The sequence below is a fragment of the Nitrospirota bacterium genome (assembly GCA_016212215.1).
In the GTDB taxonomy this organism is placed as follows: Bacteria; Nitrospirota; 9FT-COMBO-42-15; order HDB-SIOI813; family HDB-SIOI813; genus JACRGV01.
In genome coordinates this window covers 1-57393 of sequence record JACRGV010000120.1, presented here as the reverse complement: position 1 = coordinate 57393, position 57393 = coordinate 1, and the positions used below count along the sequence as shown (strand labels likewise).

Here is a 57393-nt window from a genome sequence, read left to right as displayed (position 1 = left end):
CTGCTCCCTTACCACAGGCACTCTTCTCTCCACCTTCCCCTTATGTGCAGCCATATATGCCTTTGCCGGGTCTATTATAAGTCCATAGTGTTTGCCGCATTCGGCATAAGCCCTGTTAAGCACAGGGTCATAAGTGTTTGGTCTTAATATCCCTGACTTCAGGTTATGGAATCAAAAATAGAAGGGGTCGGACCACACTATCCTTACACTATCCTTCTGATTTACAAGGGGTAGGGAGAACTTAAAGGGGACGGTTCTCTTTATTTGTTTCCGAAACTATTAATTATTTTAGTAATAAGATTCCCGCTTAAAAACTGCGGGAATGACAGCAGGAGGAATAGAATGGCTTGAATTCCGGGGACACCGCACTTAATTCCCAATTATTGTCAATGTTACTCAGACCAACGGCCATACTGAACTCAGGTATTACGGAAATGAAATGGGGGTCTTGAGGTCTTGAATTGTCACTTTTTACTCCATTCAATTCATCTAAAGATTAACTGGACTTCAACGCACAATTCAGATGCTTTATCCAAATTTCTTTTTTATCCACGCTGGGCTCCTGCGACAGTCAATCACAGCATATACAAGTGCAGTTTGATCCTCAACACTGTAATAAACAGCGAACGGAAATCGTTTTGATAGTAAGCGATGGTATTTCTCAAAATGTTTAGGATGAATACCAGAATTGACAATCAGGGAATCAATATCTGAGAAAAGCGTATCTATGAAATACGCACCTACTCCCTCGGACTGCTTTTCATAAAACCAGTAACCATCAATCAAATCCTGGCATGCTGACGAAAGTATTTTGATTTTCATTAAATTTCTTTTCTTATATTCTTCTTGGCTGTATCCCAATCTACAAATTTAAGATCTCCACGATTTATCCCTTCAGCTCTCTCATCCAATACATCTTTATGCCATGTTGGGGATGGAACACTATCTGCATTTTTACACAAATCATCCCAAATTGATTCCATTGCCTGAATCTTCTCTTCAATTGTCATTTTTCCCAATGGTATAGTGATTGACATTACATCCTCCTTTCAGTTAATGCTTTACTGTATTATAGTGAACTCCCAAAAGATCCGCAATCTCTTTTAATGTGTATTAGTTCATTTTATAATCAGATTCCTCCCCGAATACTTTTATCGGGGATTAAACACTGCGGGAATGACAACAGGAAAAATAAAAATGGGGGTCGAATGGGGGTCGGGTCTTGAATTGTCAGTTTCTCTTTTCATCAATATAATAAATGGATGCCTCTAATTCGAATAGCTATGCTTCAAATCCCCCCTCGCCCCCCTTTTCTAAAGGGGGATGCGAGATTCCCTGAAGAAGCGGTATTATTATTGACATGCAAACATCATGTTGATATTCTGACATAAAATAATAGAATACCGGTAGATTGTGAAAAGAGAGAAATAAAGAAATGCCGACTATACTTATGATAATGGGGTGGAGATTGTTTTTCTATGCTAATGAAGGCGATGAGCCGATTCATGTGCATTGTCGAAATGGAGAGATGGAATGTAAATATTGGCTTGATATAGAAAATTATGCAGTTGAAGAGACTTTTGCATATAATATGTCACAAAAAGATAAAAGACAGATTAAGAAAATAATATATGAACATTTTGAATATATTGAGCAGCAATGGGATGAATTTCAGAGGAGACGTAAAAAATGAAGAAATGTCATGAGATCAGTAATCTAAGATTTGAGGGGAATTTATTTATTCTGAGAATTGATGGAAAAGAAAGTAAGTTTGAATTAAAACAAATATCACCGGTACTTGAAAGTGCATCAGAGAAGGAAAGAAATACGTTTGAAGTATCACCATCGGGATACGGAATACATTGGCCTTTATTGGATGAAGATATTTCCATTGATGGGTTACTTGGAATCATCCATATACCGGAGCGAAAAAGAAAGATTGCCTAACATCTTATCATGGATCTTACAGGGACGGTTCTCTTTATTCCTTCCACCGCCCGATTTGCGTTTCATTTGAGGTCCTAATGAGAGGTAATTATATATTTGTGCAACCCGGACAGAAGGCATTTATGGTTGCATCAAACTTTACTAACTACATAGAGATTGGTGCAAAGGGTATTACTTATTTCTATCTTGAAGCCAAAGTCGAAAATGACGAATTCATCATCAATGCAATAATTTATGATCCTAAAAGTAAGGAATTTTGCCGAATAATAAACAACTTCCCTGAAAAATCATGTGCCCAACGAAGTGTACTGTTGTGGTTAAAATAGAAAAGGGGAAAGTGATTGCATAATTTGAGTTCAAAATGCTATCATAATACCGATACAAACTATGAAAAAGATTCTTTTAGATACAAATGCGTATGGCGCTTTCAAGAAAGATGACTCTATGGTCACAGGGGTCATCAGGTCGGTCGAGTATATAGGGTTAAGTGTGGTTGTGCTTGGTGAGCTATTGGGAGGGTTTAAGGGTGGAAGTAAGGAAGAAAAGAATATTGAGGAACTTAACGAATTCATGGATTCCCCCCGTGTTCACTTGCTTCCGGTAGATGAAGAAACAGCAGAATTTTATGCAAAAGTCTACCGGGATTTAAAGAAAAAGGGTAAACCAATCCCTTCTAATGATATGTGGATAGCGGCATCCGCATTGAGGCACGGGCTATCCCTTTTAACCCTTGATGAACATTTCAACCATATTGATGGTCTTATTCTTAAGAGTAAAGCTCTTTGATAAGGAGGAGTGATGAGTACAATAACGATTCGTGGAATAGATGAAACAACAGCAAGGATATTAAAAGAACGGGCTAAAAAGGAGGGTATCAGTGTCAATGCTGTTCTGCTGAAGACCCTGAGGGAGTCCCTTGGACTTCAAAAAAAAAGAAGGAACATTATTCATAACGACCTTGACCATCTTGCAGGAACATGGAGTGAAAAGGATTTCGCAGAATTCCAAAAGAGAATCGCTGATTTTGAAATTTTAGATGAAAAGATGTGGAAGTGAAAGGCCGCTACCATCCGCAGACATGCAAGACCACAGATTGTTTCCCTCTCCTGTTTAAAATGGGGACTATCAGATTCCTCCCCGAATGCTTTTATCGGGGATAAAAAAGACTTTAACTTTATAATGATACGTGATTTCAGACTGCAACAAGCATTGGAGTCTCTTCTTCTCTCCTTGTAAGATTGACAGACACAATCCTTGAGACACCGGGTTCTTCCATTGTAATACCATAAAGTGTATCACCGGCCTCCATTGTCCGTTTGTTATGAGTAATTACAATGAACTGTGAAAAAGCGGTCATGTCTCGAAGTGTATTTATAAAACGCTCGGTATTTCCCTCATCAAGCGGTGCATCAATTTCATCAAGCACGCAGAAGGGTGTAGGTCTGGCGAGGAAGGTTGCAAATATAAGTGACAGGGCTGTAAGGGCTTTTTCACCTCCGGATAACAGGGCTAACTGGCTTACCTTTTTACCCGGAGGCTGGGCAAATATCTCAATACCGGAGTCCAGTACATTTGATTCATCTGTAAGCACAAGCCTTGAACTGCCGCCCTGGAAAAACATCTGAAACAGGTTTTGGAATTTTTCATTAATAATATTGAATGTCGTTAAGAACATCTCTTTTGTTGTCTTATTTATCTTTGAAATAGTCTCATGCAGGGTTTCACATGCCTGCGTGAGGTCTGCTTCCTGAGTAGTCAGAAATTCATATCTCTGGTTTAATTCCTGATATTCTTCAATGGATGCCATATTAATCGGCCCCATCCTGTTCACCCGCTCTTTTAGAGCAGTCAGCGCCCCTGTCATCTCTTCAGTATTAATTTCTTCAGTTGATAATTTCTTAATCTCTTCTTCTAAGGCAAGTTGATAGGTATTGAATATTGTTTCACATAAATGGGTCATTTGCAGGCGTATCTCGGTCTTTTGTACCTCACACTGGTTTAATATCTGCTTTAATTCATCAATTATATTTCTTTTTTCCTTAATACCTGTTTCTGAAATATTCAGGCCCTCTTCTTTATGTGCCCGTTCATCTTCCATGCTTACAATCTCTTTAGAAAGTGTCTCCTTTTTCTGCCACAGGATTGTTATCGCTGACTCAATCTCAGTCTTCTCAGAATTATAACTATCTATCTTTTGTCCTATCGTATTCAGGTATAACCCCTTCTCATCAATAGAACGCACTGCAATCTCAATGCGCCCCTCAATCTCTTTAATACGATGGGATATGGCATCCCGTCTCTCTCTGCTTGTTGTAATCTCTAACTTCCTTGAGGTAATCTCCCTTTGTGCCTCTTCCCAATGCAGCCTCGCTGTCTTTTGTATCTCTATAAGCTCCTGTATCTCCTTCTCACCTGCTGATTGTTCAGTTACAAGCCCCTGAATCTCTGTTTCATATTTATTTAAGTCTGTGGATAAAGAAACAATCTCGCTGTTAATCTCGTTTTCTTCAATAAGCAGTGTCTCTAACCGTAGTTGTACCTTCTTCTCGTCATCTTTAAGTACATGGATGTCTTTTTCAATATTTACAATCGCTATCTCATCCTTGCGTATCAGGTCGTTTAATTCAACTATCTGCTGCTGGAAATTACCCTTGTCCTGCTTTAGATTTTCAAGCTCTCCTTCAAGCTCTGAGGTCTCCCGCTTTAATTTGATGACCTCATTTTGAAGTGTTTTAAGTTCTTTTCTTTTCTGGATTAGTCCCGGGGACTTGCCATTTGATGTACCGCCTGTTATACGTCCAGATGGTTCCACAATTTCGCCATCCAACGTTACAAAGGTACAATTATTATCTTCATTCCAAAGGGTAATGGCGTTCTTCAGGTTATCTACAACAACTACATCTGAAAGTAGATGTTCTACAAGGGGCTTATACTCTTCTTTATAATCCACAAAGGCAAGTGCAGGGCCAATAATGCCGTTTTCACCTGAGCTCCCCCTCACCCTAACCCTCTCCCCTAAGGGGAGAGGGTTAGGGCGGGGTTTTGAAGGTATAAATGTTGTTCTTCCGGCAGAGTTTGTTTTTAAATAGGCAATAGCCGCTTCTGTATTTTCATGGCCTTCAACTACGATATTTTGCAAACGGTCGCCGAGGACGGATTCAATAACCATCTCAGCGGTTTTTTCATCAGGGAAAACCCCATCCCCACCCCAGCCCTCCCCTTGAAGGGGAGGGAGGTTGAACTTCACATCAAAGAAATCAGCGACAATACCTTGAATACCCTGAAAAGATGCACCCTCTTTGGACTTTGACAGTAGGATCGTCCTTACGCCTTCCTGATAGCCGACAAGGTTTTTCTCCATCTCTTCAAGGGAATGAAATCTTGCCTCACTGCGGTGGAGTAATTCACGCCTGCTGTTAAGTTTATCCGTTAATCCTGATATTGAATTTTCTGTTACTGCAAGCTGTTCAGATAATAGTAATTTTGAGTCTGACTTTTCAGCAAGACCGGCATTTAAGTGCCTCTCAGACTCTTCCTTAGACATCATCCGTTCAATGGTTCCTGATATAGTATTGGAGTTTTCCTCCTTCTCACTTGTAATTCGCTCTTTTCTTCTATTGATCTCAAAAATCCTGGATTGAATATAATTCTGTTTATTTTTTACCTCAGTAACCTTTCCAACAGTGCCGAACACCCTGGAGCGGGCACTCTCTAATCTCTCCTGAATGCTTGAAAATTCATGACTTGCCTGTCCATATTTTGTTTCAGCCTCAGCAATCCCTGTTTCCCCTTTTGAAAGTATTTCTTCAAGCGCGAGTTTTTCACTGCTTAGTGATTCAAGAGACGCCTTTAGCGTAATTATATCTTCCTTAAGCTCTGTTATCTCTTTGTGTAATCGTTTATCATCTTCCCGCTGATGGGTTATCTGGTTTTCAATCACGATCAGCTTATTCTCGCTTTCACTGATCTCTTTATCCAGATTGTTAAGGGTCCCCCGTAACTCGTTCAACTTCCTGTCATCACCGAGTAATAGGGATTTTGTCTCTTCTGATTCTGCCTCAATACCTGCAAGTTCCGACAGATTTTTCATCTCTGCTTCCCTTACGCCCTCTTCTTTAAGAAGTAATGCCTTCAAATCATTATCCATCCCTGTATATTTAACAGCCGTAAGTAAAAGCTCCTGCTCTTTAATCTTTGCGGCAAGTTCCTGATATTCCCTTGCCTTCCGCACCTGCCTGTCCAGTGAATTTATCTGTCTTTTTACCTCTGATACGATGTCGCGGACCCTTAGGAGATTATGCTGAGTAGACTCTAATTTTCTCAGGGCCTCTGTCTTCCTGAACTTATATTTCATGATGCCGGCAGTGTCTTCGATAATTGCCCGGCGGTCTTCAGGTGTAGATGTTAGAATTCTCTCAACCCTGCCCTGCTCTATAACTGTATGCCCTTTGAACCCTACCCCTGCATCTATAAGAATATCCCTTATATCCTTCAGCCTGCACGGTACTTTGTTGATCAGGTATTCACTCTCACCTGAACGGAAGAGCCTTCTTGTGACCTCTATCTCAGAGTATTCAGAATACTGTGAGGTAAGCTCCCCGTGCAGGTCGCCTATAGTGATGGTCACCTCGGACATTCCGATAGATTTTCTACTATCGCTTCCAAAGAAAATGACATCCTCCATCTTTTCACCTCTGAGGGTCTTGGTACTCTGCTCCCCCATAACCCATAGAAGTGCATCCACAATATTGCTCTTACCGCAGCCATTGGGACCGACTATACAGGTTATTCCATGTTGTATATGAAGGGTGGTCTTTTCCGGGAAGGTCTTGAATCCTAATATCTCAAGCTTTCGCAGACGCATGGAAACTTTTTAACATAAACAAAATCAAAAGTAAAGAGAAAAATACAATCTTATGGGGAAGGGATAAAAGTTGATACTATATATAGACAACGAAAACATTTATTAACGAGTATTTCTATGCCTTAACGAATCTGTTATAATCAAAAACATGAATTTGTATCAAATACAAGATATGATTCTTGAAGCCTTTTATGGTGCTTCTGAATTTCCATTTGTCCTCTCAGGCGGAACGGCTCTTTCCAGATATTATCTCCATCATAGGGAATCAGAAGACTTAGATTTCTTCTGCAAAAACTTCGTTCTTGATTTTGAGTATATATATAGAATCATAAACCTGAATCTCAGGACCAGAGGTTTCATTTGCGAAGAAATTGAGAGGGCAGATAGAGAAGGCCAGATTAAATATATTATATTTGTGGTATCGTACTCAGGTGTCGCAGTAAAACTGGACTTCTTAGAGGACCCATTCTCAGGAATGTGGGAGCCTGCGGGGAGAAAAGATTTTACAGACAGCCCTGTAATCGTTGATGCTATCGAACTTATATATTACAGAAAGCTATACTCCATCACTTATGGTAAGTATCACCTGAACGAACGTCCTAAGGATCTTGTAGATTTATATTTTTTGAATAGCGTAAAACCTATATTTGAAATGATAGATTACACTACTGAACATAATATAGGACTTGACTGGTTGAGCTTTTATAAGAGACTTGGAGAAACTTCTGAAATATCACTGGACAGAGTTAGGCTTATTAAAGCTCTTGATTCACGAACACTTTCGGCATGGCTAAGGGATGTTTCGTTGCAAGGAATTACCAGGCAGATTGGAGAGAGTTTATGAAGGCACTGCTATGGGATGTAAACATTTCAGAAGAAGAATTCATGCTTGCACTTCATGATAAATCACACCCTGATCACAGGTGGGCACTAATCAGACTCTTCACAATATTCCCGACCAATAAACTCTTTAGCTACATAACACGGGATGAGTTTGTGGAGATGTGGCCAGGGGTAAGGAATGCTGTAGAAAACGACTTCTGGGGCAGGGCAAGGGTGGATAAATTAGACTGGCTTTATAACTTTATCCATGGAAACCATCGCTTTACCCACTCAGCGTAATTACCCCAAAAACAATCTTAAACCCTTATTAACTTTGCCTTTGCCCTTGCTACAGATTTGCCATCCGGTGTATGGGCCTCTGCCTCTGCCTCAAGTAATTTCCTTGCCTCTTTTGTTATTGATGCTGATACGTGAACCTTTTCTCCTGAGTTGAGCGGGTTGATGTAACGCACTTCAATAGAAGCGGTGACTGCATAAATTCCAAGGTCAAAGGCAAGCCTGACCATTGCCTCATCTAAAAGTGTTGCAATAATACCGCCGTGTGTTATTCCCTTGAACCCCTGATATTCCGGGCCTGGGGTAAATTCGCAAGATATGGCCTTATTATCCCTGTCTACTTTAAAAGGGATTTTGAGACCTGCCGGGTTTTCCCTTCCGCAGACAAAGCATTTGTTATCAGCGATAAGTTTCATATAGAAGTTACCATAGCTCACCCTCCCCCTGACCCCCTCCCGTCAAGGGAGGGGGGATAAACATGGCCCCCTCTCACCTGACGGGAGAGTGTCCATGTGAAGGGGCATTATTTCAGAATTCTTCTTACTTCTTGTTTCTAACCTCTTACTTCCCTTCTTTTCTCCCAACGCAGAATACTCGCCCCCCACGTAAGCCCGCCGCCAAATGAGGCCATTAGGATTAGGTTTCCTTCCTTAATCCTTCCGCTTCTTACTGCCGGATCAAGTGTAATCGGTATTGAGGCTGATGAGGTGTTACCATAATATTCTAATGATATTGGAACCTTTTCTTCGTTAATGCCCAGCCGCTTCATAACCTGCTTAACAATCCTCAGGTTGGCCTGATGGAAGATATAATGGTCTATGTCATTTATGTTCAGATTACATTCTTTTGTAATGTCAGTTATTACCTTCTCAAGTGTCCTTATTGCGGCCCTGTAGACCTTGCCCCCATCCATTTTCATAAAGTGCAATCCCTGAAAAACTGTGGCTTCGGTTATTGGTATTCTTGAACCGCCTGCAGGGAGGTGAATCCAGTCCCAGTTTTTGCCTTGGGCAAAAAGCCGGGTCTTTAAGATGCCCTTCTTGCTTATATCATATTCACTCGAAAATCTCCTTAGCTCACCCTCCCCCTGTCTCCCTCCCGTCAATGGAGGGGGAATTTCTGTTGTATTTCTTATTTCTTGCTTCTTACTTCTTACCTCTTGCTTCTGCTCACTATTTTCATCCCCCTTAGATAGCGCATCGCTCATAACCTGTTCACTCTTCAATACCACAGCCCCGGCGCCATCTCCAAATAAGATTGCTGTCTCCCTGTCTGTAGGATTAACAAACCTTGATTTTATCTCAGCGGCAATAACAAGGGCACAACTCCCCTCACCATTTTTAAGGAACACCTCTGCAATATTTAACGCATATAAAAAACCTGAACATGAGGCATTAATATCAAATGCCGCAGCTTTGTTTGCACCGATATTTTCCTGAACTATACAGGCAGTTGCGGGAAAGGGCATATCCGGTGAAGTAGTTGATAAGATAATAAAGTCTAAATCCCCTGCCTTTATCCCTGCTGACTCAAGGGCTGAAACCGCCGCCTTTGTAGCTAAATCAGATGTGGCCTCATCACGGCCTGCCATGCGGCGTTCCTGGATTCCTGTCATCTTCTCAATATCTTCGGAACTTACTCCAGTTGAGTCTGAAATATTCCGATTAGTAATTATAGTTGAAGGGAGATAAGAACCGGTACCTGCTATGTATATATTTGTATTAACCATGTTGTAATTTTGTGCTTGCTATTTTAGCAGAAATCCGATTATAATGTAACCTGCTTATGTTAAAAAAGTACATAATCACATCATCTGTAATAATCTGCTTAGCTTCGGCAGTAGTGTTTACCGGCTGTGCAGGCACTACCAAGACAGATACCCTTTCAAGTGAAACAGAATCCCTCAAAGAACTTTATGATGCAAAAGTCCTGTTAGACAAGGGGGATAAATTGTTTAAAGATGAAGACTACTCGGGGGCGGCGCAGGAATACCGCCGGTTTCTTGAATATCATCCGGTACACAAATCAGCATCTTATGTTCAATACAGGATTGCACTCTCATACTTTAACAGATTCCGTACAATAGACAGGGATATAGAACCTCTTGAGAAAGCCCTTGCAGCATTTGAAGTTCTTGTAAGAGATTATCCGCTTTCTGAATATAAAGATGAGGCAGTTAAGAAAACAAAGATATGCAAGGAAAAACTTGCTGAACGTGAATTCTATATCGGTAATTTCTATCTTAAACAGGAAGCATATCCAGCAGCAATCGAAAGGTTCAATATCATCCTGAAAGACTACTCAGACACAAAGGTAACCGAAAAAGCATCATACTACCTCAGTATCGCATACAGTTCTAATGGAAAATCAGACAGGGCAGTTGACATACTGAAAACCTTGCTTGAGAAAAATCCTGAAACAGAATATAAAAAAGAAGCTTCCGAACTGCTTGCCAGATTAAGCCAAACTTGATCCTTATTCCCTCCCCTTCAAGGGGAGGGTTAGGGTGGGGATGGGGTTAATCTTCAAAAGAACCTCATTCATACTGCCGGTCCTGTAACCCTCAAGGTCAAGGGTAATGTAAGAAAATCCGAATTCTTTAAACCTCTTTGTTATATCAGCGCGCAATGTAATATCATTTAATAATCTCGCCAACCCTTCTCCATCCAATTCAATCCGTGCAATCTCTCCGTGATAACGAACCCTGAATTGGTTAAAGCCTAGCTGACGGAGGAAGGTTTCACACATTCCTACCTGTTTTAACTTATCTTCTGTAATCTCAGTCCCATAAGGAAATCTTGAGGAAAGACATGCAAACGATGGTTTTTCCCACGTTGCCAGCCCTAACATTTTGCTGATTTCCCTGACCATTTGTTTTGTAAGGCCGGCATCGACCAGAGGACTTCTAACCCCAAGCTCCTTTGCCGCCTCCATGCCGGGGCGGTAGTCTTTCAGGTCATCCACTGTAGTACCGCAGGCTATATGCTCAATATGAAGTTCATCCGCTATTGACTTCAGTTTGTCGAACAACTCCCTCTTGCAGTGATAACACCGTTTGCTGTCATTCTTAGCAAAATCCGCAATATCAAGCTCATTTGATTCAATCAGTATATGCCTTATCCCTATTGAAGAAGCCAATAACCTTGCTTCTTCAATCTCATAATCCGGGTATGTTGGAGAGGTAGCTGTTACCGCTATTGCCTTTTCTCCAAGGGAATCATAAGCAACCTTTATCAGTAAAGAGCTGTCCACTCCTCCTGAGTAGGCTACAAGGAGGGAACCCATAGACTCGATTATACTTTTTAATTTAAGATAGTTGTCTTGCATTTTATCTTCATTCATAAAATAAACCCCATCCCCACCCCCCCCCTTGAAGGGGAGGGAATAACCATTGCTACCTCTCCCTCAGGGAGAGGGTCAGGGTGAGGGTGGGGTTGTCTCTGTTATTTCTTCAGCCCCGTCTCTTTCTGATTCCCAACTGCCACAAGTACATAATTCTCCGGGTCTATGTATTTCTTAGCAGCCCTGATTATATCATCCTTTGTAATTGCCTGTATCTTTTTGGGGTATTCTTCAAAATAATCAAGCCCGAGGTTATAGTATTCAATGAAAACAAGGAAACTACCTATCTTGGCATTTGTATCCAGTTTGAGCGGGAAACTACCTGTCAGGTATGCCTTTGCCTCATCAATCTCAATATCTGTTACCTGCTCTTCTCTGATCTTCCTGAGTTCAATTAGTATGTTATTTATAGCCTCTGTTGCAGACTCATTCTTTGTCTGAACCTCTACCTCAAAGGCGCCGGGATACTTATTAATATCAAATCCGCTGTGAACTGAGTAAGCAAGCCCCCTGTTATCCCTAATCTCCTTTGTCATTCTTGAAGAAAAACCACCGCCCCCAAGTATATAGTTCATCAGGTAGACTGCAAAAAAATCAGGGTTATCCCTGGATATTCCTGTATGACCAAGGATGATGTTTGCCTGTGTGATATTTTTGTCAATTAATATAGATTCCGTTTTCTTTAACTTTACAACCTGCGGAATATCAGGAAACTTGATTTTGGACTTTTCCCAAGCTTTAAAGTAGTTCTCAATAAGGCCCTGAATCTCCTTAACATCAACATCACCAACAACAACCATTATAGTGTTATTGGGTTTGTAGTATTTATTGTAAAAGGTAACAACATCTTCCCGTGTGATGTTTTTTACTGTATCTTCATCCCCTTCAACAGGCATTGAGTATGGGTGGTCTTTAAACACAGCCTTATAAAAGGCCTTTGATGCAATTACACCCGGGTCATCCTTGTCGGAGATTATCCCTGCCAGTATCTCCTTTTTTTTCCTTTCCACCTCCTCTTCAGGAAAGGTTGGATTCAGCAGTACATCCGATAAAAGATCCAGCCCTTTATTTATATCCTTCTTCAGGACTACAAGAGATGCAGATGAGTAATCCGTGCCGCCTGAAGTAGAAAGCCTGCCTCCTATAAAATCAATCTCCTCTGCAATCTGTTTTGTCGTCCTTGTCTTAGTCCCCTCATCAAGCAGGATGCCTGTAAGATTTGCAACGCCAGCCTTACCCTGCGGGTCGTGTATTGCACCGGTTTTTATTGCCAAAGACACATTCACCATTGGAAGTGCATGAGTCTCAACAACAAGCAGTGTAATACCATTCTTTAAAACCACCCTCTTTGGTGTAATTTTGGGAGAGGAATAGCATAATGAGGAGGTACTAATAACAAAAAAGACAGCAAGAAATATGTAGATTAATGCGGCATATTGTTTAGTTCTGTGCATGTATATCCTTTCATCACTGTTTAGCAGGCAGCGGCACCAGAACACCCACTGTCCGGTTATCTTCTATAAAATATTTCTGAGCCACCCTCATAATGTCTTCTGCCTTAACATTTCTAATCTCATCAATATATTTATCTAAATACTTAGCACCTGCACCTGTGGTCTCAAGCTTGCCTATCAACATTGCCTGATAAAACACGGAGTCCTGTCCCATAATAAATCCCGCCTCCACCTGATTCCTTGCCTTCTCAAGTTCCTTAGGGGTCACAGGTTCCTTTTTCAGTTTTTCTATCTCTTCATGCAATGAAGCCTCTGCCTCATCCGTTGTCCTTCCCGGCCGGAGCTGGGCATAGAAATAAAATATCTCAGGGTCGGTCTGGATTGATGTATAACCGCCGCCTGCAGAAAGTGCTATCTGCTTATCATAAACTACGCTCCTGTAAAGTCTTGAGCTTTTACCTGATGACAGTATATTGCTCAGCACATCAAGTGCATAATGGTCCCTGTCACTGTAATTAGGGACATGGTATCCATATATAATGTATGGAAGCTGTGCCTCACGCTTATAAAGAAACCTCTTTTCCCCCATTTGTTCCGGTTCTTTAACAAGCATTTCCTGAGGAGGTGTGCCTTTTGGTATATTGCCGAAGTACTTATCAATTCTTTTAATTACATCTTCTGTATCAAAATCCCCTACCACAACAACAGTTGCATTATTGGGTGCATAATATTTTTTATAATGATTCCATGCGTCATCCCTTGTAACATTATTCAGGTCTGTCATCCACCCTATTACAGGTGCGTGATATGGATGAACCTTAAATGCAACCGCATACAACTCCTCAACAAGAGCAGACGTAGGGTCATCGTCTGTACGCATCCTTCGTTCCTCTTTAACAACATCACGTTCAAGCGAAAATTCAGCAGGGTCTATTGTAAGATTTACCATCCTGTCGGATTCAAGATCAAGAGAGATGTCAAGCCGGTCGCTTGAAAAGTTCTCAAAGTACGCAGTGTAATCCTGACTGGTAAAGGCATTTTCAGTACCGCCGTTCTTTGATACGATCCTTGAAAACTCACCCTTGCCGTTTTTCGCAGTCCCTTTAAACATCATGTGTTCAAGAAGATGCGAAAGCCCTGTCTTACCTGTTACCTCATTACGGGAACCAATCTTATACCATACCTGAAAGGTAACAACAGGGGACTTATGATTTTCTACAGTAACTATCTTAAGACCATTCGAAAGATAGTGTTCCCTGCTCTCGATGCCGTAAGCAGGTGCATTTATGACAAAAAATAAAGCTATCAGGATACAGAGTTTCTTTATCAATTTTCCTCCATATTTTTTAATTATATTGTGGGATTAACTGCAGAGGTATTCTCCATGTTAGTGCACGCTTAGGGTCTGTCATGAAATAACCTATACATTTATGCATCTCATCTTCCGGCCATCTTTGTGTGCTCCTCAATCGCAACCCCTCAACGTAGTTTCAACTACGCCTTCGGGCTTGCTCAATCGGTCGCACTCAAACCTGACCGAAATATGAGCGCCTAAATGTACAACTTATTTCATGACATGCCCTTAGGTTAGCAGATAAAAATAACGGGTGTCAAGAGATGGATAAAATCTTTATTGACAAATGGCAGATTAATTTAACGCCATATACCGGTAATCGGGCCGGCCTTCTTATCATTTCGTCCCAACGTTCCCAATTTGAAACTATCTTCAACTGTACGGAGGAGGCTGTAGTGGTCATAACGGGTATTTGAAACAGAACCTGGTGAAACCGAATCACCCCAGAATATGGCATAAACGTGATTATCGTCATTATGCTTACCGCCTTCATCAAAAATTACAATAAAGAGAAGGCCGCGGGTAAAATGTTTGTCTTTAAGAAGATGTTCAAAGGTTTCTTTCAACCATGTGTCGGCATAAGCAACACCGGTATCGTGCCCGTTGTTATTATTGTCCGGTATATAAAGACTAAAGTTTGGAAGGGTACCATCCTTAATATCTATAAGCATTTCAGTTGAGTTAACAATCCTGGCACAGCGGGCAGGATTAAGTTGAATATTTTTATAACTTAAGAAAGGGACATGCTTGCGTACATAGGCGCCACGCTTTTCGTTCAGAAAACAGTTACCGGGATATTTGTCAACATAAACCTTCCAACTCTTCTTCTTAGCCTCGAGCAGGTCTCCAATATGACCGGTATCAAGTGTAATCATATCATTGTTTACATTCCATGTACTGCCGGATGTCAGGGCAAGATAATTTGGTTGAGAAGGATGGGTGACACCATGAAAATTAGAAAGGTACGCACCCTGATTTGCTATCATACGCATAAATGGTTGTGAATAGGCATCTTCTGCATTAGTGTTTTCAAGAACTACGATAAAGATGTGATCAAAAGATGGGTTTGAATTAGAAAATGCCGGACATGGTATCCCGATCAGATAAATCAAGATTAAAAAGAAAAGTAAACGAACCCGAGTCATAAAATTAAAGAGCCCTTAGTTTAGGAAAACGTATAATAACAAAAGGTGTTGGCATAGTAAAATTGCATTAACTACAAATTTGACTTGAATAGAATATGTAGTTAATATGTAGTTAATTATGAGTGTGGTTAAAAAAACCTTAGAGGAAAATTATCTATTTTTCATAAGAGAACTTTTCCACATTGATGATGAAATCAAGAGTCTGCCGAGGGGAAGCATCTCCGCCAAAAATATTGGGAAAACGATCTACTACTATCATCAGTGGAGAGAAGGTAAAAAGGTGAAGTCCGTTTCCTTAGGCACTGAGATACCCCCCGAACTGCTTCAGAGTATTAGCAGAAGAAAATTGCTTGAAGGACAAATAAAGGAGATTGCTAAAGAGATAGCTGTTATTGCAAAGGCAATTGATACGCAAAGGGTTACAGTAGATGACATAATAAAGGTTTTTGCCCTGAATGGTATTCGGGTCATTCTCATCGGTTCATACTGTATTCCTATACTGAAGGAGGAGTTGAAGCTTAATCTGCCGACGATTAAGACACAGGATATAGATTTTCTGTTTAATCTGCCATACAAGGGCAGTGATATAGATATAGAAGCCCTTCTAAGGCCTCGAGGATTTTCTCTGGGATTTAACCCTGATGGTTCCAATTATTTTACAAACGGCATTTTTAAGATAGAGTTTTTAGCGCCTTATAGCGGCAGGGGAACATATAAGGCTGTTTACATTAAGCCTCTGAAGGTTAGTGCAACACCTTTAAGGTATCTAAATATGTTGTTTGACCAGCAGATTGAGGTAGAAAAAGAGGGTTATAAATTTCTTGTACCAAGCCCGTGGGTACTTGCATACCATAAGATATTGATCGCAAAGAATAGAAGGGCTAAAGATAAAAGAGAAAAGGACATGTTGCAGGCAATAGCAATATTAAGGGAGATTTATAAAAGACCGGATGAATTAAAAAAGGCATTGGCCTATCTGGCAACCCTGCCGTATAAATGGAAGAGCTATATTAAGGGACAGCTTGCTGAGTATATGCCGGATTTTTCTTTGTAGAGGAAATAACAGGGAACTGCTATTAAATCTTTTTCTGAATAAACTTCATCGGTTCAAATCCGCTCGCCGCTCCAGTTGCCTTTTTGAGAATTAAATTGGGATGTTCCTAATTTATCAACAGCCATTCCCATAACGGGACTATATGAATAGTTCCATCCTCTGTAGGGATAATTTAATTTGCCCCAAAAAGGATAATTTAGTGCATCCACGCTATCAAAGAAAGGCATACCTGTGACTTTTCAATCTACTAACTACTTTCAAAAGCAATTATATAGAATGATGTATCCAGTTTATGATTATATCGCTCTGTATTGCCCTGCAGAGCAACCAGGGAGGCTTTCAATGCTTAAACTATAGCGGAATCCTCCTTCACAAATTGCTTCTTTTTCATTCCGAGTGGGTAATTCTCCCCTCCCTTGACGGGAGGGCTATAATTATTTCCCTTCCTTAATCTCTCCCCCACTAGCAGGGGGAGGCAGGAGGGGGTAAGGGGAGGGTGATATAAGCAATTCTCCCTTATTACCGCTAAGACTTCATTTGTATTTTGTAACACCTCATTATTCCAGAACCTTATAATCTTAAACCTAAATCGTTGAAGGTATGCATCTCTTTCTATATCCTTATTCTTTTCTCCCGCATGCTGTCCGCCATCAACTTCAATAATAATGCGGTTCTCAAAGCAAACAAAATCAACTATGTACTTGCCTATAGGCTGTTGCCTTCTGAATTTTAATCCTGCCATCTGTTTCATCCTTAAGTGACTCCATAGCAATTGTTCCGCATCTGTAGGTCTTTTCCTGATGGCTTTCCCCAATGTTGTTATCTTATCTCCCATAGAATCACCCCCACCCTGACCCTCCCCCGTCAAGGGGGAGGGAAATTATTTCCCCACTCATTATAAGAAAGAAGCATAATATTTCAAGAATAAAATACATTAAATATGAAAGGGGGAATAAAAGAACTAAAGAGGACATAAATTATTATTTTTGGGGATATTTTCATTATCCCCTACACCCAGAAATATCAGTGCCCAGAAGGATGCCAATGATCCCTATACAACAACTTGGTGTAAATTAAGGGTGATGAGTATATGGACTGATGCTGTGCCGAAAGGGAGAGTAGCTATTTTGAAAAAAATAAAGAGAGTATGAGGTATGGTAAATTCAGAAAGGAGGGGTTATTTGTTGGTTCCGGTGTTCTTGAATCAGGTTGTCGCTCAGTTATTGGACAAAGGTTGAAACAATCCGGGATGCATTGGACAGTCAAAGGAGCAAACAGCATCATTGCTTTGAGGTGTTGCTATTTCAGTAACAGATGGGAAGATTTTTGGGAATACAGGGCTGCAGCTTAATAAGTACCAACAAATTTGTCGCACAACCTTGCAGATGTATGTACTCGCAAGGCTGTGAGAGTGGTACCTACCATCAGGTTACAGAAAGTCTGCTGTATAAGGCTCCATATCTTCTTTATGCTCCAATGCATACTTTTTCAAGGCATTTGCTATTACATTAAATTGGTCTCCGGGATATGAGTGAGGGACTATCAGAACACCTGAGTGCGGACTATTTTCATTAAAGAATTGTACTGTAAGTTTTATAAAATCATTGCGGTTTCTTGTTACAACGCAGCGCTTTTCAGAGGATGCATATTTTAGCTGCTCAAGGTCACTTACCTGAGTCATGCCAACCTCATGGGCACTGACCGCATCCATGCCTCCCCTCCTAAGTATCTCTGCAATCTTAGGGCTTAAGTCTTCATCCAGATAATATTTCACTGTTTATCCGCAGATAGGACAGGATGTCTTTTACGGATTTCTTCCGGCGTCAAATCTTCGTTCCTTGCAATAAGTCTGTCTATTTCATCTTTATAAAGTTTGTAATACAATAAAGCCGACTTCAGATGTTGTTCTGTAAGCCAGTGGTATGCCTTACTCAGGCGTTTGATGTCATTTGCCACACTATTATAAGTTGCAATAATCTCCCAAACCTCAATTCCTGTTCCAGCAATCCGAGCCCTTTTCCCGCTGGTGCCTTCAGAAAATACAATACTAGGACAACGGTGAGTCCTGACAGCTTCATCGAGCAGTTCATTTGCGACGGCAGTAAAGTCTTTCCCTGATGTAGTTGCGATTACTTCTATTTCCTTAATAATCTTTTCCGGAATTCTCAAACTCTTCTGGATAGTGGACATACACACCCCCTTGCATTTCATTATATTACAGTGAATTACATAGCATGTCAAATGCCAGAAAAACAAGGTAATGCGTTTGTTAAAGAATAGCGTTCTCTTTAATTCATTAAAAGAAATTGTTCCTTTAGAAGCAATTTCCAAAAAGATACTTTCCGATTTGTATGGCTGGGAGCCTCCCTTAAGGAGAGGACAAAGTAAAAGTGGACTGATTGATTTTACTAATTCCGGGGACATACGTAATTCTCTTCTTGCTTAGATAAGAATCCCTAATATCTTCTTTTCTAACAAGGTATAAAACCTGCGTTAATAATTATTTGAATATTTCTCTCATTCCGCCCGTGATCGTTTCGAATGGAATAACCTCTACCTTTTTATGAAGCGGATAGCGTTTTTCTCCGGTGTATATGACAGCGATACGTTCAAGTTCAATATCCTCAAGGGCAATCCGCATGGATGGAGTCAAATCAGGAGCATCCGCGCGTTTGCACTCAATGCCGTACATGCGTCCATTCTTTGAAAAAACCAGATCAATCTCCGCACCGTTATGAGTTGCCCAGAAATATACATCATCAGGGTCAACAGATCTGATAACCTCCTCGATTACGAATCCCTCCCATGATGAACCGCAGCGGGGATGTTTCAAGGTCTCCGACACGTTCTTCAAACCTAATAACGCATGAAGTATCCCTGTGTCCCGGATATAAACTTTAGGAGCTTTCACCTGGCGCTTTTTGATGTTCGCATGCCACGGCTGAAGCTGGCGGGCCATGAACACGCCGGTCAAAATATCCAGATAGCGCCGGACAGTATGCTCAGAGATACCCAACGAACTTGCAATGGGCGCGGCATTCCATATCTGACCATGACTGTGAGCTAACATTGTCCAAAACCGGTGCAAAGATACAGGGGGGATATTAATTCCCTGTTGCCGCAGGTCACGTTCAAGAAACATTTGAATAAAACTCTTTCTCCATGTAAAACTTTCCGGTTCATTCCTGGCCAGGAATGACAATGGGAGACCTCCCCGCAGCCAAAGACGGGATTCATTCTTTATCCCTACCTCATTAAGCCCGAAGCCGCCCATCACGATTATCTCAATACGCCCGGCCAGTGATTCTGAAGACTGTTGTAATAAATCCGGCGATGCGTTTCCCAGGATAAGGAATTTGGCAGGCAGGGGTTTGCGGTCTAACAGAACACGCAAAACCGGGAAAAGATCCGGGCGCCGCTGAATTTCATCAATAACCACAATACCTTTTAACGGTGCAAGCGCTGTCATGGGATCAGCAAGGCGGACGATGCTTTCCGGGTCTTCCAGATCAAAATAATTAATAGAGGCGCTGTCAACAAATTCCCTGGCTAAAGTGGTTTTACCGCACTGACGGGGGCCAACAAGGGCAACAGCCCGGCTCCGTTTAATAGCCCGCTGAATATGTTTCCCGATTTCCAGTCTCTGAATCATGCTGTATTGTACCATGAAAATAAGAAATAGCAATTCCGATTTTCATGGTAGCAAGTAGATACGATACTTCCTTCGGGGACACAATAGCTTAGGTTTTGGGATGTTCCTAATTTATCAACAGCCATTCCCATAACGGGACTATATGAATAGTTCCATCCTCATTTTTTATTGTTTCTTTGTTCTCTGCTGTTACTATGCTCCCCTCTTTTATAGAGAACTTTTTCATTGCCTCTGTTAATCCCCTGATTTCTCTTTCTCTTGTTGCCGGAGATTCCAGATCATAGCTTACATTAAGCAGGTGCTCTTCCCCTCCGGAAATATAATAGAAGTCTACTTCATACCTTCCTTTAACGTAATATATATTCTCTGTTTTTCTTCTCAGCTCAAGAAAAACGATATTCTCGAAAATCCTGCCGGTATCTATGGAAAAAGGATAGTCCATCGCGGTCTTAAATCCGACATCTACACTGTAAATCTTTCTCGGGTTCCTCCACTGTTCCCTGACGGATTTGGCGTATAGTGGTATGGTAAACAACGCAAAAGCATCCTCAAGATAGGAGATATATTCATAAACCGTATTCCTCGAAAGATTGAGCCCCTCGGACTTGAAATCATTATAGAGTTTATTGAAGCTCACATGCGTTGAGATATTGGTAAAACAAAATTTCATAAGCCGCTTAAGAAGAAATGTGTTTGTAATCTTGTGACGTTCGATGATGTCCCTGTACGTGATAAGATCTATATATTCCTGCAATGTCTTCACGTACAACGACTGATCATAATTGATAACCTCAGGAAATCCGCCTTTTACAAGATATTCCGAAAAGGTGTTTCTGATTTTCGCAATTGATCTGGAAGAATGCATGTCCGCCTTAATCCCCTTAAACCTCAGAAATTCGCTGAACGAATGAGGAAACACCTCGTAGCTCAATGTCCTTCCACGGAGGGCCGTAGCGATCTCCCTGCTCAATAATTTCGCCGATGAACCTGTTATAAAAATTACGCATTTTTCAGAGTCATACAGCCGGCGTACGAACTTTTCCCAATTTTCAACATTCTGGATTTCATCGAAGAAGAAGTATACCTTTTCACTCTTCTTATCAGGATACATCTCATAATATGCATCCAGCATATCACTCAGATCTTTCAGCTCAATAGGAAAGAGCCTGTCATCTTCAAAGTTGATATAGAGGATATTTTCCGGGGCGACAGTCTTCTTTATTTGCTTTATCAGTGAGAAAAGGACATGGGTCTTCCCGCTTCTTCTCACGCCGATCAGGGATATGATTTTGCCGGTGTCCAAAGGGATTGCAATATCTCTTCCCATTACATAGGACAGGTCTTTTTCCTTGAAATCTGTAATGATCCTTTTAAAAATATCTTTTTTCATTATTACCCTCCACGCAGGTACATTATAATTATTTTATTTACCTCTGTAAAGGGTAAAAAGACATATATTTCTATATCTGCATAGATTTCTGTGGACATCATACTGAATTGGCTGAATTGGTTTGCATAGAGATGGGAGTTATGTATGGTGTGCCAGGAATTTCCACAAATGTTCAATGACGCATTTGGGGCTCAAGCACAAAAGAGGAGAAGGAATTGAGCATGTGCTATTAGGCAGATAACTGTATAATATGACAAACGGAATATTAGGCAACACGGTTAGTGTAATGAAGATGAATAATTACGCCAAATAAACAATTTTTATTTTATTGAATCGGCTATAAAAGCATGTTATTATCCAGAAAACTATCTAATAACTGGTTAGGCCACAAAGGAGACTACGTACATGCAATACCTACTGATTATTTGCCACGACGATGCATTTACCCCAACGGAAACGCTGGTGCCGGATATCGTCGCATGGGTTAAGAAAATGGAAGATCGCGGAGTCCGAGTGCATGGGAACCCATTGCGCCCTGCCAGTGACGCAACAACTGTACGAGTGCGTAAGGGTAAGCTGTTGCGCACGAATGGGCCATTTGCCAGCTCCAAGGAAAAGATGTGCGCTTACGAATTAATAGAGTGCGAAAACGTCGAGGAGGCCATTGACGTTGCATCTCAACATCCAATGGCAAAGGTGGCAACAATTGAGGTGCGGCCGGTTTGGAACGAACTGGCCAACTGAATGAACTCTTGTCGGTTCTGTCTGGCTTCAAAAGTGAGACTGTCCCAGTGTCTTTCAGTTATGAATTCCCGAATAATGCCTAACATGGCGTTCGAGTGGGACGCGCCAAAAACTGCGCGCCCCTCAACTTTACGTTATGTAGTTTGAAAGAGAGAGATGCCGATTTCTGATCGCATATAATCTGGGCACCCTCTGCATTAGAAGACGTTAATTCCATTGCTGAGTATATTGCACGCGATTCTGTTGACAGGGCCGCCCTATTTGCGATGCGATTAATTGAGGCGACTGATCGCCTGCAGGATTTTCCTTTATCAGGACGTATTATTCCTGAGATTGGTGATTCATCCTGTCTTGAAATTATTTATGGTGACTATCGTATTATGTACCGTAACCCCATAACTAATAAAGTAATTAATATCGAGAATATACCGGGACAGATATATTTTGTATGACGTACGAACTCAGGACTTTTCTATAACATCTAAAAAGCCCTGGTTATTTATGGTCCGACCCCGATTAGATCGAACCCCGATTAGATCGATTTTAAACAGACATATGAATTTATTTTTTCGAGGTTACAATAGGATGAGATTATGCTGTCAATTGAGATATTGCCAGGACTTTCTTCTTGCAAAGATTATAATAATAGCATACTATTTTGTTATAAAATGACGCAAGATCATATAATACTTGAAAAGATCAGGCCGCTTGTTATATCAAAAAACTATAGGATAAAAATTCATGCTATCCGGCATATGATTGAAGAAGGATTTTCTGAGGGTAATATTATAGAGGCTATCGAGAATGGCAAAATATTAGAAAATTATACTGACGAGAAGCGATGTCTTATTGTAGGTAGCTTTTACTTTACAGAAACAACAACTTCACCTTTACATGTTATATGCGATTACACTAATTCAGAAATTATAGACATCATAACTGCATATATACCGCAAAAGCCATGGTGGATAAGTCCAAACAGACGAGGGAAAATAAAATGAAACAAAAAAAAGGATTGATGGATCACCCCTGTCCGGAATGTTTAGGCACGCTTGAGAAAAAAACAATAACCCAGGAATTTGAAAGGGAAGGAGTTAAGGTAAGACTTTCAGGGATAACAGCTTGGGTTTGCAGTGGTTGTGGTGAAACATACTTTCCACCTGGATGGGCAGATAAGGTGGTCAAAGCTGCCAATTGTCTTTTTGAATTAGCCCTGACAGAAAAACAACATAAAGGAACACTTATTGCTCAGATTTAATCAGAAATTTTGGTAGTTAACCTGGGACATACGTAATTCTCTTCTTGCTTAGATAAAAATCCCTAATAACTCCCTTTCTAATAAGGCATAAAACCTGCGTTAATAATTCTGTAACTCCCCCTTAAGTTATATTATCCCCTTGTGAAGGGGTACTTCAAAATGATATATTGTGAATGTCGAGGAGGTGGTAAAATGGCCGGTGTAAAGGAGCAAGTTATTAGTATGATTCAATCTCTCCCAGAGGATACTACTATTGATGATATTATGGCGGAGTTGTATTTCAAATTTCAGGTTGATGCAGGATTGAGAGAACTGGATAAGGGTAAAGGGATACCGCACGAAGATGTTCATACACGGATGTCCAGATGGCTTACATAAATAAGATTTATGAGAATTATAGAATAGTATATCGCCTTAAAGAAGATGTTGCGGAGATAGTTGTAAAATGTCATGGGGCAAGACTTTTGGATAATGTTATGTAGCCGGCATTGCTGTTGATTTTGATTGTTGGGTAGCCAATTACAATCTGTGATCATTATATGGTAGATTTTGATAAAAACAGACAAAAAGGTGAATCAGATGAAAAAGCTCAAGTCTCAGAGAAACAAAATAGAAGAGTGGAGGACAAGCCTCACTCCAGAGGAAAAAAGGAAAATGTATCTGGAAAGCATTCCGTATCAGGTAAGTGCTTCCATGGCATTCGAGGGCGAAAACGTCAGTTTGAAGATGCTGAAAGAGTATATGAAGATTCTGAAGAATATTCCTCAACCACACGGTACATAGAATCCAGCCTCGGTATCAAGTCATATTCTGAACTCGCTCCCTTTCTTGCAAAAGGAGTTGAGAAGGTGATGGCGGCTATTCTAACTTACAAATATCATGAATTGATAATAACCTCTGAGTTTATTTGTATGCTTCACAAAAACGCCTTTGGAGAAATATTCCCTACATGGGCCGGCAAGTATCTTAACAGAAATGTTACTGTCGGGAAGCACTGTCCACCCTCATATTTTGAAGTTCCTGTTCTGATGCGTCAATATTGCCATGATCTGGAAGCGAGAGTGTCTGCTATGGGTTCTAAACCGGATGCCGGCGATTTACCCATTGAAGCTCTGGCTTTTGCAGAAGGCCGTTTCTTAAGCATCCATCCCTTTCTTGATTTTAATGGACGTGTAATAAGAATGCTTTTGTTTTCACTCCTTTACAGGCTTGACTTGCCGCCTGTCCCTTTAGTTCCCGATGAAAAGAATGCGGAGGATAAGACAGATTACTTTAATGCCCTCTCAAGTGCGGATCAACTTGATTGGCAGCCTCTCATGGCTATATGGAAGAAAAGACTCGGAGTTAAAATGTAACTTGATTATTTTACCGCCTTTATTGGAAAGGTGAATTTAAAGATGCTCCTGTGTTAAAATAGTCTCACCTATGGAACAGCAGAGTATTATCATAAAAGGTGCGAGGGAGCATAATCTAAAGAATATTGATGTTGTAATCCCACGGGATAAGTTTGTTGTAATTACGGGCCTCAGCGGTTCAGGCAAATCATCGCTTGCCTTTGATACCATTTATGCAGAGGGGCAGAGGAGGTATGTGGAATCCCTGTCTGCTTATGCGAGGCAGTTTCTTGAGCAGATGAGTAAGCCTGATGTAGATTCTATTGAAGGGCTGTCACCGGCCATTTCCATTGAGCAGAAGACCACGAGCAGGAATCCCCGCTCAACAGTTGGAACAATCACAGAGATATATGATTATTTAAGGCTCCTGTTTGCACGTGTCGGCCATCCCTTCTGTTATAAATGCGGAAAAGAGATTACTGCACAGACTGTCCAGCAGATGACTGATAAAATTTTATCCCTGCCTTCTGACACAAGGATACAGGTGTTATCTCCCATAGTCAGAGGCAGGAAGGGTGAGTACAGAAAAGAGCTTTCTGAGATGAGGGGGAAGGGTTTTGTCAGGGCAAGGATTGACGGGAGGATTGAAGACCTTGAAAGGGAGCTTTCCCTTGATAAGAATAAAAAACATAATATCGAGATTGTCATTGACCGCCTCATCATAAACAGGGAACTTTCTGAAAAATTGACAAGGAGGCTTGCTGATTCTATTGAGCTTGCATTGCGGTTAGCGGACGGCATAATCATTATTAACACCGCAGAAGGTAAGGATATCCTGTTCAGTGAGAAGCTTGCCTGTATTGATTGCGGTATAAGCTATCCTGAGATTACCCCGCGGTTTTTCTCATTTAACAGCCCGGTTGGTGCGTGCCCGGAGTGTGACGGCCTTGGCGTTCACCTGAGAACTGAGGATGATGAAGAAGATGTGCCTGATGAGATATGTCATTTATGTAATGGTGCAAGATTAAAAAAAGAGTCTCTTGCAGTAAAGATTGAAGGGATGACGATTGCAGATACCACACGGTTTTCCATAAAGGCCGCTGTGCGGTTTTTCAATACATTGGCCCTTACTGAGCGGGAGTCTCTTATTGCCCAGCGCATACTCAAGGAGATAAAAGAAAGGCTTCTGTTTTTGTCAAATGTAGGGCTTGATTATCTTACCCTTGACAGAGAGGCGGCTACTCTTTCCGGCGGCGAGGGGCAGAGGATACGGCTTGCCACACAGATCGGCTCAAGCCTTGTGGGTGTCCTGTATGTATTGGATGAACCGAGCATCGGTCTTCATCAAAGGGATAACGTAAGACTGCTTGCCACGCTTAAACGGCTGAGGGACATCGGCAATACAGTCCTTGTGGTTGAACATGATGAAGAGACTATCAGGGAATCAGATTATGTGATAGATATGGGGCCCGGTGCAGGTGTCCATGGCGGTGAAATTATCTCCATGGGTACACCCAAACAGATTATGAAGGATAAAAACTCCCTTACAGGCCGCTATCTTTCCGGTGACATGGTCATATCCCTGCCGGCACGCCATAGAAAGCCGCTGCGTTTCCTGACAGTAAAGGGTGCTAAAAAGAATAATCTCAAGGATATAGATGTCTCTGTCCCAATCGGACTGCTGACCGCTATTACCGGTGTCTCCGGTTCAGGAAAGAGTACACTGTTGTTTGATGTACTTTACAGAAATGTTGCGCATCACCTCTATAGAAGGTCTAAGGAGTATGACGGGTGCAGTACGATTACCGGTATGAATGAGTTTGATAAGGTGATCAATATTGATCAGTCGCCTATCGGAAGGACACCGAGGTCAAACCCTGCTACATATACAGGCCTGTTTACGCACATACGAGACCTGTTTGCAAAACTCCCTGATTCAAAGATGAGGGGGTACAGATCCGGCAGATACAGCTTTAATGTAAAGGGCGGCAGATGCGAGGCGTGTCAGGGTGACGGCCTGATAAAGATAGAGATGCACTTCCTCCCTGATGTTTATGTGACGTGTGAGGTCTGTAAGGGGAAGCGCTACAACAGGGAGACCCTTGATATAAAATACAAGGGGAAGAATATTGCAGAGGTGCTTGATATGACAGTTGCACAGGCGATTGAGTTTTTCGATGCTATCCCAATTATAAGACATAAACTGGTGACATTAAGGGAGGTTGGCCTTGATTATGTGAAACTAGGGCAGGCGGCAACAACACTCTCAGGCGGAGAGGCACAGAGGGTAAAACTCTCAAAAGAGCTGTCAAGGCGTGCAACAGGCAGGACGCTCTATATACTTGATGAACCGACAACAGGACTCCACTTTGCCGATATTCAGAGGCTCCTTGATGTCTTAAACAGGCTGGTTAATGCCGGAAATACCATCGTGGTGATTGAGCATCACCCTGATGTGATAAAGAATGCGGATTACTTGATAGACCTCGGCCCTGAAGGCGGTGATGGCGGCGGCAGAATCGTTGCGTACGGGACACCGGAAGAGGTGGCTAAGATTGATGAGTCGTATACGGGGATGTTTTTGAGGGAATTTGTGGGAAGCAGGTGAAGGGCTTTCGGATGAACTCACATGAGCCAGGGTTCACAAAGGGACATGAAAATCAGCGGGACAAGAAAGTCCCGCCTATCCTCGTAGATAGGGATAGGCGGGGTTTTCTTGCCCCGCCGGAAGGGATTTTCGGATGAACTACCTATCATCAGTCAAAGACGAGATTTACAAGTGCATAAAGTGCGGTACCTGCATGACCGGATGTCCTACGTTTGGGATTACACGGGACGAGACTATGGTTGCACGCGGGAGGATAAATCTTGTCGGTGCGGTACTTGACGGCCGTATTGAGACTACAGAACGGTTTGAGGGGATGATAACGTCATGTATTGGTTGTCTGACCTGTGATACAAATTGCCCTACAGGTGTAAAGGTAAGTGAGATTATATTTGCTGCAAAGGCCCATATAGCTGATAAATCAGGGCTTGGAATTATTGAGAAGATTGCCTCAAAGATAGTATTAAGACTCAGATGGCCTTTGCCGTTGATGGCAAGGATGATGTCTGTTCCTGTAAAGATTTATGAGATGCTTCCGGTAAACGGGCTGTTTAGCAATGCTATCCCGTTTGTCCGGAAAAATATAAAACGCAAACTCCCTGAAATAGGGAGTCCGCCGCTGAGTTCTTTATATCCTGAGCTTATAAGGACAACCAAGGCAAATAAAAAAGGTACGGTTGCTTTTTATCCCGGTTGTGTTATGGAGCTGAGCAAGCAGGCAATGGGCAAGGCAACTATAAGCGTACTGAATAAGCTGGGCTATGATGTTATAATCCCGAAAGGACAGTTTTGCTGCGGCAGTCCGTTACTTTCACTCGGGGATAGGGAAACGGCAAAGAAACTGGCAAGGAAGAATGTTAAGATTTTTTCTAAGCTGAACGTAGAGGCGATAGTTGTTTCGTGTGCAACATGCGGAAATATGCTGAAGAAGGAGTATCCAGTACTATTATCCCCCCCTTTAGAAAAGGGGGGCGAAGGGGGATTTGATGTTCAGGCATTCTCGGATAAAATAACAGACGTACATGAGTTTATCTTTGAACCGCTTAGGAGCAGGCAATTTACAAACAGGGATGAAAAACCCCACCCTCACCTTAATCCTCTCCCTGAGGGAGAGGAAATTTCCCTCCCCTTCAAGGGGAGGGTTAGGGTGGGGATGGGGTCATTTCCGAATGAAACAAACCGCGTCACCTTCCACGATCCCTGCCACCTGAAAAAGGGGCTTGGCATTTATCAGGAACCAAGAGATATTCTGAAGTCTATCCCCTCTGTTGACTTTGTAAATATGGAAGATTCGGATGCCTGCTGTGGTTTCGGCGGCATATTCAGTGTTTATCACTACGACCTTGCCTCTCAGATAGGAGAGAAGAAGGCAGAGAATATTAAAAAAACAGGTGCAAAAATAGTTGCCACAGGCTGTCCCGGATGTGCTATACATATTGAGGATTCTTTGAACAGATTAGGGTATAATGCTGAGGTAAAACATACGGTAGAACTTTTGGATGAGTCATTGAACTAACACTAACAAACAGGAGGTGTGATGAAATTTTTTATTGATACAGCAAACATTGCAGAGATTAAAGAGGCAGTAAGCCTTGGTTTAATAGACGGTGTTACTACCAACCCGTCGCTGGTTTCAAAGGAGAACAGGGAGTTCAGGGGGCTTGTTAAAGAGATATGCTCTCTGGTGGATGGACCGATTAGTGCGGAGGTTATTTCCCTTGAAGCTGAGGGCATGGTCAAAGAGGCAAGGGAGCTTAGCACAATCCATAAAAATGTTGTTGTAAAAATACCTATGCTTCCTGAAGGATTAAAGGCCGTTCGCACCCTCACTCAGGAAGGTATAAAAACGAATGTCACCCTTATATTCTCTCCCTCTCAGGCACTCCTTGCAGCAAAGGCAGGGGCAACTTACGTAAGCCCGTTTGTCGGACGGCTTGATGACGTGTCGCACATTGGTATGGACATAGTAAGTCAGATACGGAGTATATTTGATAACTATGGGTATGACACAGAGATAATTGTTGCAAGCATAAGAAACCCGCTTCATGTAGTGGATGCCGCTATGATGGGGGCAGACGTTGCCACTATCCCATACAAGGTATTATTGCAACTGGCCTCTCACCCGCTTACGGATATTGGTATTAAGAAATTTATGGAAGACTGGCAGAAGGTTACTAATAACAAGTAGACCATATAAACACAGAGAGAGGAGCATGCTCCTCTCTCTGTGTCAGAATAATCATTAACTCTTACAGCATACCCTTTAGCTTTGGTGCAGGCTTGAATGAGATAGTCTTGCTTGCCTTTATCTTTATTGTCTCTCCTGTTCTCGGGTTTCTTCCGGTCCTGGCCTTTCTGGTCCTTACTGTGAAGGTACCAAAGCCCGGATAAGCAAACCTCTTGTCTTTTTTAATAGACTTGGACAATACATCAAAGATACTATCTACCAAATCTTCTGTCTCTCTCTTGCTGAGTGTGGATCCCTTAGCTGCCTTTTGGATTGCATCAACGAATTCGGCTTTTGTCATCCTGTTTCACCTCCTTCCTTTTCTGTTGTATTTTTCAAGTAATTTGAAGATAACCAGATTTACTAATGTTTAAGCCAGAATTTTAAAGAATTGGAATATACAAGTCAAGTGTAAAATGTTATAATCCGTGCCGTGCGTAAAGAAATATTTTTTTTATTGACTTTTCTGAAAATATTTCCCGTCTTTTTAATCCTGATTATGTTTATTTCTGCCTGTGGAGGAGAAAAAAATAGAGAGCAGGCAGTTGCATCCGTTAATAAGTCTCCCATCCTTTTAAAAGAATTCCAGAAGGAGCTTGCTGTAAACTCAAGGCGGGACCACGCTTTTAAGCTGACATCCCGTGTTATCGAAGAACAGCTTGAGCTTATGATTGATAAGAAACTCATGATTCAAGAGGCAGCGAGGATGGGGCTTGCAGAGGATGAGAGGTTTATTGAGACTATCAGGACATTCTGGGAGCAGACCCTTATCAGGGATTTAATTGAGGCAAAGACAAAAGAATGGAATGACAGGTTGTTTGTAACAGAAGACGAGATACAGGAGCAGTATAACAGGCTTCAGCATAAACTGACCCTCAGGCTTGTTGAAGGTATAGATAAGAAAAATACTGATGTCATTAAAAATAAGATGCTGAAAGGTGAGGAGATAAAAGGTGAAGAGACGATAGGGCCATTGACTTATGAGACAGCAGGGATGGGGCTGGAAGAGGATGTTCTTAATAAGGCGTATGATATGAATGCCGGCGAGGTCAGGGTAATTGAGGAAATGGATGGCCGCATAACTGTAATAAAAGTCCTAAATAAAGAGAGTGTACCTGTTCCTCCTCTTAAAGACCTGCATGACAGGATTAAGGAATTTGTACTTGAACAGAAAAAACATGAGTCAATTGAAGAGTGGTTGAGGGGTATAAAGAAGACAGCCTCTATCAGTATAAACGATAAGCTCTTAAAAGGGATGACCCATGAGTGATAGCCCTTTATTCAGGCGGAGAAACTATTTCATAAAAAAGAAGTTCCAGGTAGATTTTACAATAAAGTTCCTGATTATTATTTTAATAGAGGTCATCCTTGCCATCGGCTTTTTTATCTATCTTTCCAGAGGGACATTGACCACCGGATTTGTCGGTTCTGATTTCAGGATTGCAAAGACATCCGAATATTTCCTGCCGACTTTGTTTCTGGCAAATCTGATTATCCTTGCCATCACAGGTGTAATAGGGATAGCAGTAATGATATTCATGTCTCACAGGATTGCCGGGCCTCTGCACCGTTTTGAAAAGGTGCTTGAAGAGATCGGAAAGGGTGACCTTACGCATAGATTCAAGTTACGGGATAATGACCAGTTGTCAGAACTGGCAGACAGCATAACCGAGCTTACTGTATCTTTGGATAAAAGGATACGTGATGCAAAGTTAAGGATACAGGAACTATCAGCATTAAATGCCGCAATCCAATCAGTTTTATCAGATACCCCATCAGCCGATAAGGAACTAAAGGGACAATTATCAGCAGTCTCTAAGAAGATAGAGGAGTTAGAGGAGGCTGTAAACTATTTTAGGACCTCAGAATACAAGGGAAGCAAAGGATTATAAGGGTTATAAATCTTATGCCGGTATTCTGTGCCTGACTGCCTTTTTTATAATGATATACAGCCTGCCTGTTTTTGCATGTGAAGGCCAATCAAAAGCATATAAGACCGGTTATACTGAAATCTGTTACACTTCTGATAAAGACCTGTATGGTTTTTCAGGTACCCTGAGTAAGGGGTTGTTTTCTTATATCGAGGCATCGAAAAATCCCGAGGTTGTAAAAAGCAGGGTGGACAATATCGTTGAGAGGGTAAGCAGATTACTTGATATGTACCCCTCTGACCTCCACTTTAATATTACCTTGTACCCCAAAGACAAAGACGTTGAAAGGACCTTCCTTAGTATGGGCGGGCTAAGAACTTATGAAACTGCCCCAATCGCCTTCTATTCTCACAAGAGCAAGACTATCTATATCTCTCTTGAAAAGCTGACAGCCGGTGTCCTTGCCCATGAGATAGCCCATGCAATCATTAATGTCTATTTTGACACCCCGCCGCCGGAGAGGATGCAGGAGATACTGGCACAGTATGTTGACAGGCATCTTTGGGAGGAATGACGCGGGGTGAGCAGTGAGCAGAAGTAAGAGGTAAGAGGTAAGAAGATAGAAGCAAGATTAAGATAAAGATTGAGTTATATGAGGGAAAGGTAACAATGTTTTCTTACCCTCCACAAATTGAGAATTAGAGAGAGGCCATGGGGAGGGATAGGGTGGGGGTGAGCTATGGATATTTTCGGGTGCGTATGTCTCCCCCCTAAAAATAAACACTCATATAAAGTGATATAAGTCGGTATTTATAAGAAGGCTCTCTGATTCCTATGAATTTATCAGGGCCTGTGTCAGGAAAATTATCAAGAGCGTAGTCGCTTCTCACGTATCTTTCCATGTAATATCCGGCTGTTATACTTGCATTTTTTAAATACTTTTCCGAATCGCTGCTGTCTTCCTGTTCTTTTCTGAGTTTTGCAGAGATGTAAACTTCATAAGTGTCGGTAATATTGCTGACCTCAGGCAGTTTAGAGTCCGCACCGGCGAAATCATACTTGCTGTAGTCCCCTTTTATTGAGAATCTTTTACCCGGCTTAATATTAAATCCTGCTGTTAATACATTTGAAGTATCTTCAAGGATACCGGTAATAGGTTTAGTGAACCCGGTATATTTAGTATCTTTTGTATAACTTAGATTGTTGTCATAAGTCCAGCTATATCTTCCTGTTGTTTTCTTTTTGTCATAATAATACTCTGTATAGAACTGCAGGAATGTAAAAGGTTCAATCTGGAGGGACACAGAACCGGATGTTCCCTGAGACCTTATCCTGCCGATAGTAACATTGTTGTGTTCTTCTAAGAGGTAAGAAAAGTTTAATCCTAATGAAAATGCCTCAATGGGGGAATAATCTATGCCTGCAGATATTTTTTGAGAGGCAAGTTCAGAGAGATCAAAAGTCCGTAATAGTGTATGTTGAGTAACGGTATTTAAAGTATCAGGGTCATAGATTGCATTGTAATATGTGGGGTCATACTTACCCGTCCTTTTTGAATAAGTATATCCTAAATTTGTGGCCAAGGAGTTGAGGATAACGGTTCGCATAGTTACCTGTGCCTTTTTCTCATTTTCCTTTTCTACCTCCCTTTCATCCCGTGAGGTATCCTTATTTTCTATCAAGGTATTAAGGTATAACCGGCTTGCGGGAGACCATGTCCCGTCAAGAATAATACTGTCTGTGTAGTAGGCGGTATATCTCGCTATCCTTGGATACCTTATTGCATTTACTCCTCCATCCTTACCATCGCCCCCATCTATCATTATGTATGAAGGTGTTTCCTTTGCATTCGGGGTATCATTTTTATGGGCATAATGCCTGTATTTTATATTGAATCTCAGGTTTGAAAAAAGTTTTGCACTAAGCGCCGTAGATAATGTAAGGTTTCTTACGTCTGAATCAATCTTATTACGCAGAAATTCACCGCCTACATCAGGGATAGTTGTAAAAGGAATCAGGTCAATAGTGCTTGTGACTTTGCTAAAAGATAGAGTGTTATAGAATGTAATATTATTTGATAATTTTATGGATGGCCGTAAGGATAATGTGTGAACTGTATAATCTCCCGCCCCTTTTGCCCTTCCATCCGATCCTTTAAAAAGATTTGCCCATGTGATGTCATCTGTCAGTCTGTTGGTAAATATATCGAAGTTGTTGTCAAGCTGGATGTCTACACTATCATCTATGTACTCCATATTTATACCGATTGTTGTGGTCTTGTAATCTTTTGGTTCAGTAATTTCTCTTATTGCTGTTCGGGGTACGCCGGATTGTTTTGTAAAGTTTTCAAAGCTAACCGGGCTTCTCCCGTTACTCTCCTCTACAGATAGCCTCGTAGTAATAATGAGCTTGTCACCCGGCCTAAACTCTACAGATATATTATTGATATCCCTTGTCTTTAAGATATTAGAACTATCAGTTGATGAAGTCCCTGATCCATCATAAGTCCTGATAAATCTGTTAAGACCGGTATCCACATCGAGCAAACCATATTTCCTGTAACTTAAGTTCCAGTAGCCATCCTGATTAAGATTGGTCAGTGGTTTGATATTCCCTGCATTTCCCGAAATCTCCTGAGTCCCTGATCCCAAAATGAAATGGAAATTATCTATATAAGTTCCCTCCGGTATAGTCTTATATTCTCTTGACTTAGGAGAATCCGTAAAAATCTTCATGTCCTGAAACTTACCTGAAATATCCATGATAGAAATATTCTCAAAAGTAGGCTCTTTGACTGTGGTTTCAGCAGGTGTGGGTGCAGCGGGTTGTTCCTTACCTTCTTCCCTGGCGGGAGTGGTTTCTGAAATAATCCCCCCTCCCTTGACTGGAGGGGGTGAGGGGGAGGGTGACTCTGCAGGTGTTGAAACAGTCTCACCGGACCCATCATCGCAAAGTACAATATTTGGAATAAACAGGATGATAATGAATATGATCAGTAACTTTTTCATATCTGATTTATCTCTGCAGGCCGGCACCGGAGGGATGTCTTGAACCATGTATCATCGGGTGACAATTCATACAGCCCCTGTTGTAAGTAAACCTGCTCTTGGGGTTTAACACATCATGCGCATCAATATTATCAGGAAGATTCTTCGGCAGATTAGTATGACATTCAAGGCATAGATAAGGTTGACGCATCTTCAGAAGCCGGCTGTTAATGGAGGAATGTGCATCATGGCACAGAAGGCAGTTTTCCTGCACCGGAAGATGGTCAAAAAGATAAGGCCCTCTTTTGTCTGAATGACAGCTAAGGCAGTTCTCATTTACAGAAGATGATCTTAGCAGCCCGGGTGTGTCGGACCCATGCGGTGAATGACATGTAGAACACGACATCTTTCCCTCATCCTGTGAAAGATGTGGTGAATGCATAGCTTTACTCTTTTTTTCTGCATGGCACTTAAGGCAGGTCTCCTTTATTGAAGTTTGCTTCAATAAATTCTTCATTGTTACATTCTTCATAACCTGATGACATTCAGTACAGGTCATTGTTTTTCCATGCATGTTATCATTCCAGTAAAACAGACTCCCTTGATTATGACATATAATACAGGAATTATTCTGTTCTTCTCTGGTATCTTTTGACATCGGACCATAAGATATTATAAACAAACGCTCCTTAGTATTATTGATATGCAGACTTCCTGGTCCATGACATGTTTCGCAATCTATTCTTTTTTCTTCCTTTTCCTTTCCTGCAGGGATGAAACTCTTTTTCCATCTTGCATGGATAGTTTTACTCCATTGGGTATGTTGTTTTTCATGACAGCTTATGCACTTTTCCGCTCCAACAAACCCCTTTTTTCTGTCAGGAGGAGGTGGAATCATGAATGCCCCCTCTTTTGGAATAATAAGAGTTGTTAATTCAATCGGAGGTAATGCACTTGTTTCCATCGTAGGCATAGGTTGCGTTCCCTCTGCCGGTGGAATGGCTGATGTATTTTCTGCAGGGGGCAAAGGCTTTGTTACTTCTGTGACGGCCTGTTGCGGTGTCTCCTGAGGAGTCTCATTTTCTGCATGGATATTGTATGCCTGATAAATGCTGATGATAATTATGACAATAATCAGGGGGGTAAGTATTCTTTCAAAGTTCATATTAAGGATATAATAATATTAAGCAACTCAAAGTCTTATACTATAGATTAGAATTATTTATTGTCAAGGATTAACTAACAGGATCTGTAATTCAGACACTGAACTTCAGACCTTAGACTTCAGATAAATGCAATTTATTGGCTTGCATTCTATAAATCAGTATGACAATATTATTCTTTGTAAATCCACAATCCGGACAACTTTAATTGATCTTTATAAAGAGAGACTTACGGCAGGTAACTTATGAAATATTACGCTCATTCAGAAAATAGTCGTAAAGAGAAACATAGCTTGTCTGAACATCTGCGCCAAACTGCAGAATTGGCGGAATCCTTTGCATGTGATGAAACCTACAAGACGATTTTCAGGATAGCGGGTTTATTGCATGATCTCGGTAAATATCAGCTTGAGTTCCAGAGGTATCTTGATAAAGGAGGGAAACGCGGCAGCGTTCCTCACGCTTCATGGGGCGCGGGATATGCAAGAATTCGTAAACTTATTGAGGCATCAATTGCTATTGACGGTCATCATAAGGGTTTGCCGGATAACTCGGCTTGGAAAATTGATACGGAATGTTTCAAACGGGGAGAAGTTTCTGAATTTACAAATATTAAACAATCTTTTATTAACGACACAGGAGTTAATGAGGCAAATATTCAAGCACCGAATTCTTTGGCATTTCCTGAAAAATCACAACGTGAAGTTTTTATCAGGTACCTTTTTAGCGCTTTAACGGATAGCGATTGGCTTTCAACAGAAGAGCATTTTGAGCAGGATAAATTTAATATGCGTATCGGTTCTGGATTGCCTGCAGACTCTATGGTAAGCAAATTGGAAGAGGAATTCTTGAAGAAATCTAAAGAGGGTGAAATCAATCAATTACGAAATGATGCGCGCAATCAAGTACTTCAGAAAGCAGAAATGCCCTGTGGATTTTATTCATTATCACTTCCGACCGGGATGGGTAAAACTCTTACATCTATGGCATGGGCAATACGTCATGCGAAAAAGAATGGCCTAAAACGAATAATAATAGTCCTTCCTTATATAAACATCATAGACCAGACCGCCCAGGTTTTAAAAGGCATCTTTGGAGACGAATGGGTTCTTGAACATCATTCCAGTTACATTGAAGGCGACCTTGATGATATATATGTGTCTGAGAGTTATTCTTCTATTCAGGAGCGCAAGAAATTGGCGTGTGAAAATTGGGATTACCCTATTATTGTAACAACTACAGTTCAATTCTTTGAATCCCTTTTCAGTAACAGGCCATCACAGTGCCGCAAGATTCATAACATAGCTGAAGCTGTGGTGATATTTGACGAGGTTCAGGTACTTCCAAAGGAAGTGATACTGCCTACACTGCAAATATTAAAAGATGTTCAGGCAGTTATGAAGACATCCTTTTTGTTTTGTACTGCAACACAGCCTGCTTTTGAGAAGAGGCAGGGGTTTGATGGCATAAGTACAATTCAGCCCTTAATTGACAACCCTTCAATGCTTTATGAGAAAACAAGGCGTGTTAACTATGACTTATTAAACGATTTAAATCCGATTGATTGCATGGGGTTGTTTGAGACCGTAACGCAGGCGGATGCTTCCACGCTTGTTATATTTAACACCAAAAAAGCCGCCTTAGAGTTTTTCAATTACACAAAAAATCGTGGTGATTGGGAAAAGAAATATCATTTATCAACGTCAATGTGTCCGTTGCATCGAAAAGTAGTAATCAAAAATATCAGGCATGATCTGGAAGCAAAGAGAAAAATACTGGTAGTTTCTACACAGCTTATTGAAGCAGGTGTTGATTTTGATTTTCCGGTAGTGTTTCGTGCTATGGCACCGCTTGAGGCGGTTATTCAGTCTGCAGGTCGTTGTAATCGTGAAGGCACTTTAGGCGAGATGGGCGGGAAAGTATTTCTGTTTAAATTGCACGACGGTGGGATGCCGGATAAGACTTATGCTGCGTGCGCTGGCCATGCTGAGGAGCTGATTAAACGAGACATATATCAATTACAAGGGCATACGATATTCAATGAATACTATGCTCAAGTAATAAAGCTCTATGTTGATCCGGATAAATTCAATATCAATGAAGCACGCAGGCAATTTAACTTTAAGACAGTAAATGACAGTTATCGCATAATACAGGAAACTACCGAAGGGCTTTATATTTATAACTACAGCGATGAAAGCAGGCAATTGCTTCATTTGCTTGAGTATAAGGAGTTTCTGTCAAGAGATGATTTCCGGAAGATGCAGACATTTACTGTACAGGTATATCAACATTTTATTTTTCAAAATGGCAATATGTGTAAAACAATGCCTCAGGGGTTTAAAGTATGGTATGGAAATTATGATCCTGAAACAGGTATCTCTGTAGCTCCAATTGAGGCGGATAAATTAATCGTATAATCAGGAGGTGTATATGCTTGATGATCGCATCGTAAGAGTTAAGGTAAAAGGCGATTTCGCTTGTTTCACGAGGCCGGACCTGAAGGTTGAGCGGATGACGTATCCATGCATGACGCCATCAGCGGCAAGGGGAATTCTTGATTCAATTTTGTGGAAGCCGGAGTTTCAGTGGTATGTAAGAAGTATATTAGTTTTGAATCCTGTAAAATTCTGTTCAATTAAACGTAATGAAATTAATACCAAGCAAGGCCGCAACCCTATTATTATTGAAGAAAAACGTGCCCAGCGCAATAGTGTAGTTTTGAGAAATGTTGCATACATCATTGAAGCGTCAATTTATCAGAAGCAAATGTCAGATAAAAACAAACCTGAAAAATATATAGGGAGAAAAGGAATTGATGCTGATAATGATGGAATGTTTATCCGCCGCGTTAAAAAAGGGCAATGCTGGCGCAGACCCTATCTTGGTGTGCGTGAGTTTTCTTCTGAATTTATGGAGCCGGATTGCACTGAAAAACCAATACAGGAGACTATTCCTATTGGGAGTATGCTGTTCGATATATTTTATAACGCAAATGGAAAGCCTGAACCCTTATTCTTCCATGACGTGGCAGTGCGCAACGGTATTTTGAACTGTGAAGTCGCGGAGAACGACAAGATGATACAGTCCATCCATATCCAGCCGCCAATAGACAGCGAAACATCTGCTGTGCTTTATGACTTCAATCAGCGGGAAGAAAGGGAGGCGGAGATATGATTAAGGAATTAAGCGAGTTAGGGAAAACTATCCGGTTAGGCAAAACAGAGAATGAATGTGTTCACAATGCATTAAAGGAAGAGCCAATTTCAATGGAGATAGTTATTAGTGAAGATGGTGGTTTTCAAAAATTTGAATCGTTTGAAAAAAAACAGACTATTGCTGAAGCTATAACTGCAAAAAAGGGGAAAGCAAGACTATTACTTGATAAGGCAGAAGAAATGTTTTGCTACGGAGGAGAAGTATCAGGAAAGAAACATAAATTATTTCTGGAGAAATTAGCTCTATACCAGGAACTAAATGAGTTAAAACCAGTTGTAGCATTTTATGAGCAAAATAAAGTTAATGGATTGGATAAGGCACTTAAGGAATTTGAAATTGCTATTCCTGATGAGAAGAACAGAAAAGGCAATATAGGCTTTAGAATACAGTCTGAAGGTAGTCGTATTCATGAAAAGCCGGAGGTTCTAAAGAGAATAATTGCAGAATATGAGACTGCACAGAAACAACTTTTATCAACCAAACAAAAACAATGCTCTATTTGCGGTAAGAGCGATTATCCTGTTGAGGATATTCCTCACGGCATGATTAAAAAGGTCCCTGATGGACAGACAAGTGGTTGCGCATTGGTTTCATATAATGAAAATGCTTTCGAATCCTATTGCCTAAAAGGGAATAATAATTCTTCAGTATGTACAAATTGCGCCAAGACATATGTCGAAGGGTTGAATTGGTTTTTATCATCAGGTAATGAAGTTACAATCAAAACCAAAAAAGGTAAAGAAAAAAAGGAATTCCGATATACAAATCGCAGGAATTTCGGATCGGATACTGCAATGGTGTTTTGGACCCGCAAGAATGAAAAATTGGATGAAATTGACTACCTTGAAGCACCGAATCCGGCAGATGTCGCAAGGTTAATTGAATCGGTGACATCAGGCACTGAAAGGGATAACAGATATATTGAACCTGACCAGTTTTATTCATGTACGCTTTCCGGCTCTGCAGCAAGGATAGCGGTGCGGGATTGGATAGAGACCAGCCTGTTTGAATTTAGAAAATCAATCGCAATGTGGTTTCAGGATATTGCAATTGATGAATATAATTCGGATTTAATGAAGACCCAATCGCATTATTCCCGACTGTATGATCTGGCAAGATGCTGTCAGAGAAAAAATAGTGACGGCAGTTATGATAAAGACGGTGCATCATTAGCAAGAGTAGCCACATACTTATGGAACATAGCTTTAAAGAACAGTACCCCGCCGCACTGGATATTAACAAAGGTACTTCAGCGAGCCCGTTTAGATGGGGTCACTGCCGAACGGGCCGCTTTAATCAAACTAATTTTAAATAGAAACAATAAAGGGGGTGATTTTGTGATAACAGAAAAGATTGAGCAGGGAAATAGGCCAGTGGCTTATGTCTGTGGGCAAATCTTTGCAAAACTTGAGAGCGTCCAATATGCCGCATTAGGAGACAGAAACGCCGGAATTCGGGAGAGATATTTTACATACATGTTGACTTTGCCCTCGGCTGCATTCGGTCGGTTATTCGATTTGAGTTCAAAGCATTTTCGGAAACTGAAGAATGAAAAGCCCGGACTTGCGGTCACACTGGATAAAGAGCTTCAGGATTTGGTGAAAGACATAGATATTAATAAATTGCCCGCCACTTTTTCTTTAGAAGAAAAAGGACAGTTTGCAATCGGATATTATCATCAAAGGCAGGCACAGTTTGATAACTTAAAATCAAAAGAAAACAAAGAGGAGGAATAAAATGAGCGAGATAGTAAAGAATCGGTATGATTTTGTTTTTTTCTTTGACGTAAAGGACGGTAATCCTAATGGTGATCCTGATCAAGTGAACCTACCAAGGGCAGATGCAGAAGATCAGCATGGGTTAGTGACGGATGTTTGTATCAAAAGGAAGGTGCGTAACTATGTGCAACTGAAGTATGAAGATAAGAACCCAAAATCTCCATATGATATTTTTATAAGGCAAAGGGATATAACCGGCGAAGATAGCTATTTAAATGCAATAATTAGCAAAACGCCGGGTAATACTACGTCAGAAAAGCGTAAGAAACTGTGTGATGATTATTACGATATCAGGACATTTGGTGCGGTATTAAGCACAGGAGAGAAGGCAGGCGGTGAAGCGTCGGAAGAGGAAGGAGAAGAAGTCGCTAAAAGCAAGAAACAAAATAAAGAGAAAATAAGAGGGGCTGGTACGGTCCGTGGCCCTGTGCAATTTACTTTTGCTCGTTCAGAAGATCGCATTTACCAAGCAGAGCATTCAATAACCCGTTGCTGTGTTACTACTGAGAAGGAGAGAGATGACCAAGCCAAAAAAGATCGTGAATTTGCATCAACTTTTGGCAGGAAGGCCACCATTCCTTATGCATTATACCGCATGAAAGGATTTGTATCTGCTGTTGATGCTAAAAAAACAGGATTCTGTGCAGATGATTTAACGCTGCTTTGGGAAGCCCTTATAAAGGCATTTGAAAATGACCATGCTGCTGCACGAGGAGAAATGAATCCTGTAAAACTGGTGATATTTAAACATAAAAGTCATTTGGGTAATGAGCTATCAGGGAGATTATTTGAGCGAGTAACAGTAAGGAAAAATTCAGAACTGCCGCGAGGGAAGGAAGATTATACAATTGCATTAGATAAAACCAATCTCCCGGTAGAGATTGAAGTTAATGAATGGCCGGAAGAGAATGTATTCTGAAGATGATCTTCTTCTACTTTCTACCTTGCAGCATTTTATATTCTGTAAAGGGCGGAGTAAGGTTATCTTTAATATTTATACTGGCAGGGAGGGGTCAAATGACGGAAACACATTTAGCGGTTTTCAAAGGAAAGCAAATCAGGAGGATGCTGTATAATGACGAGTGGTGGTTTTCTATTGTTGACATTGTCGAGGTGTTAACAGGTACGGAGAGACCAAGAAAGTATTGGAGTGACTTAAAGAAAAAGCTTTCTGAAGAGGGGTATGATGAGTTGTCCGAAAAAATCGGACAACTGAAGATGCAGTCATCGGACGGAAAATATTACGAAACCGACTGTGCAAACACTGAGACGATGTTTCGCATTATCCAATCCATCCCCTCGCCTAAAGCAGAGCCCTTCAAACGCTGGATGGCAAAGGCAGGCTACGAGCGGGTGCAGGAGATTGAATATCCTGAACTGGCTACTAAAAGGACAAGGGCATTGTATAAGGCCAAAGGCTATTCTGATGACTGGATAGAGAAACGGATGCGTGGCATTGCTATTCGTGAGGAACTTACGGATGAGTGGAAGAAGAGGGAAGTCAAAGAGAGAAGGGAATATGAGATGCTCACCGCTGAGATTGCAAAGGCTGCATTCGGCATCACCCCAGGCCGGCATAAGAATTTAAAGGGGTTGAAACGTGAGAATCTGCGTGATCACATGACCGACCTTGAGCTTATATTTTCAATGCTCGGCGAGGCCGCGACAACTGAGATAACAAAAGTTGATGATGCAAAGGGATTTCACGAAAACAAACATGCGGCGCTCAAGGGAGGAGAAGTAGCAGGTAAAGCAAGAGAAGACCTTGAAAAGAAGACCGGCAAGAAAGTGGTGTCACCGGAGAACTATCTGACAGAACCGGAAAGCCGGAAGAGATTGGAAAGAAGATGAAAAAACATTTAAATACTCTCTTCGTTACAACAAAGGGGGCGTATCTTTCTAAGGATGGTGAGACAGTCGTTGTGAAGGTGGACAATGAAGTCCGTCTGCGCGCACCTATTCACACACTTGGAGGGATTGTCTGCTTTGGACAAATATCCTGCAGCCCGTTCCTGATGGGATTCTGTGCGGAGAGCGGTGTGGCTATAAGTTTTCTCACAGAGAACGGTGGTTTTCTTGCAAAGGTTCAGGGGCCTGTATCCGGCAATGTCCTTCTGAGGCGGGAGCAGTACCGCAGGGCGGATGACCTGAACACGTCTGCATTAATTGCACGCGCGCTATTGACCGGCAAGATAGCCAACTCCCGCACTGTGCTTCAGCGTGCGATAAGGGATCATTCAGAAAAGATTGATGCGGATGCGCTTTCGCAGGCGTCACAACGGCTCTCAGGTTATCTGAGAAGATTGAGTTCAGAACAAGAACTGGATGTATTGCGGGGAATCGAGGGAGAATCGGCATATACCTACTTCAGTGTCTTTGATCATCTCGTTACCTCACAAAAAGATCAATTCAAATTCCATGAACGAAGCCGGAGACCGCCGCTGGATAATGTGAACTGCCTGCTGTCATTTCTCTATACCATTGTGATGCACGATGTCCGTTCGGCTCTTGAGACTGTTGGACTTGACCCTGCTGTCGGATTCCTGCACAGGGATCGTCCCGGCAGATATGGACTTGCACTCGACCTTATGGAGGAATTTCGTCCTTTCTTTGCTGACCGTCTGGCTCTGTCCATGATTAATCTTTGTCAGGTACAGGGAAAGGGATTTCAAAAAAAGGAATCAGGAGCGGTGTGGATGGATGATGATACGAGGAAGACTGTTCTGGTGGCCTACCAGAAGCGGAAGCAGGAAGAGATACTGCATCCCTTCCTTAAGGAGAAGGTTACAATCGGCCTGCTTTTTCATATGCAGGCATTGCTGATGGCGCGTTACCTGCGCGGGGATATGGATAATTATCCCCCGTTTATATGGAAGTAAGGAAATACCCGTCGCTATCCGCGAGGGAGCGTGGATTGAAAGATACGGAAGTGAGAGCAAGATATGTTTGTAATAGTAAGTTATGATGTTGCCACCGACGATGGCAAGGGGCAGCGTCGCCTCCGCAGGGTGGCGCGTGCCTGTAAGGATTACGGACAGCGGGTACAGTATTCGGTGTTCGAATGTATTGTTGACTCCGCACAGTGGACGATGTTGAAGAATAGGTTAATCTCGGAGATTGACCCTGAGAAAGACAGCCTGAGATTTTACTATCTCGGGTCTAACTGGAAGCATCGCGTGGAGCATGTAGGGGCAAAGGCGGCTATAGATCAGGAGGGGCCGTTGATTATTTAAGGGTTTGTCAAAAAATAAGTGTAACGATATTGCGCTCAGATTCGGGTCAGAATTGGTTGTGCCGATTGAGCAAAACCGTAGGCGTAGTAATAACTACGTTGAGGATTTTGCGATTGAGGCACGGCCAAAGATGGCACGGAGATGAGATGCAAGATGTAACAGTTATTTTTTGGCAAGCCCTAAGATGCTGTTGCGAACCTGTTGTTCACAAGATTTCTATATATGGTTCGCAGTGTTGAATAAGTGAATTAATCCGGGAAGTTTCAAAAAGGCTCTTTGTCAATTGAATATTTTTACAATGAAAAATATGGGATTCGCACAAAATAGCAAAAAAATTTATTATATACAATAAGTTATGATGAAGCTCGCCCCTCGCACAGGGGCGTGGATTGAAACCAATTGACATGTCCGGCAACTTCTGGCAGTATAGCCAATGTATCCGCATCATGAGTATCCTCATCTTAGTTTTTCTTTATATAACCTATAACTTAACAGAAAGGGGTATCATTATGAAACTCTCGAAGTTTCTTACATTGTTGGTATTTATGTTGTCCTTATTAATTTCAGTTCCGGCAGGTCTGGTTCACGCGGAGATGGCACGTTATAATGTTGACCCGGACCATTCAACAGTGGGGTTCAGTGTGACGCACATGACGGTTTCAAAGACCACCGGAAGGTTTATGGATTTTACAGGTTTTATTGATATTGACCCCGATACTGTAACCGTTAAGTCACTTGAGGCCAATATCAAAACTGCTTCCGTTAGTACGAATCATAAAAAGCGTGATACCCACCTCAAGGGGCCGGATTTTTTTGATGTAAAAAAGTACCCGACCATGACATTTAAGATGAAGAGTTACAAAAAAACAGGGGATGTATACACTGTGTTAGGTGATTTAACCCTTCGTGGTATAACAAAAGAGATTACCCTTGTTGGAAATCTTAATGGAGTCAGTAAGGACCCATGGGGTAGCACTCGCGCAGGTTTCTCAGCAAGCGGTAAGATCAATCGTAAGGATTTTGGTATGGTATGGAACAAGGTGCTTGATAACGGCGGGTTGGTAGTCGGTGATGATGTTATGATAACCCTGGATATTGAGGGCATAAAGGCAAAGTAAGGGTCTGTCATGAAATAAGTTGTGCATTTAGGCGCTCAGATTTCGGTCAGGTTTGAGTGCGACCGATTGAGCAAACCCGAAGGCGTAGTTGAATCTACGCTGAGGGGTTGCGATTGAGGAGCACACAAAGATGGCCGGAAGATGAGAAGCATAAATGTATAGGTTATTTTATGACAGACCCTAAGGGTTTCCTACCTATATTTTAGCGGCATTAAATTCTATTGAAAATTAATACCCATACTGTTATACTGGACTTTCACAGCTTCAGGGGGCTATGTTAACCGCCCCCTTGAATCCTGTGTTATGAGGGTAATAATATGCTTTATAAGAAACCACAAATACAGTTTTATCCCTACATAGTTCAGAGGGATGATTATAAGTGTGTCAGATGTCTTGGATGTGTTGAACAGTGTTCTTATGATTCAACCTTCTATGATGAAGAGCTGGACGCAATATGGAATAAGCACGAGGCATGCGTAGGCTGTAAGCGATGTGAGGCATACTGTCCGACAGATGCCATCAAGATTGTCCCTAATCCTTCAAGACCTTACGAACACTCAAGCTGGAAGTGGGAACTTGTCATGGATACCTACCTGCAGGCTAATACCGGCGGTATTATTATCACAGGTATAGGTAATGATAAACCGCACAGGATATATTTTGACCATCTCTTAATTGATGCCTGCCAGGTCACAAATCCTTCAATAGACCCCCTGAGAGAACCAATGGAATTACGTACTTTCCTTGGCCGGAAGGGGCAGAAGATAGTGATTGAAGAAACAGAAAAAGGAAACATATCTTTAAAGACAAAACTTGCCCCGCAGTTACAGCTCGAAACTCCAATAATGTTTTCTGCAATGTCCTACGGTTCGATTAACCTTAATTTTCAGGAGTCAATGGCAAGGGCAGCCTTACAGCTCGGTACTTACTGGAACACAGGAGAGGGCGGTCTTCATAAGAAGCTTTATCCGTATGCCGGATGCGGGATTGTTCAGGTTGCATCAGGACGCTTTGGTGTCAGCAGGGATTATCTGAAGGCTGCTGCTGCAGTTGAGATAAAGATTGGGCAGGGGGCAAAGCCTGGTATCGGCGGACATCTCCCCGGAGAGAAAGTTAATGCAGAAATTGCAGAGACGAGGATGATACCACCGGGTTCGGATGCAATCTCACCTGCACCGCATCATGACATCTATTCAATTGAAGACCTCAAACAGTTGATATATGCAATAAAAGAGACCACACGTTATGAAAAACCTGTAATTGTAAAGATAGCGGCAGTTCACAATGTTGCTGCGATTGCAAGCGGTATTGCAAGGGCCGGGGCAGATATTATAGTGCTGGACGGTTTCAGGGGCGGGACAGGCGCTACACCAAAGTCAGTAAGAGACAATGTCGGCATACCTGTAGAGGTTGCGATAGCAGTGGTTGATAAGAGACTGCGTGAAGAAGGTATAAGGAATGAAGTTTCTATTGTTGCAACGGGCGGTATAAGGAACAGCGCTGATGTGATTAAATCAATAGCCCTCGGCGCTGATGCAGTTTACATTGCAACAGCGGCAATGCTGGCAATAGGATGCACACTTTGTCAGACCTGTAACACAGGTAGGTGTGCATGGGGTATTACAACAAATGACCCGAGGCTTGCAAGGAGGCAGAACCCTGAGATAGCATCAGAACAGCTTTATAATCTTGTAAAGGGCTGGTCACATGAGATAAAAGATATGCTTGGTGCCATGGGGATCAACTCGATCGAATCCCTTAAAGGCAACCGTTTAAGACTCAGGACCATTGGATTATCAGAGAAGGAAAGCGATATACTGGGAGTGTTGCCGGCGGGAATTTGAATAAAATAGGCGGGACAGGAATGTCCTTCCTATCCTTAATCTATATCTGGTTAGGCGGGGTTTTCTAACCCCGCTGTAAGGAATTAACTGATGAAAAAAGTAATAATTATCGAAGACTTCTGTATCGCCTGTTATAACTGTGAGGTGGCGTGTGTGGCTACTCATTCGCGTACTCAGGACCCTGTTAAGTCATACAAGCGTGAAAACCTGCGTGGAAAGACTAACACGATTGTTGAGCTTAAAGGTCCGGCAGCATTTTCTTCCATGTGCCGGCACTGTAAACATCCGTGGTGTCTTGATGCCTGTATAAGCGGGGCTATTCAGAGATTAGATAACGGGATAGTCTATCTTGATGAAGAGCGTTGTGTCGGATGCTGGGGTTGTGTGATTGCATGTCCTTATGGCTCTGCACATCCTAATATAAAACATAATGATAAGGAAGACACAAAACATGCTTTTAAATGTGACCTGTGCGTTGACAGGCTTGAACAGGGATTAAAGCCGGCCTGCGTGGAGGCATGTCCGAATAAGGCATTGGTTTATGATGAAACAATGCCGGAGGTTCTTTCTAAATGAAGAAGGCAGATTATGTTATTGTCGGCGCTAACGTAGCGGCAGTAGGGGCTATAGAAGGTATCAGAAGGTATGACACAAAGTCTTCTATCCTTACAATATCTTATGAGACACTCGGTTCTTATTCTAAGGCGATGCTTGCCGGTTACATAGAAGGCGAATCTGCCGGTTGGCTTGAATACAGGGGTAAAGACTATTTTAACCGGATGGGGGTTGATGCCCTTTATGGCAGAAAGGTTACTGCACTCAATCCTGATAAGACAAAGCTCGTTATAGAAGGCGGTGAAGAGGTCGGTTATAAAAAACTCCTGCTCGCTGTCGGCGGTGTGCCATTTAAGCCTTCAATTTCCGGTTCTGAAAATAAGAAACAGATATTCTCGTTTACTGAGTTTTCAGATGCACATAAGATAAAAGAGGCGCTTACGAAATTTGAAAGTGTGGTTGTAATAGGTGCAGGGTTTACAGGTACCGAGATAGCGTATACCTTAAATAACCTTAACAAGAAGGTCTCTGTAATTGAGCTTGGAGACAGGGTGCTTGTCAAGGCATTGGATCCGAGGTCTTCGGAGATTGCAGAAAAACTGATGAAAGATGGCGGTATTGATTTCTATTTAAATGATACTGTTGAGGAGATTGCAGGCCAGGGTAATAATGATGAGATTACAGGTGTGAAACTGAAAAGCGGGAAATTCATTCCATGTCAGGCGGTGATTACTGCAATCGGTGTTGTGCCGAATGGAGATTTGATAAATAACACGGGCATCAATTTTAACAGGGGGCTTGAGGTTGATGACCTGATGGCAACAAATATCCCTGGTGTTTATGGTGCAGGTGATGTTGTAAAGGCACTGGATATTACAGACGGTCAAAAGCGTTCCTTACCGCTATGGCCTTTGGCTTATCAGCAGGGCGTTGTAGCAGGTTCAAATATGGCTGGAGCAAATTTCCCTTACATCGGCGGTCTGCCTATGAATTCCCTGAAGTTCCTGAAAATGCCTATACTTTCAGCAGGTATTACCACACCTCCTGATTCCAGTTATAAGGTTGTGAGTATAGATGACCCTGAGGCATCCTTTTACCGGAGTCTTGTAATCAAAGACGGCACACTTAAAGGCTTTGTTACAGTGGGGTCAATAGATGGTGCAGGGGTTCTGACCGGGCTGATTAAAAATAAGATAAACATCGAGGATATTAAAGATACCCTTCTCCAACAGAAGAGGATTGGTTTAATAAACCTGCCGAGGGAGTGGAGGAATAAGTTTTTTACGCGTCGGGATGAAACCGGTTACCATGATTAGAGCTTACGTTGAAAAACGCCCATCTGCGGCGTCAGGACTGCGGGTTCTTCGCCTCACCGTACGGAAAGTACGCCTCGGCTCAAACCCTTGTCCTTCCTTGCACCTGGGCATTTTTGAACGTAAGCTTAGGTGGGAATATTTTTTTGTTAATATGTGTCTTTGGAGAAAGTTAGATAAGGTTGATGAAAATAAGGCCCCCTCACCCGGAGCCCCCCTCCTGCCTCCCCCCGCAAAGGAGGGTGGAGGAATTTGGTAGGAATTTAATTGCAGCTCTCCCGCCGGGGGAGAGGGTGCTAAGATTTCCCCCCTCCCTTGACGGGAGGGGGTTAGGGGGAGGGTGAGCTATGGAGATTTTCGGATGATGAAAATGAACAGAAAATATAATGACCCACGGGATACAAGCGGATGCGGGCTTGTGGGGTTTATTAACAGAGATGGTAAATGTGTAGATGGCCATCACATTAAAAAGTCCCTCTGTCTTATGAAGGAGAGGGGGAATGGACTTGGTGCAGGATTTGCTGCTTATGGCATATATCCTGATATGGCAGACTATTATGCTTTGCACATAATGATGGATGATGCAGATGTTAAAGCATCTGTAGAAAAGGTCATATTCCAGTTTTTCATCGTTCACAGAGAAGAAGAGATACCAACAAGGCCCAATCCATTCATTAAGAATCCTCCCATATTCTGGAGATATTTTGTAGAGCCTAAGAAGGAAATAATGCTCGGCTGGGAAGGTGACGACGACCTTGTTGTCCGTGCGGTTATGGACATGAACAATAATGTGTCAGGCGCCTATATCATATCCAGCGGTAAGAACATGGGGGCATTTAAAGGTGTTGGAGAGCCGGCGGATATTGCAGACTTTTTCATGATTGAAGACTACAGGGCATATATATGGACAGGGCACACAAGGTTTCCTACCAATACCCCGGGATGGTGGGGAGGTGCACATCCGTTTACCATACTGGACTGGTCAATCGTTCATAACGGTGAGATTACAAGTTACGGGACAAACAGGGCATTTCTTGAGATGTTCGGATATAAGTGTACACTGCTTACTGATACTGAAGTCGTGGCCTATGCACTGGACTTTCTTATTAGACAGCATAAGATGCCTCTCAGGGCTGCCTTTTATGTCCTTGCAAGCCCTTTCTGGAAGGACATTGATATTGAATTTTCAGAGAACAGGGAGCTGGCTGAGGCATTAAAGGCCATGCGTATACAGTATGCCCCCCTGTTGCTTAACGGGCCGTTTGCCATACTATTTGGATGGAAGTCCGGTCTGGTGGGATTTAATGACAGAATCAAGCTTCGTCCCCTCTTTGCAGGTGAAAAGGATGAGACACTTTTTATGGCAAGTGAGGAGGCAACGATCAGGGAAATATGCGCGAAACCGGACAGGTTATGGATGCCGAGGGCAGGAGAACCTGTGATAGGGATGGTAGACCCGAAAAAAGTCTTTTAATTTCGGGGCAAAGGAGGAGACAGTAAATTGGAAATAGATGCAGCGTCTGTTCACTACAAAGATCTGAACGACGAGATAAACAAGGTTATATCTGAAGGTGCAAAACATATTGTACTCAGGAATGTAAACGGTCAGCGCTTTATTGGAGCAGGTCTTCAGGGCGATGACATAAAGATAGATGTCCATGGCGTACCGGGAAATGACATGGCAGTGTTTATGGATGGCCCGGCAATAGAAGTGTTTGACAATGCACAGGATGGTGTCGGCAATACAATGAATGCAGGTAATATTTTTGTGCATGGTCATGCCGGAGATGTCTGTGGATATGGTATGCGGGGGGGGAAGCTGTATGTCCGGGGTGATGTCGGTTACAGGGTAGGTATCCACATGAAGGCATATATGGGGAAGACACCTACAATTGTTATCGGCGGGACAGCAGGCCACTTTCTTGGAGAGTATATGGCCGGAGGTGTAATCATTCTACTGGGACTTGAAAAAAGGCCCGGACATCAGATTGCAGGTGATTACCTCGGAACCGGGATGCACGGCGGGACTATTTTTGTAAGAGGTGAGGTGGATAACAGAAGGGTTGGGAAAGAGGTCGGCATTGAAAAGCCGGAAGATAAGGAATATGAAATGCTGAAGGCTGAGGTCTCAGAGTTTGCAAAGGTTTTTCACCTTAACTATGAGGAGATTATATCTGCCCCATTTGTAAAACTTTACCCTAAAACACACCGTCCTTATGGCCCTCTCTATAATGCCAGATGGTTCTGGCAGAGATCAGGATAATAGGTAATTGACTGTCAAAGGTTTTTTTGCTATTCTATCGTCTATTTTAATCTATAAGCCCACGAGTACATAAACTCCTTAAACCCTTTCTGTGGAGACTGGGTGTTGGGATAATATTCAGGTAGAAAGGGGACCGTAGATATGGCAACTGAGAAAAAAGGTTCAACAGCTTTGAAGAAGACAGAGGGAAAGTATGAGGAGATTAGAAAAGACCTTGAAAAACAGAAGGCCGCTCTGTTAGCAGAGGCAGGAATGGTAATCGGAGGGAACATAAGTCAGGATAAACTTAATTTCCCGGATATGACTGACCAGGCCGCTGCTGAGGCAGATAATAATTTTACTTTAAGATTGAAGGAGAGGGAGCAGAAACTTTTAAAAAAGATAGATGAGGCACTTGACCGCATTACAGATGGTACATTCGGGATATGTGATAATTGCGGAGAGGAGATTGGATATAAACGTCTCCTGGCACGTCCGGTTACCACATACTGTATTGATTGTAAGACTAAGCAGGAAGAGGATGAGAAGTTAAGAGAGTAGGGGATATTTAAAAACGAAGGAGGAAGTGATGTACGCAATTATTGAAACAGGTGGAAAACAGCAGAGGGTGTCTCAGGGAGACATAATCTCTGTTGAGAGGATTACAGGAGATCCCGGGGCATCAGTGGAGTTTGATAAGGTGCTGGTTGTGGGGAACGGAGAAGGATTAAATGTAGGAAAACCCTACGTTGAAAACGCCAAAGTTGTCGCAAGCATTATTGCACAGGAGAGGGCAAGAAAGGTCATTATCTTTAAAAAGAAACGCAGAAAGAATTATCGCCGCACCAAAGGACACAGACAGTATTACACAAAACTAAAGATACAGGAAGTTATAGGATAGTGAATGGTAAATTGTGAATAGTGGAAAGTAAACCCTCTCCCTGAGGGAGAGGGGGCTATGTTGATTCCCTCCCCTTCAAGGGGAGGGTTAGGGTGGGGATAACCAAGAAATCCCCCCCTTGTAGTTAAAGGGGGGTGAGGGGGGTTATTTTCAGGTGAATTGTATAAAACTGTATACTGCTAATTAATAAGAAAGGGGAGTTCTTCATGGCACATAAAAAAGGGCAAGGGGCCAGCCGTAACGGACGTGACAGTAATGCTCAGAGACTTGGGGTAAAATGCTTTGGAGGTCAATCAGTGTCTGCAGGTTCAATAATAGTAAGGCAGCGCGGCACTAAGTTTCATCCGGGTTTTAACGTGGGGAAGGGTTGTGATGACAGCCTCTTTGCAAAGATTTCCGGGGTCGTTACATTTGAACGTGTAGGCAGGGATAAGAAAAGAGTCAGCGTTTATCGGGTAATGTAAGTTTAAAGATATAAATTATATAGGGAGGGTTACAGGATTCGAGGGTTCGAGGGTTCAAGTGTATCCCACTTGACCCCTTGAATCCTTCACCCCTTGAACCCTTTTTTATTTTCTATGTTCATAGACCGCATTAAAATATTTGTTCAGGCCGGAAATGGTGGAAACGGTTGTGTAAGTTTCCGTAGGGAGAAGTATGTCCCGCGCGGCGGGCCTAACGGAGGCAATGGCGGCAATGGCGGATCAATTATTATCAAAGCATCCTCAGAACTCAATACCCTTATTGACCAGAAGTATCATCAGCATTATCTGGCTGAACGCGGTGAGCATGGTCAGGGAAAGGATATGCATGGGAAGAATGCCAAAGATATAGTTATGAGAGTACCGGTTGGTACTCTGATATACAATTTTGAAACTAAAGAACTGATAGCTGACCTGATTAAAGAGGATGAAACTGTGGTTGTGGCTCATGGCGGCAGAGGCGGGCTTGGAAATGCTGCGTTTAAGACATCGCTCAACAGGGCGCCAAGGTATGCACAACCCGGCGGGAACGGTGAGGCAATGTGGCTTGTGCTGGAACTCAAACTGTTAGCTGACGTAGGTATAATAGGTCTTCCCAATGCAGGTAAATCAACCTTCATATCCAGTGTATCTGCAGCAAAGCCCAAGATTGCAGAATATCCGTTTACTACCCTCAACCCGCAATTAGGTGTTGTTAGTTCAGGTAAATATAAAAGTTTTGTAATGGCCGATATTCCGGGATTGATAGAAGGGGCGCACGAGGGCAAGGGGCTCGGGTTTCAGTTCCTCAGACACGTGGAGAGGACGTCAATATTGTTACACCTTGTTGATGTTTCAGACGGCGCCACACTTGAACCAGTTGAAGCCTTGGAGGCAATAAATAAAGAACTTTCATTATACAGCCCGGTACTGATAGAAAAGCCGCAGGTAGTGGCCGGTACAAAGATAGATTCCATGACAAATCAGGATAAACTGAAGGCACTCACCCGCTATTGCAAATCAAAGGGATATAAATTCTTCTCCATCTCAGCAGTAACAGGTAAGGGAGTTAAGGAGCTTATACGGTATCTTGGTGAGGAAGTGGAAGAGGGGCGAGGGGGGGCAGATGGGCAGGCTTAGGGAAGAAGTAATAAGTAAGAAGTAAGAAATTAGAACGGTACCATCCACATATCCAAAATAAAAGGGGTAAAAAAGATGACAAAGATTATTAAAGCAACAGTCATAGATGAGACACATTTAGAGTTAAGTCAGCCGATCCCGGCACCCCGTGGAACTTGTATTCAAATCCTTATTGCCAACGACCGGGAAGAAGATCACATTTGGCAGGAAGCTTCTAAAAATCACATGCTTAAAGCCTACGATGAAGAGGATGCGATCTATGACCGGTTATAAGTTTGGAGATGTTGTTTTGATAGATTTTCTTCAGTCCACCGGAGATAAAAAAAGACGACCTGCCCTTGTTATTTTGGATACAGGTGATGAAGATATTGTTTTGGTTCCTATTACTACAAAAGAAAGGAATGGCCAAGGGGATTATAAACTAATAGATTGGAATGAAAGTGGCCTATTGCGGGAATCATGGGTAAGATTAGCGAAGATTACATCCTTGAGTAAGGATGATATCTTATGTAGTTTAGGACAACTTAGAGAATATGATCAGAAAGAGATTATTGTTCTCTGGCAGAGATTATATAAATTGCAACTCAATCCGCCATAAAATCACATTGCACCGGTGGGGCAGAACAAGTTAAGAAATTTTAGTCAGAAATCCTTTCGGTTTTTTTATTATATATCTCCTTCTCAATAGACATCAGCGTCATGTAATGGTCAGCAATATGAGATGGCAGCCCTTTAAGTACCTTGAAGATACCTCTATCAGTGTGTTTTCTGGTATATGCAGGTAGCAATTGGCAAGGTCTTTCTTGTTTAAACACCCTACTCAGGTAATGAGGGCCATAAAAAAGGAGTTCGGTTTCTATTTACACTTAAACCCCGCTCTGCTATATTAGCCGCATCCACAGAAAAGCAAATGATAAACTATGGGCTATGAAGTCATCGTAAAAACAATACTTAACTTTTATCCCGATGTAGAAGCAATTTATCTATTCGGGACATACGGAACGGCTGATGAGAACCGCAACAGTGATGTGGATATTGCACTTCTTCTTCCTTATCATCAGGCTAGGTCGGTTAAAAATCTTATTATCAGTCAATGCTGTTATGCCCTCGAAGATGCTTTGAAAAGAACCATAGACCTTATCAACCTTAGGATGATGAATACTGTTTTTCAGCATGAGATTATTTATGAAGGCAGGGTTATCTATGAAGCCTGGGAAACCGGGGACTATGCTGTGGATTACTTTGAGATGGCGGTCATGTCATCATATCAGAAGCTGAACCAGGAACGGGCAGGTATCCTGCAGGAGGTCATCAAGAGCGGGAGGATATTGAGGTGATTGATGTTGTTCTGAATAAAAAGGAGAGCATTGAACGCTGCATTAAGCAGATACAGTTATACTATGTCAGACCTTCTGATGTTCCTTTTGAAGAGGATTATATGAAGCAGGATGCCATTGCCATTAATCTTCAACGGGCTGCGGAGCAGGCAATTGATCTGGCCAACCATGTCATTAAAAAACGAAAGCTGGGACTCCCCAAAGAAAGCAGGGAAAGTTTCGAGATCCTTGCGGCGGGGCATATTATTCCACAGGAGCTTTCAAACAAGCTGAAAGGAATGGTCGGGTTCCGGAATATTCTTGTCCACGAATATCAGGAGTTTGATGCAGGTATTATGAAGGATGTGATTGAGCATCGCCTTGATGACCTGATTGCCTTCACAAATTATGTAATGGATTGCATGAAAGACCACAATGGCTAAATTTGATGAATCTCGATATACGTTTGTAATCAAGTAGGTGCCTGCTCTATCAGGATCATGCAAAAAGACGTTGTAATTATCGGTGCAGGCGCATCCGGCCTGATGTGTGCCATTGAGGCAGGAAGGCGTAATCGTTCAGTTATTATTATTGACCATGCAAAACGGCCTGCTGAGAAGGTCCGTATTTCAGGAGGCGGGTACTGTAATTTTACCAACTTAAATATAAGCGATAAAAATTATCTATCAAACAATCCCCACTTTTGTAAGTCGGCCATTGCCCGTTTCACCCCTAATCATTTCATTGAACTCTTAGATAAACATAATGTCCGTTATTATGAAAAAGAAGAAGGACAGATGTTTTGTAAGGATGGCTCAGCCGCAATTATAAAGATGCTGCTCAATGAATGTGAAAAGGTTAATGTACAGATAGCATTAAATTGCAGGGTTGAGGAGTTAAAACCCCACCCTCACATTAATCCTCTCCCTGAGGGAGAGGAAAATTCCCTCCCCTTCAAGGGGAGGGTTAGGGTGGGGATGGGGTTTTCTTCCGGTAAAACCCCCTTTCAGATAAAAACAAATTCGGGAACTATTGAATCAGAGTCATTGGTTATCGCCACCGGCGGCTTATCTTATCCGGCCATAGGTGCAACAGACTTTGGCTACACTGTTGCAAAACAGTTCGGGATTAATACTATCCATGCAAAGCCTGCATTAGTCCCGCTTATGTTCAGCTCAGATGAGTTCAGGATATTCAAGGAACTAAGCGGCATATCAATTGATGCATTAGTCACATACAACAAGCGTACATTCAGAGGAAATATCCTATTCACCCATAAGGGATTAAGCGGTCCGGCAATCCTGAATGCCTCACTGTATTATAATTCTGGTGAAACACCCAAAATCCCCTCCCCCTTGACGGGGGAGGGTCAGGGTGGGGGTGAGCTACGGTCATCTTCGAATGAGAAGATTCAGATCAATCTGATGCCTGACACAAATATTATGGACATCCTCACATCAAACAGGCAAAGCAGAATGATGATCAGCACCCTGTTATCTCAATTCTTCCCTGACCGTTTTAGCCGTGCATTTTGTGAATCTTACATAAATCAAAAAATGCTTAACCAGTATTCAGACAAGGAACTCAGAAACATCGCACAACAGATTCACAATTGGACAATAACTCCATCCGGTACTGAAGGGTTTAAAAAGGCCGAGGTAACAAGCGGCGGCATTGACACTGAAGAACTATCATCCAAGACAATGGAGTCAAATAAAGTCCACGGCCTCTTTTTCACCGGCGAAGTAACAGATGTCACAGGCCAATTAGGCGGCTATAACCTCCACTGGGCATGGGCATCCGGGTTTGCGGCAGGGCAGTATGTGTGAGTTTAACACGGGTTAGTAGTTTGCTGTATGTTTTAATTACTAATCTCAGATATAAACGAAAAACCCTTTCTCTATTGGCTTCCCGATAAGGTTCAGGAGGATCTCTGTAGGGGATAATGAAAATATCCCCTACAGAGATCTCTCAGTATCGAGAATTTTCCTGAAATCGAAACAACAATATCAGAAGGCATTTTTGCACTCGGAACATGATGACAATGATCTCACCTATTTTCTGACTTACCATCTAAGGGCGATACGATTGGCTATAAGGGAGTTGCAGGACTATCTCAAAAGGAAACAATTAGAGTATCGGGAAACGTTAAGCCTTCTGAGACAAGTCTCCCGGATGAATCATCGTCAGCAAGCACTCATCCAGCATGCATTGAAGCACCCGGATTTTATATACACAATTGAATCTCACAAGAACTCTCACAGGGTTGTTTATCAAACAGCCCGCGCAGACCTACTGACGCTTGCGGAAAAAGGGTACTTGGAAAAGATCAAGGCCGGACGTACATTCCGGTTCAGGATACCTAAGGATTTGCCGGACTTACTTAATACTTAAAAAGGCGTGCAAGCGGGTGTGTTACCCCGCACTTCCTTCTTCTTCTGCTGATGTTTCAAGGTTTTTATTCTCTGTATAATCTTGCTTAAGATTTGTAAATTCCAACTCTATCTGCACCTGCGGATCAATACGCTTCAGGTCCCATTCGGTTATCCATCCTTTTACATATTCACGCATACTCGTTGAGGTCAGGCCTTCTATTGATGATGAGAGCGGCGGTTCCCAATTGTATGCCTGCGTGTATATAGAGCGGATCTTTTTGTGAGTCCGGTCAATAATATTGGCGTCAGGTGCCTTGATAATTAAGTCCCTTTCAGGTTGAATAAGCCGCATCCCCCGCTCGGCCTGGCTTGCCAGGAGGAGGTCTTG

At 42.1% G+C, this 57393-nt stretch carries 64 protein-coding genes and 1 pseudogene (1 of these 65 only partly in view); 46 read left to right on the top strand and 19 right to left on the bottom strand.

Going from position 1 to position 57393, the window contains the following annotated elements:
- From HZA08_10855 to HZA08_10845, 3 genes are all read right to left on the bottom strand, one after another.
- On the bottom strand, positions 1-123 hold the beginning of the coding sequence (locus HZA08_10855; protein MBI5193924.1) for a transposase. 753 nt of this gene lie to the left of the window's left edge; the window shows 123 of its 876 coding nt (coding positions 1-123); it begins with the start codon at positions 121-123; its stop codon lies beyond the left edge, outside the window.
- A 405-nt stretch (positions 124-528) separates the two neighbouring features.
- A complete protein-coding gene (locus tag HZA08_10850; GenBank protein MBI5193923.1) occupies positions 529-822 on the bottom strand; it encodes a type II toxin-antitoxin system RelE/ParE family toxin in 294 nt (97 codons plus the stop codon).
- A complete protein-coding gene (locus HZA08_10845) occupies positions 822-1037 on the bottom strand; it encodes an addiction module protein (GenBank protein MBI5193922.1) in 216 nt (71 codons plus the stop codon). The genes HZA08_10850 and HZA08_10845 overlap by 1 nt, the downstream gene beginning before the upstream one ends.
- 398 nt (positions 1038-1435) lie before the next feature.
- Here HZA08_10845 and HZA08_10840 point away from each other — a divergent pair, with 398 nt between their 5' ends.
- The 5 genes from HZA08_10840 to HZA08_10820 all read left to right on the top strand — a co-directional run bounded on the left by HZA08_10840 (position 1436) and on the right by HZA08_10820 (position 3003).
- On the top strand, positions 1436-1693 hold the full coding sequence (locus tag HZA08_10840) for a DUF4160 domain-containing protein (GenBank protein MBI5193921.1): 258 nt from the start codon (positions 1436-1438) through the stop codon (positions 1691-1693).
- Positions 1690-1947, top strand: a complete 258-nt coding sequence (locus HZA08_10835) for a DUF2442 domain-containing protein (protein ID MBI5193920.1) — start codon at positions 1690-1692, stop codon at positions 1945-1947. The genes HZA08_10840 and HZA08_10835 overlap by 4 nt, the downstream gene beginning before the upstream one ends.
- Before the next feature lie 77 nt (positions 1948-2024).
- On the top strand, positions 2025-2273 hold the full coding sequence (locus HZA08_10830; protein ID MBI5193919.1) for a hypothetical protein: 249 nt from the start codon (positions 2025-2027) through the stop codon (positions 2271-2273).
- 61 nt (positions 2274-2334) lie between these two features.
- Entirely contained in the window at positions 2335-2733 is a 399-nt protein-coding gene (locus HZA08_10825; protein MBI5193918.1) for a type II toxin-antitoxin system VapC family toxin, read from the top strand.
- Positions 2734-2745: 12 nt separating this feature from the next.
- Complete coding sequence (locus HZA08_10820; protein ID MBI5193917.1) at positions 2746-3003, top strand: antitoxin; 258 nt, start codon at positions 2746-2748, stop codon at positions 3001-3003.
- A gap of 136 nt (positions 3004-3139) precedes the next feature.
- Here the strand turns inward: HZA08_10820 and smc are convergent, their stop codons facing one another.
- Positions 3140-6811 (bottom strand): chromosome segregation protein SMC, encoded by a 3672-nt coding sequence (gene smc / locus HZA08_10815; protein ID MBI5193916.1) that lies wholly within the window; start codon positions 6809-6811, stop codon positions 3140-3142.
- A 172-nt stretch (positions 6812-6983) separates the two neighbouring features.
- Between smc and HZA08_10810 the strand changes: the two genes are divergently transcribed.
- Positions 6984-7655 (top strand): nucleotidyl transferase AbiEii/AbiGii toxin family protein, encoded by a 672-nt coding sequence (locus tag HZA08_10810; GenBank protein MBI5193915.1) that lies wholly within the window; start codon positions 6984-6986, stop codon positions 7653-7655.
- Positions 7652-7933: a hypothetical protein gene (locus tag HZA08_10805; protein ID MBI5193914.1), complete on the top strand. Its 282-nt coding sequence runs from the start codon at positions 7652-7654 to the stop codon at positions 7931-7933. Before HZA08_10810 ends, HZA08_10805 begins: the two co-directional genes overlap by 4 nt.
- Before the next feature lie 17 nt (positions 7934-7950).
- On the opposite strand, the gene HZA08_10800 is transcribed toward HZA08_10805, so the two are convergent.
- Together HZA08_10800 and HZA08_10795 are read right to left on the bottom strand one after the other, a co-directional pair.
- A complete protein-coding gene (locus HZA08_10800; protein ID MBI5193913.1) occupies positions 7951-8367 on the bottom strand; it encodes a PaaI family thioesterase in 417 nt (138 codons plus the stop codon).
- A gap of 116 nt (positions 8368-8483) precedes the next feature.
- The gene (locus HZA08_10795) at positions 8484-9659 is read right to left on the bottom strand and encodes a ketoacyl-ACP synthase III (GenBank protein ID MBI5193912.1); all 1176 of its coding nucleotides are present in this window, start codon (positions 9657-9659) and stop codon (positions 8484-8486) included.
- 56 nt (positions 9660-9715) lie between these two features.
- Here HZA08_10795 and bamD point away from each other — a divergent pair, with 56 nt between their 5' ends.
- Positions 9716-10402, top strand: coding sequence for an outer membrane protein assembly factor BamD (bamD, locus tag HZA08_10790; GenBank protein ID MBI5193911.1), 687 nt, complete (start codon positions 9716-9718; stop codon positions 10400-10402).
- 3 nt (positions 10403-10405) lie between these two features.
- Here bamD and larE read toward each other — a convergent pair whose 3' ends face one another.
- The 4 genes from larE to HZA08_10770 form a co-directional block, all read right to left on the bottom strand.
- The gene (larE, locus tag HZA08_10785) at positions 10406-11257 is read right to left on the bottom strand and encodes an ATP-dependent sacrificial sulfur transferase LarE (protein MBI5193910.1); all 852 of its coding nucleotides are present in this window, start codon (positions 11255-11257) and stop codon (positions 10406-10408) included.
- Positions 11258-11373: 116 nt separating this feature from the next.
- A complete protein-coding gene (locus HZA08_10780) occupies positions 11374-12726 on the bottom strand; it encodes an insulinase family protein (protein ID MBI5193909.1) in 1353 nt (450 codons plus the stop codon).
- Between the two features lie 13 nt (positions 12727-12739).
- Positions 12740-14056 carry an insulinase family protein gene (locus HZA08_10775; GenBank protein ID MBI5193908.1) on the bottom strand — a complete coding sequence of 439 codons (1317 nt, stop codon included), beginning with the start codon at positions 14054-14056 and terminating at the stop codon, positions 12740-12742.
- 323 nt (positions 14057-14379) lie between these two features.
- Positions 14380-15225: a hypothetical protein gene (locus tag HZA08_10770; protein MBI5193907.1), complete on the bottom strand. Its 846-nt coding sequence runs from the start codon at positions 15223-15225 to the stop codon at positions 14380-14382.
- 118 nt (positions 15226-15343) lie between these two features.
- On the opposite strand from HZA08_10770, the gene HZA08_10765 reads away from it, so the two are divergent.
- On the top strand, positions 15344-16279 hold the full coding sequence (locus HZA08_10765) for a hypothetical protein (GenBank protein MBI5193906.1): 936 nt from the start codon (positions 15344-15346) through the stop codon (positions 16277-16279).
- A 346-nt stretch (positions 16280-16625) separates the two neighbouring features.
- Here the strand turns inward: HZA08_10765 and HZA08_10760 are convergent, their stop codons facing one another.
- Complete coding sequence (locus HZA08_10760) at positions 16626-17114, bottom strand: endonuclease domain-containing protein (GenBank protein ID MBI5193905.1); 489 nt, start codon at positions 17112-17114, stop codon at positions 16626-16628.
- A gap of 273 nt (positions 17115-17387) precedes the next feature.
- On the opposite strand from HZA08_10760, the pseudogene HZA08_10755 reads away from it, so the two are divergent.
- Positions 17388-17630, top strand: a pseudogene (locus HZA08_10755) (ISKra4 family transposase).
- Between the two features lie 78 nt (positions 17631-17708).
- On the opposite strand, the gene HZA08_10750 reads toward HZA08_10755, so the two are convergent.
- The 4 genes from HZA08_10750 to HZA08_10735 all read right to left on the bottom strand — a co-directional run bounded on the left by HZA08_10750 (position 17709) and on the right by HZA08_10735 (position 21321).
- Positions 17709-18053, bottom strand: a complete 345-nt coding sequence (locus tag HZA08_10750; protein ID MBI5193904.1) for a DUF5615 family PIN-like protein — start codon at positions 18051-18053, stop codon at positions 17709-17711.
- Complete coding sequence (locus tag HZA08_10745; protein MBI5193903.1) at positions 18050-18469, bottom strand: DUF433 domain-containing protein; 420 nt, start codon at positions 18467-18469, stop codon at positions 18050-18052. Before HZA08_10745 ends, HZA08_10750 begins: the two co-directional genes overlap by 4 nt.
- A 310-nt stretch (positions 18470-18779) precedes the next feature.
- The gene (locus HZA08_10740) at positions 18780-19931 is read right to left on the bottom strand and encodes an ATP-binding protein (GenBank protein MBI5193902.1); all 1152 of its coding nucleotides are present in this window, start codon (positions 19929-19931) and stop codon (positions 18780-18782) included.
- Positions 19932-20037: 106 nt separating this feature from the next.
- On the bottom strand, positions 20038-21321 hold the full coding sequence (locus tag HZA08_10735; protein ID MBI5193901.1) for an ATP-binding protein: 1284 nt from the start codon (positions 21319-21321) through the stop codon (positions 20038-20040).
- Between the two features lie 405 nt (positions 21322-21726).
- On the opposite strand from HZA08_10735, the gene HZA08_10730 reads away from it, so the two are divergent.
- The 9 genes from HZA08_10730 (at position 21727) to fsa (ending at position 29450) form a co-directional block, all read left to right on the top strand.
- Complete coding sequence (locus tag HZA08_10730; protein MBI5193900.1) at positions 21727-22065, top strand: transcription initiation protein; 339 nt, start codon at positions 21727-21729, stop codon at positions 22063-22065.
- A gap of 176 nt (positions 22066-22241) precedes the next feature.
- Positions 22242-22517: a type II toxin-antitoxin system RelE/ParE family toxin gene (locus HZA08_10725; GenBank protein ID MBI5193899.1), complete on the top strand. Its 276-nt coding sequence runs from the start codon at positions 22242-22244 to the stop codon at positions 22515-22517.
- Between the two features lie 216 nt (positions 22518-22733).
- Positions 22734-23066, top strand: a complete 333-nt coding sequence (locus HZA08_10720) for a DUF4258 domain-containing protein (GenBank protein MBI5193898.1) — start codon at positions 22734-22736, stop codon at positions 23064-23066.
- A complete protein-coding gene (locus HZA08_10715; GenBank protein ID MBI5193897.1) occupies positions 23063-23323 on the top strand; it encodes a YgiT-type zinc finger protein in 261 nt (86 codons plus the stop codon). The genes HZA08_10720 and HZA08_10715 overlap by 4 nt, the downstream gene beginning before the upstream one ends.
- Before the next feature lie 192 nt (positions 23324-23515).
- A complete protein-coding gene (locus HZA08_10710; protein ID MBI5193896.1) occupies positions 23516-23701 on the top strand; it encodes a hypothetical protein in 186 nt (61 codons plus the stop codon).
- A 161-nt stretch (positions 23702-23862) separates the two neighbouring features.
- A complete protein-coding gene (locus HZA08_10705) occupies positions 23863-24678 on the top strand; it encodes a Fic family protein (protein MBI5193895.1) in 816 nt (271 codons plus the stop codon).
- Positions 24679-24748: 70 nt separating this feature from the next.
- Positions 24749-27265: an excinuclease ABC subunit UvrA gene (uvrA, locus tag HZA08_10700; protein ID MBI5193894.1), complete on the top strand. Its 2517-nt coding sequence runs from the start codon at positions 24749-24751 to the stop codon at positions 27263-27265.
- Positions 27266-27398: 133 nt separating this feature from the next.
- Positions 27399-28778, top strand: a complete 1380-nt coding sequence (locus HZA08_10695) for a (Fe-S)-binding protein (GenBank protein ID MBI5193893.1) — start codon at positions 27399-27401, stop codon at positions 28776-28778.
- Between the two features lie 21 nt (positions 28779-28799).
- The gene (fsa, locus tag HZA08_10690; protein ID MBI5193892.1) at positions 28800-29450 is read left to right on the top strand and encodes a fructose-6-phosphate aldolase; all 651 of its coding nucleotides are present in this window, start codon (positions 28800-28802) and stop codon (positions 29448-29450) included.
- 61 nt (positions 29451-29511) lie between these two features.
- Here fsa and HZA08_10685 read toward each other — a convergent pair whose 3' ends face one another.
- On the bottom strand, positions 29512-29790 hold the full coding sequence (locus tag HZA08_10685) for an HU family DNA-binding protein (GenBank protein ID MBI5193891.1): 279 nt from the start codon (positions 29788-29790) through the stop codon (positions 29512-29514).
- A 132-nt stretch (positions 29791-29922) separates the two neighbouring features.
- Here HZA08_10685 and HZA08_10680 point away from each other — a divergent pair, with 132 nt between their 5' ends.
- The 3 genes from HZA08_10680 to HZA08_10670 are packed head-to-tail and all read left to right on the top strand — an operon-like array spanning position 29923 to position 31934.
- Entirely contained in the window at positions 29923-30759 is an 837-nt protein-coding gene (locus HZA08_10680) for a SurA N-terminal domain-containing protein (GenBank protein MBI5193890.1), read from the top strand.
- A complete protein-coding gene (locus HZA08_10675; protein MBI5193889.1) occupies positions 30752-31381 on the top strand; it encodes a methyl-accepting chemotaxis protein in 630 nt (209 codons plus the stop codon). Before HZA08_10680 ends, HZA08_10675 begins: the two co-directional genes overlap by 8 nt.
- A gap of 49 nt (positions 31382-31430) precedes the next feature.
- Positions 31431-31934, top strand: a complete 504-nt coding sequence (locus tag HZA08_10670) for a hypothetical protein (GenBank protein MBI5193888.1) — start codon at positions 31431-31433, stop codon at positions 31932-31934.
- Between the two features lie 196 nt (positions 31935-32130).
- Here HZA08_10670 and HZA08_10665 read toward each other — a convergent pair whose 3' ends face one another.
- Complete coding sequence (locus HZA08_10665) at positions 32131-34368, bottom strand: MtrB/PioB family outer membrane beta-barrel protein (GenBank protein ID MBI5193887.1); 2238 nt, start codon at positions 34366-34368, stop codon at positions 32131-32133.
- Between the two features lie 7 nt (positions 34369-34375).
- The gene (locus tag HZA08_10660; GenBank protein MBI5193886.1) at positions 34376-35512 is read right to left on the bottom strand and encodes a DmsE family decaheme c-type cytochrome; all 1137 of its coding nucleotides are present in this window, start codon (positions 35510-35512) and stop codon (positions 34376-34378) included.
- Positions 35513-35755: 243 nt separating this feature from the next.
- On the opposite strand from HZA08_10660, the gene cas3 reads away from it, so the two are divergent.
- From cas3 to HZA08_10540, 24 genes are all read left to right on the top strand, one after another.
- A complete protein-coding gene (gene cas3, locus HZA08_10655; GenBank protein MBI5193885.1) occupies positions 35756-37930 on the top strand; it encodes a CRISPR-associated helicase Cas3' in 2175 nt (724 codons plus the stop codon).
- Positions 37931-37943: 13 nt separating this feature from the next.
- Positions 37944-38687, top strand: coding sequence for a type I-C CRISPR-associated protein Cas5 (gene cas5c, locus HZA08_10650; GenBank protein MBI5193884.1), 744 nt, complete (start codon positions 37944-37946; stop codon positions 38685-38687).
- Positions 38684-40465 carry a type I-C CRISPR-associated protein Cas8c/Csd1 gene (cas8c, locus tag HZA08_10645; GenBank protein ID MBI5193883.1) on the top strand — a complete coding sequence of 594 codons (1782 nt, stop codon included), beginning with the start codon at positions 38684-38686 and terminating at the stop codon, positions 40463-40465. Before cas5c ends, cas8c begins: the two co-directional genes overlap by 4 nt.
- 1 nt (position 40466) lies before the next feature.
- Positions 40467-41426 carry a type I-C CRISPR-associated protein Cas7/Csd2 gene (gene cas7c, locus HZA08_10640; GenBank protein ID MBI5193882.1) on the top strand — a complete coding sequence of 320 codons (960 nt, stop codon included), beginning with the start codon at positions 40467-40469 and terminating at the stop codon, positions 41424-41426.
- 98 nt (positions 41427-41524) lie between these two features.
- Positions 41525-42358, top strand: a complete 834-nt coding sequence (locus tag HZA08_10635) for a Bro-N domain-containing protein (GenBank protein ID MBI5193881.1) — start codon at positions 41525-41527, stop codon at positions 42356-42358.
- On the top strand, positions 42355-43386 hold the full coding sequence (gene cas1c / locus HZA08_10630) for a type I-C CRISPR-associated endonuclease Cas1 (protein MBI5193880.1): 1032 nt from the start codon (positions 42355-42357) through the stop codon (positions 43384-43386). The genes HZA08_10635 and cas1c overlap by 4 nt, the downstream gene beginning before the upstream one ends.
- A 63-nt stretch (positions 43387-43449) precedes the next feature.
- The gene (cas2, locus tag HZA08_10625) at positions 43450-43740 is read left to right on the top strand and encodes a CRISPR-associated endonuclease Cas2 (protein MBI5193879.1); all 291 of its coding nucleotides are present in this window, start codon (positions 43450-43452) and stop codon (positions 43738-43740) included.
- Positions 43741-43744: 4 nt separating this feature from the next.
- A complete protein-coding gene (locus HZA08_10620) occupies positions 43745-43885 on the top strand; it encodes a hypothetical protein (protein ID MBI5193878.1) in 141 nt (46 codons plus the stop codon).
- Positions 43886-44249: 364 nt separating this feature from the next.
- Positions 44250-44858 (top strand): polyisoprenoid-binding protein, encoded by a 609-nt coding sequence (locus tag HZA08_10615; protein ID MBI5193877.1) that lies wholly within the window; start codon positions 44250-44252, stop codon positions 44856-44858.
- A gap of 317 nt (positions 44859-45175) precedes the next feature.
- On the top strand, positions 45176-46702 hold the full coding sequence (locus HZA08_10610; protein MBI5193876.1) for an IMP dehydrogenase: 1527 nt from the start codon (positions 45176-45178) through the stop codon (positions 46700-46702).
- A 90-nt stretch (positions 46703-46792) separates the two neighbouring features.
- Complete coding sequence (locus tag HZA08_10605; protein MBI5193875.1) at positions 46793-47278, top strand: 4Fe-4S dicluster domain-containing protein; 486 nt, start codon at positions 46793-46795, stop codon at positions 47276-47278.
- On the top strand, positions 47275-48573 hold the full coding sequence (locus HZA08_10600; GenBank protein ID MBI5193874.1) for an NAD(P)/FAD-dependent oxidoreductase: 1299 nt from the start codon (positions 47275-47277) through the stop codon (positions 48571-48573). Before HZA08_10605 ends, HZA08_10600 begins: the two co-directional genes overlap by 4 nt.
- A gap of 367 nt (positions 48574-48940) precedes the next feature.
- A complete protein-coding gene (locus tag HZA08_10595) occupies positions 48941-50044 on the top strand; it encodes a glutamine amidotransferase family protein (GenBank protein ID MBI5193873.1) in 1104 nt (367 codons plus the stop codon).
- Positions 50045-50071: 27 nt separating this feature from the next.
- On the top strand, positions 50072-50833 hold the full coding sequence (locus HZA08_10590; GenBank protein ID MBI5193872.1) for a hypothetical protein: 762 nt from the start codon (positions 50072-50074) through the stop codon (positions 50831-50833).
- Between the two features lie 141 nt (positions 50834-50974).
- On the top strand, positions 50975-51373 hold the full coding sequence (gene dksA, locus HZA08_10585) for an RNA polymerase-binding protein DksA (protein MBI5193871.1): 399 nt from the start codon (positions 50975-50977) through the stop codon (positions 51371-51373).
- A 28-nt stretch (positions 51374-51401) separates the two neighbouring features.
- A complete protein-coding gene (rplU, locus tag HZA08_10580) occupies positions 51402-51713 on the top strand; it encodes a 50S ribosomal protein L21 (protein MBI5193870.1) in 312 nt (103 codons plus the stop codon).
- A 206-nt stretch (positions 51714-51919) separates the two neighbouring features.
- Positions 51920-52177: a 50S ribosomal protein L27 gene (gene rpmA / locus HZA08_10575; protein ID MBI5193869.1), complete on the top strand. Its 258-nt coding sequence runs from the start codon at positions 51920-51922 to the stop codon at positions 52175-52177.
- 114 nt (positions 52178-52291) lie between these two features.
- Positions 52292-53314, top strand: a complete 1023-nt coding sequence (gene obgE, locus HZA08_10570) for a GTPase ObgE (GenBank protein MBI5193868.1) — start codon at positions 52292-52294, stop codon at positions 53312-53314.
- 75 nt (positions 53315-53389) lie between these two features.
- The gene (locus HZA08_10565) at positions 53390-53587 is read left to right on the top strand and encodes a hypothetical protein (protein MBI5193867.1); all 198 of its coding nucleotides are present in this window, start codon (positions 53390-53392) and stop codon (positions 53585-53587) included.
- Positions 53574-53912 carry a type II toxin-antitoxin system PemK/MazF family toxin gene (locus tag HZA08_10560; protein MBI5193866.1) on the top strand — a complete coding sequence of 113 codons (339 nt, stop codon included), beginning with the start codon at positions 53574-53576 and terminating at the stop codon, positions 53910-53912. Before HZA08_10565 ends, HZA08_10560 begins: the two co-directional genes overlap by 14 nt.
- Positions 53913-54234: 322 nt before the next feature.
- Complete coding sequence (locus tag HZA08_10555; protein ID MBI5193865.1) at positions 54235-54651, top strand: nucleotidyltransferase domain-containing protein; 417 nt, start codon at positions 54235-54237, stop codon at positions 54649-54651.
- Positions 54648-55073: a DUF86 domain-containing protein gene (locus HZA08_10550; GenBank protein ID MBI5193864.1), complete on the top strand. Its 426-nt coding sequence runs from the start codon at positions 54648-54650 to the stop codon at positions 55071-55073. The genes HZA08_10555 and HZA08_10550 overlap by 4 nt, the downstream gene beginning before the upstream one ends.
- Positions 55074-55130: 57 nt before the next feature.
- Positions 55131-56459 (top strand): NAD(P)/FAD-dependent oxidoreductase, encoded by a 1329-nt coding sequence (locus HZA08_10545; GenBank protein MBI5193863.1) that lies wholly within the window; start codon positions 55131-55133, stop codon positions 56457-56459.
- A 193-nt stretch (positions 56460-56652) separates the two neighbouring features.
- Complete coding sequence (locus tag HZA08_10540) at positions 56653-57024, top strand: hypothetical protein (GenBank protein MBI5193862.1); 372 nt, start codon at positions 56653-56655, stop codon at positions 57022-57024.
- Between the two features lie 21 nt (positions 57025-57045).
- Here HZA08_10540 and HZA08_10535 read toward each other — a convergent pair whose 3' ends face one another.
- Positions 57046-57357: a hypothetical protein gene (locus tag HZA08_10535; protein ID MBI5193861.1), complete on the bottom strand. Its 312-nt coding sequence runs from the start codon at positions 57355-57357 to the stop codon at positions 57046-57048.
- Positions 57358-57393: the final 36 nt, after the last annotated feature.

Excerpts from the sequence above, each read along its gene's own strand:
- obgE (MBI5193868.1), top strand. The coding sequence starts at position 52,292 with ATGTTCATAGACCGCATTAAAATATTTGTTCAGGCCGGAAATGGTGGA.
- HZA08_10535 (MBI5193861.1), bottom strand. The coding sequence starts at position 57,357 with ATGCGGCTTATTCAACCTGAAAGGGACTTAATTATCAAGGCACCTGAC.
- HZA08_10665 (MBI5193887.1), bottom strand. The coding sequence starts at position 34,368 with ATGAAAAAGTTACTGATCATATTCATTATCATCCTGTTTATTCCAAAT.
- HZA08_10830 (MBI5193919.1), top strand. The coding sequence starts at position 2,025 with ATGAGAGGTAATTATATATTTGTGCAACCCGGACAGAAGGCATTTATG.
- HZA08_10605 (MBI5193875.1), top strand. The coding sequence starts at position 46,793 with ATGAAAAAAGTAATAATTATCGAAGACTTCTGTATCGCCTGTTATAAC.
- HZA08_10670 (MBI5193888.1), top strand. The coding sequence starts at position 31,431 with ATGATATACAGCCTGCCTGTTTTTGCATGTGAAGGCCAATCAAAAGCA.
- HZA08_10635 (MBI5193881.1), top strand. The coding sequence starts at position 41,525 with ATGACGGAAACACATTTAGCGGTTTTCAAAGGAAAGCAAATCAGGAGG.
- HZA08_10705 (MBI5193895.1), top strand. The coding sequence starts at position 23,863 with ATGGTAGATTTTGATAAAAACAGACAAAAAGGTGAATCAGATGAAAAA.
- HZA08_10710 (MBI5193896.1), top strand. The coding sequence starts at position 23,516 with ATGGCCGGTGTAAAGGAGCAAGTTATTAGTATGATTCAATCTCTCCCA.
- cas5c (MBI5193884.1), top strand. The coding sequence starts at position 37,944 with ATGCTTGATGATCGCATCGTAAGAGTTAAGGTAAAAGGCGATTTCGCT.
- cas2 (MBI5193879.1), top strand. The coding sequence starts at position 43,450 with ATGTTTGTAATAGTAAGTTATGATGTTGCCACCGACGATGGCAAGGGG.
- HZA08_10745 (MBI5193903.1), bottom strand. The coding sequence starts at position 18,469 with ATGTCCACTATCCAGAAGAGTTTGAGAATTCCGGAAAAGATTATTAAG.
- cas3 (MBI5193885.1), top strand. The coding sequence starts at position 35,756 with ATGAAATATTACGCTCATTCAGAAAATAGTCGTAAAGAGAAACATAGC.
- HZA08_10545 (MBI5193863.1), top strand. The coding sequence starts at position 55,131 with ATGCAAAAAGACGTTGTAATTATCGGTGCAGGCGCATCCGGCCTGATG.
- HZA08_10850 (MBI5193923.1), bottom strand. The coding sequence starts at position 822 with ATGAAAATCAAAATACTTTCGTCAGCATGCCAGGATTTGATTGATGGT.
- HZA08_10555 (MBI5193865.1), top strand. The coding sequence starts at position 54,235 with ATGGGCTATGAAGTCATCGTAAAAACAATACTTAACTTTTATCCCGAT.
- HZA08_10840 (MBI5193921.1), top strand. The coding sequence starts at position 1,436 with ATGCCGACTATACTTATGATAATGGGGTGGAGATTGTTTTTCTATGCT.
- HZA08_10795 (MBI5193912.1), bottom strand. The coding sequence starts at position 9,659 with ATGGTTAATACAAATATATACATAGCAGGTACCGGTTCTTATCTCCCT.
- rpmA (MBI5193869.1), top strand. The coding sequence starts at position 51,920 with ATGGCACATAAAAAAGGGCAAGGGGCCAGCCGTAACGGACGTGACAGT.
- rplU (MBI5193870.1), top strand. The coding sequence starts at position 51,402 with ATGTACGCAATTATTGAAACAGGTGGAAAACAGCAGAGGGTGTCTCAG.
- HZA08_10760 (MBI5193905.1), bottom strand. The coding sequence starts at position 17,114 with ATGGGAGATAAGATAACAACATTGGGGAAAGCCATCAGGAAAAGACCT.
- cas1c (MBI5193880.1), top strand. The coding sequence starts at position 42,355 with ATGAAAAAACATTTAAATACTCTCTTCGTTACAACAAAGGGGGCGTAT.
- cas7c (MBI5193882.1), top strand. The coding sequence starts at position 40,467 with ATGAGCGAGATAGTAAAGAATCGGTATGATTTTGTTTTTTTCTTTGAC.
- cas8c (MBI5193883.1), top strand. The coding sequence starts at position 38,684 with ATGATTAAGGAATTAAGCGAGTTAGGGAAAACTATCCGGTTAGGCAAA.
- HZA08_10695 (MBI5193893.1), top strand. The coding sequence starts at position 27,399 with ATGAACTACCTATCATCAGTCAAAGACGAGATTTACAAGTGCATAAAG.
- HZA08_10825 (MBI5193918.1), top strand. The coding sequence starts at position 2,335 with ATGAAAAAGATTCTTTTAGATACAAATGCGTATGGCGCTTTCAAGAAA.
- HZA08_10770 (MBI5193907.1), bottom strand. The coding sequence starts at position 15,225 with ATGACTCGGGTTCGTTTACTTTTCTTTTTAATCTTGATTTATCTGATC.
- bamD (MBI5193911.1), top strand. The coding sequence starts at position 9,716 with ATGTTAAAAAAGTACATAATCACATCATCTGTAATAATCTGCTTAGCT.
- fsa (MBI5193892.1), top strand. The coding sequence starts at position 28,800 with ATGAAATTTTTTATTGATACAGCAAACATTGCAGAGATTAAAGAGGCA.
- HZA08_10610 (MBI5193876.1), top strand. The coding sequence starts at position 45,176 with ATGCTTTATAAGAAACCACAAATACAGTTTTATCCCTACATAGTTCAG.
- HZA08_10845 (MBI5193922.1), bottom strand. The coding sequence starts at position 1,037 with ATGTCAATCACTATACCATTGGGAAAAATGACAATTGAAGAGAAGATT.
- HZA08_10765 (MBI5193906.1), top strand. The coding sequence starts at position 15,344 with ATGAGTGTGGTTAAAAAAACCTTAGAGGAAAATTATCTATTTTTCATA.
- HZA08_10685 (MBI5193891.1), bottom strand. The coding sequence starts at position 29,790 with ATGACAAAAGCCGAATTCGTTGATGCAATCCAAAAGGCAGCTAAGGGA.
- HZA08_10715 (MBI5193897.1), top strand. The coding sequence starts at position 23,063 with ATGAAACAAAAAAAAGGATTGATGGATCACCCCTGTCCGGAATGTTTA.
- dksA (MBI5193871.1), top strand. The coding sequence starts at position 50,975 with ATGGCAACTGAGAAAAAAGGTTCAACAGCTTTGAAGAAGACAGAGGGA.
- smc (MBI5193916.1), bottom strand. The coding sequence starts at position 6,811 with ATGCGTCTGCGAAAGCTTGAGATATTAGGATTCAAGACCTTCCCGGAA.
- HZA08_10565 (MBI5193867.1), top strand. The coding sequence starts at position 53,390 with ATGACAAAGATTATTAAAGCAACAGTCATAGATGAGACACATTTAGAG.
- HZA08_10835 (MBI5193920.1), top strand. The coding sequence starts at position 1,690 with ATGAAGAAATGTCATGAGATCAGTAATCTAAGATTTGAGGGGAATTTA.
- HZA08_10735 (MBI5193901.1), bottom strand. The coding sequence starts at position 21,321 with ATGAAAAAAGATATTTTTAAAAGGATCATTACAGATTTCAAGGAAAAA.
- HZA08_10720 (MBI5193898.1), top strand. The coding sequence starts at position 22,734 with ATGACGCAAGATCATATAATACTTGAAAAGATCAGGCCGCTTGTTATA.
- HZA08_10675 (MBI5193889.1), top strand. The coding sequence starts at position 30,752 with ATGAGTGATAGCCCTTTATTCAGGCGGAGAAACTATTTCATAAAAAAG.
- HZA08_10730 (MBI5193900.1), top strand. The coding sequence starts at position 21,727 with ATGCAATACCTACTGATTATTTGCCACGACGATGCATTTACCCCAACG.
- HZA08_10560 (MBI5193866.1), top strand. The coding sequence starts at position 53,574 with ATGACCGGTTATAAGTTTGGAGATGTTGTTTTGATAGATTTTCTTCAG.
- HZA08_10660 (MBI5193886.1), bottom strand. The coding sequence starts at position 35,512 with ATGAACTTTGAAAGAATACTTACCCCCCTGATTATTGTCATAATTATC.
- HZA08_10600 (MBI5193874.1), top strand. The coding sequence starts at position 47,275 with ATGAAGAAGGCAGATTATGTTATTGTCGGCGCTAACGTAGCGGCAGTA.
- HZA08_10810 (MBI5193915.1), top strand. The coding sequence starts at position 6,984 with ATGATTCTTGAAGCCTTTTATGGTGCTTCTGAATTTCCATTTGTCCTC.
- HZA08_10780 (MBI5193909.1), bottom strand. The coding sequence starts at position 12,726 with ATGCACAGAACTAAACAATATGCCGCATTAATCTACATATTTCTTGCT.
- HZA08_10805 (MBI5193914.1), top strand. The coding sequence starts at position 7,652 with ATGAAGGCACTGCTATGGGATGTAAACATTTCAGAAGAAGAATTCATG.
- HZA08_10615 (MBI5193877.1), top strand. The coding sequence starts at position 44,250 with ATGAAACTCTCGAAGTTTCTTACATTGTTGGTATTTATGTTGTCCTTA.
- HZA08_10820 (MBI5193917.1), top strand. The coding sequence starts at position 2,746 with ATGAGTACAATAACGATTCGTGGAATAGATGAAACAACAGCAAGGATA.
- uvrA (MBI5193894.1), top strand. The coding sequence starts at position 24,749 with ATGGAACAGCAGAGTATTATCATAAAAGGTGCGAGGGAGCATAATCTA.
- larE (MBI5193910.1), bottom strand. The coding sequence starts at position 11,257 with ATGCAAGACAACTATCTTAAATTAAAAAGTATAATCGAGTCTATGGGT.
- HZA08_10595 (MBI5193873.1), top strand. The coding sequence starts at position 48,941 with ATGAACAGAAAATATAATGACCCACGGGATACAAGCGGATGCGGGCTT.
- HZA08_10740 (MBI5193902.1), bottom strand. The coding sequence starts at position 19,931 with ATGATTCAGAGACTGGAAATCGGGAAACATATTCAGCGGGCTATTAAA.